Here is a 45,151-nt window from a genome sequence, read left to right on the forward strand (position 1 = left end):
GAGCAGGGGGAAACGGTGGCGGCGCAGTGACGGCAGCGACATGAAAGCGTATGGGAGGGTCGAAGTCCGATCAAGCGTTTCGCAATCGTGCCTCGCACGCACCATCCGGCGGACACCACCCGCCTGCTGGCAACGCTCCCCGGAACCGATCCCCCAATCTTTGCTACATTCCTGCACAAGCACCGAATACGCGGCACCATGAAGATGCGTCCGCCAGCGACGCGCACGATCGGCAAATCGAAATCTTTCAAGAGGCTCAAGATGCGAATTCTGGTAGTAGGAGCGGGCGCGGTAGGCGGTTATTTCGGCGGACGTCTGGCCGCGGCCGGGCAGGACGTGACCTTCCTCGTACGCGCCGGTCGCGCGGAAAAGCTACGGAGCGACGGCCTCGTCATCAACAGCCCGCGCGGCAATCTCCAGTTGCCCGACGTGAAGACGATACTGGCCGGTGTCGCCGCCGAGCCGTTCGACCTCGTGCTACTGAGCTGCAAGGCCTACAGTCTCGACGACGCGATCGATTCGTTCACGCCGTTCGTCGGCGAAGACACGCTGATCCTACCGATGCTCAACGGCATGCGCCATATCGACGTGCTGACCGCGTTCTTCGGCAAGGAGCGCGTGCTCGGCGGTCAGTGCGTGATCGCCGCGACGCTCGATGCCGAGCAGCACATCGTGCATTTGAACGACATGCACGCGATCACGTTCGGCGAACTCGTGGGCGGCACCTCGGAGCGCACCGAGGCGATTGCCGATGCAATGTCCGGCGCGAACTTCGACGTCGCAATCAGCGACAACATCCTGCTGCGCATGTGGGAAAAATGGGTGTTCCTCGCCACCTTGGCCGCGAGTACGTGCTTGATGCGCGGTTCGGTCGGCGATATCCTGGCTGCGCCGGACGGCAAGCGCGTGATTGAGAATCTGCTCGGCGAATGCCGCGCGGCGGCCGAGCACAACGGCTTCACGATGGCCGCGGACTTCGACGTGCGCGCCACCCAGGTGCTGCTGACGCCGTCGCCGCTGACCGCGTCGATGCTGCGCGACGTCGAAAACCGCTCGCACACCGAGGCGGATCATATCCTCGGCGACCTGATCTCGCGCGGCGGCGACGCGCAAAAGGGCGAACACGGCGTGTCGCTGCTGCGCATCGCCTATAGTCATCTGAAGACGTACGAAGCTCGCCAGACCCGCACTTCCTGACGGCTCGCCGCGGCCGACGCGAACGCGGATCGGGCGGATGGCGCGACGCACGCGAGCGCCGCCGCAACCTGACGATCGGAGGTCAAGCATGCCGGCTCCAACTGGATCGGTGCCCGCGCTCAGCGCCGCTTCCGCGACCGTGTTCTCGATCGGCATCGTGTTTCTCGGCTACTGGGGTATGTATGAGCCGACTGCCTGGCACAAGGCCGACGTCGTGGTCTTTGTGCTCGCGCTGGCCGGCTTCGCGTGCCTGGGCCTCGTGCCATGGATGGCGACGAGTCCCGTCGAGCCGGAGAACAGCGACTCACGCGTGCGTATCGCGCGGCATCTGTTTCTCGCGGGCGTGACCGCGATCTGGCTCGCGGTGGCGGTCTCCGTGATCTTCTGAAGCTCCGCGAAGACGCGCCGCCGCTTACCCCGGCATCTTCCTGAACGAGACCGCAATGCGGTTCCAGCCGTTGATCGCAACGATCAGCGGCGTCAGGTCGCTGATTTCCTGCTCGCTGAAATGCGGCTTCACCGCGTCCCATACCGTATCCGGATCTTCCCCGAGCTGCGGATCGGCTACCTGGTGCCGCCCGCGTCGTTGCACGGCCCGCTGCTGAAGGCGCGGCAGATCGCCGATTGGCACGGCTGCACGCTGACGCAAATGACGCTCGCGTCGTTCATGCTCAATGGCGACTTCGCGCGCCATCTGCGGCGCATGCACAAGGCTTACGCGGCCCGCCGCGCGATGCTGCTCGAGCATCTGCAAGGCGGTCTCGCGCGCTGGATCGAGCCGATCGTGCCGACCGCCGGCATCCATCTGGCGGCGCGGCTCAAGGGGCCGTTGGCGTCGCTCGGCGAAGAGGTGCTCGTTGCCGCCGCGCGTGAAGCGTCGATCGGCCTCTATGGACTCGCGCCATTTCACCATCGCGTGACACCGCAGCCTGGCTTGATCTTCGGCTATGGCAGCATCGCGGCCGAACATATCGACACGGCGCTGACGACGCTCGCCGACATCCTGCAGCGCATCGCACGCTGAAACGGAGCTCGCCGCAAGCGAGGCGTAGGCATCGTCGAAACGTTGGAGGGTGCGTTGCTTGACCCCTCAAACGAAGAAAATGCCCTGTTTCAAGGGGCGAAAACACCGGCTCGCCCGACGCAACCGCCTCGAAACCACGGCCGAAACGAACTGTAACGAGCGTTACTCCTGCATGTCAAAGAGCTCGCCACGCACGTTTTAGGCGCTAAAACAGGGACTAAAACGTGTTGCACCGTCGGCGCCGCGCAAAAAACTTCATCGCAATACATAAAAGAGTCGCGCAAATCGCTTTAGCGCTTGTAGAATCCGGCGTTGAAGCGTGCACATACGGTGTGCGCTTCGAGCAATTCACTGACCACAACAGGTAGGAGAAACATGCCGACTTCCGCAAAAAAGGTGGCCAAGAAGGCTGCTGCCCCGGTACCGACCAAGAAGGTTGCTGCAAAGAAAGTTCCTGCGAAGAAAGCCGTCGCAGCCAAGAAGGTCGCCGTGAAGGCGTCTGGCGCAGCGTCGCCGATCAAGGACACCTTCACGAAGGCCTCGTTGGCAGCTCACATCGCTGAACGCGCTGCAGTGGAACCGAAGACCGCCAAGGCCGTGCTGGCCGCGCTCGAAGACACGATCCTCGGCACGGTGCACAAGAAGGGCGCTGGCGAATTCACGCTGTCGGGTCTGCTGAAGATCGTCGTGCAGGCTGTGCCGGCGAAGAAGAAGCGCTTCGGCAAGGACCCGTTCACGGGTGAAGAGCGCTGGTTCCCGGCCAAGCCGGCCAGCGTGCGCATCAAGACACGCGCGCTGAAGAAGTTGAAGGACGCAGCGGCAGCCTGAACGCGTTGCTCGCACGACTCAGGCGTCGGCATGGCGCTGTTGTGTTTAACCATGCCTGACGTTTGAGTGCGTTAAAAAGCGCCTGCATGCAGGTGATCGAAGTCCCCGTGGATAAAGATTCACGGGGACTTTTTTTATGCGCTCGCTTCGTAGTGCGCGTCGAGTCCATTGGCGAAACGGCAAGCGCGCCTCTCATAGTGTGCTCCCTGATGGCGCACACGCACCTGACTGGCGCATCATGATCCACGACAGTACGATCAAGGCAATCCGACGCCCTGCGGATGCGCCGTTAGGGGGCACGTCAACGCGCTCTATCCCGACACATTCAATGGCATAACGCTTGCTTGATCGAAGGTCGAATACCGAATGCGCAGCGCATTCGCCTTCTATTTGACAACAAGACTGGGGCTGACATGCGATGCTATGACGAGATGCGCCATCACGCCGATGGCGTACGGCCGCATTACGCGCGCTTTGAGCGATGGTTGGACAGTCAGGGCGATGAAGCGATCGCACGCAAGCGCGCGGAAGCGGACCTGCTGTTCCGGCGCGTCGGCATCACGTTCGCAGTGAACGGCGACCTGTCAGGCACCGAACGGCTGATTCCCTTCGATCTGATTCCGCGCATCATCCCGCGCGGCGAATGGCAGACCCTCGAAGCGGGTTTGCGACAGCGCGTGCAGGCTCTCAATCTGTTTATCCATGACGTCTATCACGATCGCAACATCGTGCGCGCGGGCATCGTGCCGGCCGACCAGGTCTATACCAACGCGCAGTATCGTCCCGAGATGCAGGGCGTCGACGTGCCGCTCGGTGTTTACGCGCATATCGCGGGCGTCGACGTGGTGCGCGCCGGCGATGAAGGCGAATTCTACGTACTCGAAGACAATCTGCGTGTGCCGTCGGGCGTGTCGTACATGCTCGAAAACCGCAAGATGATGATGCGGCTCTTTCCCGAGCTGTTCGTGCAGAACCGCATCGCGCCGGTCGCGCATTATCCCGACCTGCTGCTCGATACGCTGCGCTCGGTCGCGCCCGCGGGCGTCGACGATCCGGTCGTCGTCGTGCTGACGCCGGGCATGTACAACTCCGCGTATTTCGAGCATACGTTCCTCGCGCAGCAGATGGGCGTCGAGCTCGTCGAAGGCAAGGATCTGTTCGTCGACGACAACTACGTGTTCATGCGCACCACGCAAGGACCGAAGCGCGTCGACGTGATCTACCGGCGCGTCGACGACGATTTTCTCGATCCGCTTGCGTTTCGCCCCGACTCCGCGCTCGGCGTACCGGGACTGCTCACCGCCTATCGCGCCGGCCGCGTCGCGCTCGCGAACGCGATGGGCACCGGCATCGCCGACGACAAATCGATCTACCCGTACGTGCCCGACATGATCGCGTTTTATCTCGGCGAAAAGCCGATTCTGAACAACGTACCGACCTATCAGTGCCGTAAGCCCGAGGATCTCGCCTATACGCTCGCGCATCTGCCGGAGCTGGTGGTCAAGGAAGTGCACGGCGCGGGCGGCTACGGGATGCTGGTCGGCCCCGCCTCGACGAAGGCCGAAGTCGAGGCCTTCCGCGAGCGGCTGAGCGCGCGTCCGGCCGGTTATATCGCACAGCCCACGCTGGCGCTGTCCGCGTGTCCGACTTTCGTCGAATCGGGCATCGCGCCGCGCCATATCGACCTGCGGCCGTTCGTGCTGTCGGGCAAGACCACCACGATGGTGGCGGGCGGCCTCACGCGGGTCGCGTTGCAGGAGGGCTCGCTCGTCGTCAATTCATCGCAGGGAGGCGGGACCAAGGACACCTGGATGGTCGACTGACGCGGTTGCCGCCGCGCTGTTCACCTCGCTTTTCGCCTCGCTCGCAACAGAGCAGAGCAGGGCGCGACACTCGCAACCTGATGCGCGCTGGCGCTCAACGGATAACCAGCGCGGACCTTCGTCGCTGACGAAGGCCTCGCGCGTTCAGATCACAGACATGGAATGTCGTCATGCTTAGCCGAACCGCCGATCACCTCTTCTGGATGGCCCGCTATATGGAGCGTGCGGAGAACACCGCCCGCATGCTCGACATCAACCTGAAGGCGCAACTGCTGCCGCAGACGGCCGAACAGGAGGCTCGCGCGCAGCGCTCGGTGCTGCGCATCTCCGAGCTCGAAAGCGCCTTCGCGCAGCGCTACGACGAACCGACGCGCGAGCACATGCTCGACTTCATGATCGCCGACGCAAGTAATCCGTCGAGCATTCATTCGTGCCTGCAGGCCGCGCGTGAAAACGCTCGCGCCGTGCGCGGCACGCTGACGACCGAGTGGTGGGAAACCATCAACGACACGTGGCTCGAATTCAACGAGCGGCTCGCGAGCGGGCAGGCCGCGAGCAATCCGGGCTCGTTGTTCGAGTGGGTCAAGTTCCGCTCGCATCTGTCGCGCGGCGTGACGATCGGCACCGCGCTGCAGGACGACGCGTTCTTCTTCACGCAGCTAGGCACGTATCTGGAGCGCGCCGACAACACCGCGCGGATTCTCGATGTGCGTTTCGCGAACGTCGAGCCGAATTCACGCGACGCGGCGCGTCAGCTCGAGGACTTCTATTACTGGACCTCGATCCTGAGTTCGGTGTCGGCGCTCGAGATCTACCGCAGGGTATATCGCGACGTCGTGACGCCCGCGCGCGTCGTCGAGCTGATGATCCTCAATCAGCAGATGCCGCGCTCGCTGCTCGCCTCGCTCGACGGCGTGTGCAGCAATCTCGCGATGCTGCGCACATCGGGCTCGAACCAGTGCGAGCGCTTCGCCGGCAAGCTGCGCGCCGAGCTGTTGTATGCCGACATCCGGCAGATTTTCGAAAGCGGTCTGCACGCCTATCTGACGCAGTTCCTCGCTCGCGTGTTCGATCTGGGCAATCTGGTGGCGCGTACTTATCTGATGCTGCCAGTGGCCTGACGGAGTTTTCTCATGTACCTGACGATCCGCCACGACACCTCTTACCGCTACGAAGCGACGGTTCACTATTCGATCCAGCAGTTGCGCCTGACGCCCGCGAGCGGTGCCGGACAGACCGTGCGGCGCTGGAACATCGACGCGCCGGGCAAGCTCGACGCGACGCTCGACGCCTACGGCAACGTGCTGCACACGCTCGTCATGAACAAGCCGCACGACGAGATTCATCTGCGCGTGTCGGGCGAGGTGGACACGATGCCGCTCGTCGACGGCGTGCTGGGTGATCCGCCCGGCCCGATTCCGCTCGAGCATTTCACCTGCGCGACGCGTCTGACCGAAGCCGACGGCGCGATCCGCGAACTGGCGGAGTCGGTGGCGAATCTGGCGAGCCCGGCAAGCCTGCTCACGCTGTCCGAGCAGATCGTGCAGCGCGTGCAGTACCGGCCCGGCGTGACCGAGGTTACGAGCACGGCCGCCGAGGCGCTCGCGCTCGGCAACGGCGTGTGCCAGGACCATGCGCATCTGATGCTCGCGTGCTGCCGCGCGCGCGGCGTGCCGGCGCGCTACGTGAGCGGATATATCGAACCCGGCGACGTGCCGCATGGCGCGAGTCACGCGTGGGTCGACGTTTGGCTCGAAGGCAAAGGGTGGATTTCGATCGACGTCACGCATGCCGGGTTTGCCAGCGAGATCTACTGCCGGCTCGCGGTCGCCCGTGACTATGAGGCCGCGGCACCGGTGCGCGGCCGACGCATAGGCGGACTCGAAGAGGAGCTTCACGTGGCGGTGGCGGTCAGCGCGCAGATGTCGCAGTAGCCGCGTTGCAACGCCAACGCGCGCGACCGCATTTAACATTCCTGCCACGTGTTCGGAATCAGCTGCCAAAAGGCTGCGAAAAAGGCTGCAAAAAAGGCCGTAAACACGGATAAAAGGCGCCTGTGCGCCGCATTACAATAGCCCCGTTCCTTTGCCTTCCGCGGATTCCTTATGACTTACTGCGTAGCGATGGCCGTCAACGACGGCCTCGTATTTTTGTCCGACACGCGTACCAATGCGGGCGTCGATCACATCAGTACCGCGCGCAAGATGTCGGTGTTCGAGCAACCCGGCGAACGCATGCTGGTGCTGCTCGGCGCCGGCAATCTGTCGATCACGCAAGCGGTGCTGCACGAGCTGTCCGAGCCCGCCGATGCCAGCGAGCCCACGCTGTGGAGCGTGCCGACCATGGCGGACGCCGCGCGCGTGGTCGGCAGCGCGGTGCGTCGCGTGCATGAGCGCGAGGCCGAGGCGATGCAGAAGTTCGGTGTCGACTTCAATTGCAGCTTCATTCTAGGCGGCCAGATCGCGGGCAACCGGATGCGCCTTTTCATGATCTACGCGGCGGGCAATTTCATCGAGGCGTCGGCCGTGAATCCGTATTTCCAGATCGGCGAGGCGAAGTATGGCAAGCCGATCATCGATCGGGTGCTGACGCCGTCCACACCGCTCGACGAGGCCGCGAAGTCCGCGCTGATCTCGATGGACTCGACGCTGCGCTCGAACCTGTCAGTGGGCTTGCCGCTCGATCTGCTCGTGTACGAGAAGGATGCGCTGCGGGTCACGCGGTTCGTGTCGATCGATCGCGACAACGCGTACTTCGACATGCTTCACCGCACGTGGGGCGAGCGTCTGCGCCAGGTGTTCGCCGAGATTCCCGATCCGGACTGGCAGCAGTCGCTGGATGCGCCGTCGCCGCAGTCGGAGCGGGCGCTGGTGCTATATCGCGCGCCGGTCGGCGCCGATGGCGTCGAGCATGAGCAGGATGTGTCGCCCGCGCAGATTCTCGCGCAGGCCGACAAGGGCAAGGCGCAGCGGCGCTAGCTGCGTTGGGTTCGGAGCGCGTCAGGCTCGCTCGGGCTCGCACCCAAACCTCAGGACGAAAAAAAACCAGCCATCGGCATCGCCTCTGGCTGGTTTCTGATCTCTGGCGACGCAGCCCGTCGGCTGCGTCGCAGGTCCGATTCGAAGTCCGATTAGAACTTGTGACGGATACCGAGGCTGACCATGACCTGGTTGTTGGTGCTCGACTGGTTGCCATACGAACCGATCGAAGCCGTGGACGAAACGAGTGCGCCCGTAGCCGGATCACGCTGTTGGCCGCTTGCATGCTGCCATGCGGCGACCGTGTACACGTCGGTGCGCTTCGACAGCGAGTAGTCGCCGCCCAGCGAAACCTGGTTGTACGTTGCCTTCGCGTCGCCCGTACCGCGGGTGTACGCGTAGCCGATACCCAGCAGGGCTGCCGGCGTGATCTGGTAGCCGACGTACACGCGGCCGACGTTGAAGATCTGCGTCGACGTGAACGCCGATTGTGCGTCCGGCTTGTAGCGCGCGTTGCTGTACGACAGGTTAGCCGTCCACGGGCCCGTCACGTACTGAGCAGCCGCCGAACCGATACTGATCGACTTCGCCGTGGTGTAAGCCTGGTTGATGCCTGCGTTGTTCGGGAAGTTCGTGTCGAACGTAGCGCCGGGGACCGTCGTGCTGTTCCAGCCCGTGCGGACAGGAAGGTTGGTGCTTGCGTTGTCAGTCCTCAGGTAGCCACCCGCGACGCTGAACGGACCCGTTGCGTACGTTGCTGCGCCGCCCCACGTTTGACCCGAACCCGTCGCGCCTGCGACGCCGCCCAGAGCGTACATGCCTTCGACCTGGAAGCCCGACCACACCGGCGACACATACTTCAGCGAATTGTTCACGCGGAAGCTGTTGTCGTTGTTGTCGACGTCACCCGGCGTAGCGAACGTGCTGCCGAAGTAGTTGTCGCCCGTCAGCGGCTGGATCATGTCGACCAGCGGGTCGTATTGACGACCAGCTGTGAAGGTGCCCCAAGAGTCGCCCGTCAAACCGACGTAAGCCTGACGACCGAACATCAGGCCGCCTTGACCGAGCTTGCCGTTGTTGATGTCAAAGCCGTTTTCCAACTGGAAAATTGCCTTCAGGCCGCCGCCGAGGTCTTCCGTGCCCTTCAGGCCGAAACGGTTACCTTGCAGGTTGCCGCCAAACATTTGTACGAGGCTACCGCCGTTGGGCGTAGCGTTGTTCACGTACTGGACCGATTCATCCAGCACGCCATACAGGGTCACGCTGCTTTGCGCGTGAGCGATACCGGCGACGCCGAGGAGCGCCAGCGAAAGGGTAGACAGTGCGATTCGTTTCATCCATTTCTCCACGCAGATGATTGTTCGTTGTTGCGGAAAGCAGAATAGCTCAGCGGCTCGGCGGGGTAGAAACGGAAAAAAAAGAGTGTCGCCAAAAACTGACAATCGATGCAAACCCTTGTATTTAAAGCTCTCAACGATTGTTTCCATTTGCGCAACATTTATTGGTCTGATGTGCATTATTGTTGATTTGTTGATAGTGACTGGGTGAACGAACGCACTATGAGCATCGATTTGCATGCTAAATGTAATCCAGTCGTCTACTCGTCCACTCGTCTTTGTAGTGAAACGGCTGACGAAAGGACTAGACAGGCTGGACAGAAGGGGCGCGTTGTGTGTCCAGGCGCAATCGACTGGATTGACGGCGCAACACGTGCATCTATAAGGGTATGGACGGTAGCGTGGTGTGAAGGTGGTGTGACGCGCCCGCTTCAGCGCCGCTCGGCGCCACGGCGCGCCATGGCCGCGGCGGTGAGCCCCGCGGCGGCCGCGAGCAGCACCGAGGTCCACGGGTTGCGTCGCACGTAGCGGTCGGCGGCCGTCGCCTGGCGGCGCGCTTCGACGAGGGCGGACGCCGCGAAACGGGTGGCTTGCGCTTCGGCGTCGAGCACCTTGCGCGTAACGTCCACCGCGGTCTCATGCGCGGAGCGCCTTTGCGCCGCCGCGTTGATTCCCGCGGGCAGCGGCGTAGCCGTTTGGCTGGCAACACCCACAGCAGCGGGAGCAGACGGCGCGGCATTTGCCGCGACGGTCGATGCCGCCAGTACCGACGCGAGCTTCGCGCGGCTGCCCGGCGGCGACTCGCCCTGCATGCCCCAGCCGCCACGCGGATCGTGCAGCCGGCCGCGCGCCGCCGAGAACTCCGCGCCGAGCAGCAGCACCAGCGCCGAGAAGTACAGCCACATCAGCAGCACCGCGAGCGAGCCGGCCGCGCCGAACGCGCTGGCCATTCCCGCATGCGCGAGATACAGCGCGAACAGCTTCTTGCCAGCCGTAAACAACACGGCCGCGACGATGCCGCCCACCACCGCATCGCGCCACAGCACCCGAGCGTCGGGCAGAAACTTGAGCAGTCCGGCGAACGCGAAGATCAGCACGAACAGCCCGACGCCGAGCTGCAGCAGATTGCCGATTACGACATACGGCGAGTCGCCCCACAGCCAGTTGCCGATAAAGACGATCACCGTATCGAGCACCAGCGACACGATCAGCAGGAACGCGACGCCGAGCACGAGCCCGAACGAAATCAGTCGCACCCGCACCAGCGCGAGCCAGCTGGAAGTGCGCGGCCCGCTGTACGGCCACACTATATTGAGCGCGCTGTTCAGCGACGAGAACGTCGCCGATGCGCCGATCGCCAGCAGCGAGAACGAGATGATCGTCGCGATGCCGCCTTTGGCGCCCGCGTGATGCGCGTTCTCGACGATCGTCTGCACGCCGGCTGCGGCCTGGTCGCCGATCAGGCCGTTGATGTGGCCGAACAGCTCGCCGCGCGCGGCCGCCGGGCCGAAGAACCAGCCGGCTACCGCGATCACCATCACGAGCGTCGGCGCGAGCGAAAACGCCGCATAGAACGCGATGCTCGCCGCCAACGCAGGACAGCGGTTCTCCGCGAACTGCCGCAGTGCGCCCATCGCCCAATTGGCCTGATGACGCGCGGCCTGCTGGAGGTTCTCGCGAGAGAGCGTGTCGATGTCCATGATCGTGTCTGAATCGTGAGGGCGCCTTCAGGGTGTTTGCTTCATTGCCTTTCGCAAACCTCGTGCCCGTCACTATACAAGTTAAGCGGCGCGCTGCATGGCCTGCGTTCATGGCCGGTTTTGCGGCCCGTTTCGCGGCCGCCCGCGCGTACCGCTAGAATGCAGCGGGTTAATGTCACCTTTCCGCTCATCATGCATTCGCACGAACTCGTACAGCAACTGGACGTCATCGAGCGCGACCAGTGGAGCGCGCATCTGCCCGCGCACGTCATCGAACAATTGCCGGCGCGCGGGATCACGGTGTTCGCCGTCACCGACGACGCCTCCGACACCGCCGCATTCAGCGCTCGCTACGGCTTCGGTCTCGAAGACTGCGCGAACACGATCGTGATCCGCTACAGGAAAGAGGGTGGCGAGCACTTTGCGGCGCTCGTGTCGCTCGGCTCGCGGCGGCTCGACATCAACGGCGCGGTGAAGGCCGCGCTCGGCGCACAGCGGCTGTCATTCGCGAAGCGCGAGGCGGCGGTCGAGCATAGCCAGATGGAGTTCGGCGGAATTACCGCGTTCGGTCTGCCGGCCGACTGGCGCATCCTCGTCGACGCCGCCGTGATGGAGCGTGCGCAGATCGTGATGGGCGCCGGCGTGCGCGCGGCCAAGCTGCTGATGTCGCCCGACGTGCTGCGGCAATGGCCGCGCTGCGAGGTGGCGGCGCTGACGCTGCCTGCGGACGGAAACCCGCAACCTTGAAGCCGCACTGAAGTTTTCTTCCGTCGCGCCGTTAATCCCGACAACGACATGAAACGTTTGCGGCGTCCGCTCGCGCGGACAGCCGCCGACCACGACAAGGGATACGGAAGATGGAACGGTTTCGCCTGAAAGTGCGGCTGTGGCTCGCGCTCGCGGTGATGTGCATGGGCATTCTGGCGATCGGCCTGTGGGGGGCGTTCAAGACACGAGACACGATGATCGCCGATCGCGAGGGCGAGCTGAAAAACGTGGTCAGCATCGCGTACAGCGTGCTCGATCGCTACAACGCGCTCGTCGCGGCCGGCACGATGCCGCTCGCCGATGCGCAGCGCGCCGCGATGGACGACCTGCGCGCAATGCGCTACGACGGTGCCGGCGGCTATCTCGTGCTCGAAGATAGCCAGGCGCACGTGCTGATGCATGCCACGCGCGCCGACCTCGTCGGCAAGGACATGACCAACGTCACCGATCCGGACGGCCGCCACGTGTTCAAGGAAGGTTCCGAGCAAACGCAGCGCGAAGGCGAGGCCTTCGTTCATCTGCAGTTCCCGAAGCCCGGCACCGACAAGCTTGCGCCGAAGATCAACTACATGCGGCTTTACAAGCCGTGGGACTGGACCATCGTCACCGGCGTCTTCACGGACGACATCGACGGCGTGTTCTACCGCACCCTCGTGCAATACGTGATCGCGGCGCTGGTGCTTTGCGCGCTCGTGTCACTGGTGATCGGCGTGATTCTGCGCAGCATTCTGCGTCAGCTTGGCGGCGAACCGGCGTACGCGCTGCAGATCGCGTCGCGTATCGCGGACGGCGACCTCAACGTGGTCGTCGACGCGAAGGCCGGCGACAGCACGAGCCTGCTCGCCGCGATGAAACGGATGCAGCAGCGTCTCGCGCAGGCGATCGAGCAGATTCGCGGCGGCGCGACGCTGATTTCGTCGGTATCGAACGAGATCGCCGCGGGCAATTCGGACCTGTCGCGCCGCACCGAGCAGCAGGCGGCCGCGCTCGGCGAGACCGCGTCGAGCATGGAGCAGATCACCGCGACCGTGCGTCAGAACGCCGACAACGCGAAGCAGGCGAGCCAGCTCTCGCACAACGCGTCGGAGACCGCGGCGCGCGGCGGCGCGGTGGTCGGTCAGGTGATCGACACGATGCGCGGGATTTCACAGTCGTCGCACCGGATCGGCGACATCATCGGCGTGATCGAAGGGATTGCGTTCCAAACCAATATTCTCGCGTTGAACGCGGCCGTCGAGGCGGCGCGCGCGGGCGAGGAGGGCCGCGGTTTCGCGGTGGTCGCGGGCGAAGTGCGCACGCTCGCGCAACGCAGCGCGGCGGCCGCGAAGGAGATCAAGGCGCTGATCGAGGAATCGGCCGCGCAGATCGCGGGCGGTTCGGAGCACGTCGCACGCGCGGGTGACACGATGCAGGAAGTCGTGCAGGCGGTACGTCGTGTCAACGACATCATGGGCGAGATCAGCGCGGCGTCGGCCGAGCAGACCTCGGGCATCGAGCAGGTCAACATTGCGGTCGCGAGCATGGATCAGACGACGCAGCAGAATGCGGCGCTCGTCGAGGAGGCGAGCGCGGCGGCCGATGTGCTGAAGACGCAGACCGGGCAGTTGTCGGCGGCGATCGCGGTGTTCCGGTTGCCCGAGCAGCGCTAAAGCACCAGGCCGCGTTGTCGACGCGCGCGAGAATTCACCGCGCGCGGGCTCGCAACGCGGTGCGTGTCTCACGCCAGGCCGATCCCCGCGCGGCTCAACAATTGGCGGTTGCGCTCCGACAGATTCTTCATGCGCAATTGCTTGCCCGCCTTGCGATAGCGCTCGGCCAGACCCTGCAACGCGGCGAGCGCCGAATGATCGGCGAGCAGCAGGTGACTGCAATCGACGGTCACGCTCGCCGGGTCGCGCGCCGGATCGAACAGCTCGTGAAAGCGCGTCGTCGACGCGAAAAACAGCGTGCCGCGCGGCACATAGGTCTTATGGCCCGCTCGATCCTCGGCATGCATGTGAATTTCGCGCGCGTGCTGCCACGCGAAGTTGAGCGCGGCGATCACGATGCCGCACATCACCGCGATCGCGAGATCGGCAAACACGGTGATGACCGTGACCGCGACGATCACGAGCGCGTCGTTGCGCGGCACCTTGCCGAGCACGCGCAGCGATCCCCACGCGAAGGTTTGCTGCGCGACCACGAACATCACGCCCACCAGCGCCGCGAGCGGAATTCGCTCGATCAGCGGCGACAGGAACAGGATGTACAGCAGGATCATCACGCCGCTGACGATTCCCGACAGCCGCGAGCGTCCCCCCGAATTCAGGTTGATCATGGTCTGGCCGATCATCGCGCAACCGCCCATGCCGCCGAACAGTCCCGATGCGATGTTCGCCGCGCCGAGCGCGACGCATTCGCGATTCGGCTGACCGCGCGTTTCGGTGATTTCGTCGGTCAGGTTGAACGTCAGCAGCGTTTCGAGCAGACCGACGATCGCGATCAGCACGGCGTACGGCAGGATGATGCGAAGCGTCTCGAGATCGAGCGGCACGTCGGGCAGATGCAGCGTCGGCAGATTGCCGGCGACATGCGCCATGTCGCCGAGCGTGCGCGTCGGCAGATGCAGCAGCTGCGTGAAAAGGCCGATGCCGAGAATGGCCACGAGCGCCGGTGGCGCGGCTCGCGTAAGTCGCGGGAGCAGATAGACGATCGCCATCGTCAGCGCGACGAGCGCGCACATCGTCGCGAGCGCGCTGCCGTGCAGCCAGACTTCGCCGTGTGGTGTGACCGTTTTGAAGTGAGCGAGCTGCGCGGTCGCGATGACGATCGCGAGTCCGTTGACGAAGCCGAGCATGACCGGATGCGGGACCATGCGGATCAGTTTGCCGAGCCGCAATATGCCGAACAGCATCATCAGGAGGCCGCTCAGGATCACGGTCGCAAGCAGATACTGCGCGCCGTGCTCGACGACGAGCGCGACGATCACGACGGCCATCGAGCCCGCCGCGCCCGAAATCATGCCGGGACGTCCGCCAAATAGCGCGGTGACGGTGCAGATAACGAATGCGCCGTACAGACCCATCAACGGATTCAGATGGGCGACGAGCGCAAAGGCGATGCATTCGGGCACCAGCGCGAACGACGAGGTCAAGCCTGCGAGCACGTTGCTGCGAATGCCGGACAGCCAGGCGGGCCGACCGGAAGCGGGACTAGCGGTGTTCATGTTCTACGAGGTGGCGCGCGAGCGCAATGCTGAGGCTTGTATGGGCTGCGCTGGACTGGCGTGGCAACGCGCGGCTGCGCGAAGGATTACGTCCGCTGGGCGCGGACGGTCTACGAAAGGCGTGAATTCTACCGTAGCGCGATGAACGGCGCTGGCGAAGCGGGCGGGAACGCTATGGCCCGAACGCGCGGCGCGGATCTGTCGTGCAATCGCGCGGTGCGCTCGCGCCACAAATCCGCAAGACGGAAAGCTCCGCTCAGATACTCAGATAATCAGCCGCGACACCTTCGTGCCCTCGAGCGACACGCCGGCCATCAAGCCGCCGTTGGTCAGCACGAAAGCCTGCACCGGGCTCGTCGCGGTCGACGAATCGACCGCGCCGTTCGCGCCGACTTTCAGCACGGCGACGGTCGCGTTCGCGCCGACTGCCCAGCCCTGGCTGTGCATGAATTCGTCGAGCGCTTCCTGCGTCATGAACAGAAACACGAGCGCCTTCGACTGTGCGCCGATCTGCAACCCGAACGAGCCCGCGACCGTGCTGTAGTAGCCGACCGTGCGGCCGCCGATGCGCATCGCCCCTTCACCATACTGTCCGCCGACCCAGAAGCCGGCCGAGATCACCGATGGAAACACCAGCACGCCGCGCGCTTTCGCGACGAGCTCACGCGCACCGTCGACGTTTTCGTAGAGTCGCGCGAGCGTCGAGTCGACGCCGGCGTTGATCGTGTCGCGCTTGCCGGCGTTGGCGGACGGCGATGCGTTCGAGGACGGCGAAGTCGTCGTGCAACCGGTGAGGCTCAGGCCTGCGACGGCCAATGCAGCGCTGCCGGTCATGATGAATTGTCGTCTGCGCATGACGGTTTTCCTTTGCGTTTCTCACGCGTGTTGTACGTTTTGGAAGAGTGCGGCGAGTCGCCTGCTTTGCTTTGTTCTCATATGCACGCTGGAGGTTCCGTGCGCGCGGTCATCGCAGCCAGGCGGCGGCGTGCCGCGACGTTCGCATCGCGGAGGTCCACCGCTCCAACAGCAGATAGCGTGCCCAAGGGCCGCGCCGCCTTGCGCGAGAGCGGCGCGGCCATTGCAGTTCGGGTTTTTACGCCGCTTTCCGTCACGCGTCGTCGCTACGCCGTTGGGCGAATGTTCTGGTTATGGCGGAACAGGTTGCGCGGATCGTAGCGGTTCTTCACGGCGACGAGCCGCTCATAGTTGGGCCCATAGGCATCCGCGATACGGCCGCCTTCCTCCTGCGTCATGAAGTTGACGTACACGCTGCCTAGCGCAAAGGGGCGCGACGCGTCGAAAAAGTCGCGCGCCCATTTGACACAGCGCTCGTCGTCGCGCGCATCGTCCCAGCGGCCGTGCACGTTCATCGCGTATTGCGTCTCGCGACTTGGGTAAGCGGTCGCGTCGACCGCCACGCGCTGCGTTTGCGCGCCGATCAATCCGAAGAAAATTTCGCATTGCGCGGACGGCAGTGTGCCGATCGCGCGGATCAGCGCGTCGATCAGTCCATCGTCGATGGTGGCGAGGTTGTGCGACTTCCAGTAGTTGCGCGCGCCCGGCGTGAGCAGCGGATCGAAGGCCTGTTGCCACACTTCATAAGGCATCGGACCGAGATGTTCGCCGAGCGGCTTGCCGAAGCCGCGCACGGCTTCCACCGCGGCTGGGCCTTTTTCGACCGGCCCGTTGTAGCACATCGGGAACACGAGCACGGGTTGGCCGTGCACGTCGGGCGGCAGGAACGGCAGCGGTGGCGCGAGCCGCGCGACGGCCCAGACGGCCAGCTCGTCGGGCATCGCGGGCGCGGCATCGCGGTATTTGATCAGCGCTTCCTTCGCGTCGGCGAGCGGCAACACGACGAGGCCGCCATACACGAGCGGGCCGACCTCATGCAGCGCGAACTCGAATAGCGTAACGACGCCGAAATTGCCGCCGCCGCCGCGAATCGCCCAGAACAGATCGTCGTGCGAAGTGGCGCTCAGGCGGCGCAATTCACCGTCCGCGGTGACGATGTCGGCCGCGACGAGGTTGTCGACCGTCATGCCGTAGCGGCGGCTCAACCAGCCGAAGCCGCCGCCGAGCGTCAGACCCGCGACGCCGGTCGTCGAGTTGATACCGAGCGGCGTCGCGAGTCCGAATGCCTGCGCTTCGTGATCGAGATCGTGCAGCGTCGCGCCCGGTTCGACATAGGCGCGCCGCGCTTGCGGGTCGATGCGCACCGATTTCATCGTGGACAGATCGAGCACGAGGCCGTCGTCGCACACAGCGCTACCGCCGATGTTGTGGCCGCCGCCGCGAATTGCGAGCGGCAGGCCGTTGTCACGCGCGAAGGCGACGCCGCGGCGCACGTCGGCAACACCCGCGCAGCGCAGGATCATCGCGGGAGAACGGTCGATCATTGCGTTCCAGATGCTGCGCGCCGTGTCGAAGCCCGGCGTGTCGGGCAGCAGAAGCTGACCGCGAAGTCCGGATTTGAATTCGTCGACCGCACTGCTGGAGATAGTAACCATGTTGTACCTCGTCGAAGAGGGGAAGGCGCTCGCACAACACTGCTCCGCAGACCAAACGAAAATGCGGGCGGTGAATGAAAGCGGATTGAGAGGTTCGGCTGCGTGCAGTAAACGGGGCGACGCGTCGAAGTCAAACAAAGGTTTACCCGCGTTCGTGGGCGATCCCGCGCGGTGGCTCGCGGGGACAGGCTTTTGCGGGCAGGGCCACGACGATACGCGGCGGTACCGCCGAAGATGGTGGAAATGCTCCGGGAAAAGCATGCGCGCTGATGTGTTGGTTATCCGACGCGCTGGTGGTTGTGCCACGACACTTTGCATATGGGCGTGGTTCGTGATCGCGTGCGACCGAGGCACACGTTCGACGACTGTGCGAGGTAGCGCACATCGCGACAGCGATTTTCGCGACGCACGCGCATTGCCCGACGACGCGTAATGTTTCGCACGCGCGTTTCGGTGATTTTCATTGCGTTGTCTATTGGGTTGCTCTCATTGGGTTTTTCATATTTCTATTTTTATGTGCGAATGGCCACATGAATAAAACCAATGATGTGTAAATCGTCCGTATTTGTCCGATAAAACCAGAGGCCAATTTTCTTTTTTCTGATCAGATTGCATTGAGCGCGATATTTTTAACTTCCTGTCTGAAGAATGTGGAGTAGCGGATTTGGCGGGCGGATCGTCGTTTAACGCCGCCAGACGGACCGTATCGGCAATATCGCATTGCGTGGTCTAGCGCACGGTCGAGCGATTGCGCTGCGAATAACTTCAACGTCCATCAAGCCTCGCTGTGCGGCTCTCACGATCACGTGCGCGCACGGCCAGCCGATTCTCTCGAAGCACGCCAAATCGGACCGGGGATTTTCCGTGAGAGAAGTGTTTAGTGCGAACGCATTTTTAATTCGCATAAAGCGAAGCTGCGAAAAGGCTTTGACTTTTCGTTTTGTTGACGAGAGGAGATTCACTCGTTAATTGGACCGGTCTTTTTGGTGAAATAATTCGGAGAGTGAAATGAAGAAGCAAAACGGGGACGCGTGGATATTGGGAGCGCGACGGGCGGCTTTGGCGGTCGCGGTCAGTCTTTATGCGGCGATGGCGGGTGCGCAGGCGAATTCGGGGAGCACCGCCGCGCCGGCAACGAATCCCGCAGTGATGGTGCTCGCCGAGGCTAGCGTGCACGGCGGATGTCCGTCGGGCGGCGGGCCGGGCTGCACGTCGCAGGGATTCGGGCAGCTCGGGGCGGGCGCCTTCGGCGTCGCGGCGGCGGGGCTCGGCCCGACATCGCCCACCGGCTCGCCGGCGGGCAACGGGACGTCCTCGACGGGCACGGGCGCGGGAAGCGGTGGCGGGAATAGCTCGGCTAATTCCGGCCCGGGCGGGGTGGGCCCGGGAAATACCGGCGGCAACAACGGCAATGGCTCGGGGAATGGCGGCACGGGCGGCGATGGCGGCGGTAACGGAGGCGGTGATAACGGCGGGGACGGTGGTGGGGATGGTGGTCATGGTCATGGTCATGGTCACGGCGGCGATGGTGACGGCGATGGCGGCCATGGTCATGGCCACGGCGGTGATGGTGACGGCGATGGCGGCCATGGACATGGCCACGGTGGTGATGGTGACGGCGATGGCGGTCATGGACATGGCCACGGCGGTGATGGTGACGGCGATGGCGGCCATGGACATGGCCACGGTGGTGATGGTGACGGCGATGGCGGTCACGGCCATGGCCACGGCGGTGATGGTGACGGCGATGGCGGCCATGGCCATGGCCACGGTGGTGATGGTGACGGCGATGGTGGTCATGGACATGGCCACGGCGGTGATGGTGACGGCGATGGCGGTCACGGCCATGGCCACGGCGGTGATGGTGACGGCGATGGTGGTCATGGACATGGCCACGGCGGTGATGGTGACGGCGATGGCGGTCACGGCCATGGCCACGGCGGTGATGGTGACGGCGATGGCGGTCACGGTCATGGTCACGGTGGCGATGGTGACGGCGACGGCGGCCATGGACATGGCCACGGTGGTGACGGCGATGGCGGTCACGGTCATGGTCACGCTGGCGATGGTGACGGCGACGGCGGCCATGGACACGGTGGTGATGGTGACGGCGATGGCGGTCACGGTCATGGGCACGGTGGTGATGGTGACGGCGATGGCGGTCATGGCCATGGGCACGGCGGTGATGGTGCCGGCGATGGCGGTCATGGCGCCAGCGGTCACGGCGATGGCGGTCATGGCGACGGCGGCCACGGTGACGGCGGCCACGGCAGCAGCGGTGGCGAAGGCAAAGGCGGTTCCGGAAACGGCGGCCGTGGCGGTGAAGGCGATGGCGGCCGGGGCAACGGCGGCTCCGGCCACGGCGGCCATGGTGGTGAAGGCGGCGGCCAGGGTAACGGCGGTTCCGGAAACGGCGGCCATGGCGGTGAAGGCGGTGGCGGCCAGGGCAACGGCGGCTACGGCCACGGCGGCCATGGTGGTGAAGGCGGCGGCCAGGGTAACGGTGGTTCCGGCAACGGCGGCCATGGCGGTGAAGGCGGTGGCGGCCAGGGCAACGGCGGCTCCGGCCACGGCGGCCATGGTGGTGAAGGCGGCGGCCAGGGTAACGGTGGTTCCGGAAACGGCGGCCATGGCGGTGAAGGCGGCGGCGGCCAGGGCAACGGCGGCTCCGGACACGGCGGCCATGGCGGTGAAGGCGGCGGTGGCCAAGGCAACGGCGGCTCCGGCAACGGAGGCCACGGAGGCCGTGGCGGCAACGGCAGCAACGGCGGCGGTCAAGGCAGCGGCGGCCACGGTGGCGGCTACGGCGGCGGTGGCTCCGGCAATGGTGGCCACGGCGGCGGCAACCACTAACCAGTGGCAGGAGTCCCGTGAACCTTGCGGGGCTCCCGAGGGTGGAGGCCGGCGCCGCCCGGCCTCCACACCGACCGCGCTCGCGCGCCCCAGGGAGTTTGCAGCGAAAAAGCCAGCAAAAAACCCCGCCAGCGAACCGGCAAACCAACCCGCAAACAAAAAACCAACCAGGCAACAAAGTGGACGGCCCCCGCCGTCCACTCAACTCCTCAACTCGATCACTCTCTGCTGTACCACCAGAAAAACCCTCTCCCCCAGAACGCGCCCCGTCTCACGCGCCCTCCGGTAAAACTACCGAACGCCGGCAGCACCCCCCGATCGATCCCAAAGCGAAAGCACGGCACACGCACTGAATCGGTCCGCGTCGCGATCCGATAGACCGGATGCACATGCCCCGCGAGCACATCCGCGTGATCGACCGCATGCGGGTGATGGCACAGCGCCCACGCCCCGATATGCCACGGCTCGCGCACGGACTCGACATCCAACGTAAGCGGCAACGCACCGGCATGCCGATCGTGATTGCCCTCGACGAGCACCACGCGCCTCGACGCATGTCGCGCGCGCCACGCATGCAACGCATCGAGCGTGAGCGTCGACAGCGACTCGCGCGCATGCAGCAGATCGCCGAGAAACACCAGCGTCGCCGGCTCGAACTCGGTGATCAGACGATCGATGCGCAGCAGATTCTCCGCGGTCGAACCAGTCGGCACTGGAATGCCGCGCGCGCGAAACACCGCATCCTTGCCGAAATGCGCATCGGCGATAAAAAGCGCGCGCAGCGCCGGATCGAAACACGCGCGCAAGCTTGACAGCACGAGAGGTCGTCCGCCGACGTCGATCGCGAGCGAGGTCGGCTTCATCGTTGCGCCGCCCGTTCGAGCTCGGCCAGCATTCGCTCGACGCGATCGGCGAGCTTCTCGGTGCTGACCTTTTCGCGCAGGCGTCCGACGATCAACGGAAACGCGAACGGGGTCGGCTTCTTGGGCCGCGTGAGCACGACGCGGTTCGCGTTCATTCGTTCGAGCGCAAAACGAATGCGCCGCACGTCGAGTTCCTGCAGCAGTACTTCGGTATCGGCCTGGCCCAGCAGCAGATTGCCGCGATCGTGCTGACGAAAGATCTCGTAGAAAAGCCCGCTCGATGCCTGCAATTGCCGCGCGCTCTTCTGCTGTCCCGGATGCGCCTGAAACACGAGTCCCGACACTCGCGCAATCTCGCGAAAACGTCGCAAGGAGAGTTCGGATGAATTGAGGCTCGCAAGAATGTCGTGATCGAGTTCGTCAGGTGAAAGCAGGCTATTCTCTAATTGCGCGGCCCAATCGAAAGTCTGCGCGCACAGCAATTCGAAACCGTAGTCGTTGATCGAAATCGAAAACGTGCCGGGCTTGTCGCGCGCGACTCGCCACGCGAGCAGAGCGCCAAGTCCGATATGCGCGGTGCGCCCCGCGAACGGATAGCAGAAGAAGTGGTGACCCTCGCGCGATTTGAGCAGCTCGACGACGAGTACGCCCGGCTCGGGCAACGCCGACTACTTCCGCTGCAATTCGAGCAGCGGCCGCACCGCGCGCAATTCCGGTTCGTCGTAGATGCCGTCGGCGGCGCGCGCGAGCATCGTCAATGTGGCGTCGGCGAGCTCGGACGATAGCGGCATGCGGCTGCCGGCCCATTGCGGCATTGCGCCACGCGATGAGCTCGCGCGCCGCACCCACGCCGTCATGTCCTGAACGCGGATCAGTTCGAGAGCGCGGCCGTCGAACGTGAACACATCGCCGGGCTTGAGCCGCGAAATGAACGATTCCTCGATTGCACCAATGCGCCCGCCCGATAGATACGCAACGTTCAACGTGCCATTCGCGGCGATCGTGCCGATGTTGTTGCGATGCCGGCGCGTGAGATCGTTGCGCGGGACGCGGTACAGACCGTCGCTATCGCGCGCGACGCGATGGTAGTCGGGATATGCGCGCAGCGTCGCGCCGCCGCCTTCGACGAAACCCAGCGTCCAGTCGAACTCCTGCTGCGTCAGATCACGATATGCATAGGTCTGCAGAAGTTCATCGTACAGCTCGAGTGCGTCGAAGCCACCGCCGAGCGCAACGGTGACGAGGTGCTGCACCAGCACGTCGAACGGCTTTCGCGGCGTATCGCGGCTTTCGATCTGCTGCTTGTCGACGGCTTCACGCGCGGCCGCCGCTTCGATCAATTCGAGCGCATGCGTCGGCACGATCGTCACGCGAGACGGCAAACCGGGCGCATGTCCCGAGCGGCCCGCACGCTGCATCAAGCGCGCGACGCCTTTTGGCGAGCCGATCTGGAACACGCGTTCCACCGGCAGAAAATCGACGCCGAGGTCGAGACTAGACGTACACACAACAACCTTTAGCAAGCCGTTCTTCAACCCACGTTCGACCCACTCGCGTACCTGCTGATCGAGCGAGCCGTGATGCAGCGCGATCACTCCGGCCCACTCGGGGCGCGCCTCGAGCAGCGCCTGGTACACACCTCGCGTTGCGAGCGCGTGTTCGTGAAGACGAGCGACGTGTGTGCTTCGTCGATCGCGCGCGCGACTGCATCGATCTGCCGCATGCCCATATGACCGCCCCACGGAAAGCGCTCGATCGTGTCGGGAATGATCGTGTCGACGATCAGTGCTTTCGGCAGCGCGCCGTGCACGCTGACGCGCGGCGTCGCGACCGGCGCGAGCAGTACCTCGGTCGCGAACGACAGATTGCCGAGCGTCGCCGACAGCCCCACACCTGCAAGCCGGGCCGCCAAAGGGTGAGACGCGCGAGCGCGAGTTGGGTCTGCGTGCCGCGGTTGTTGCCGAGCAATTCATGCCATTCGTCGACGATCACGAGCCGAACCTGAACCAGTACTTCGCGCGCATCGGCGCGCGTCAGGATCAACGTCAGACTCTCGGGCGTCGTGACGAGCGCGGACGGCATGCGCCGGTTCTGCCGCTCGCGTTCGGCGGCCGACGTATCGCCAGTGCGCCAACGACGCGCGGCGAACCATGCGTCGAGTTTGTCGGCGAACGGGCGGCGCGCGTCGTCAGGTGAATACGAGGGGAACGGTAGCGGTTCGAACGCGGGTTCGCGCGCATCGAGCCGCGCCTGTTGCGCGCGGCTGCGCGAGGTTCCTGATGGGCGCGCAACGACCCGCGGCATCGGGCAATATGTGGGAGCCTCGGCCGACACCCGATCCGTTACAATCAAACGGACTACCCCACTGGAGATTCGCTTTGAAATCACTCGTTGCTTTGCTGGCCGCAGCCGTTCTGTCCTCGACCGCGATGGCTGCCGCGCCGACCACGGAGAAGTTGCCGTCCGGCGTCATCGTCGAACATCTGACGCAAGGCACGGGCCCGCAACCGTCCGCGACCGACGTGGTAAAGGTCAACTATCGCGGCACGCTGCCCAACGGCACCGAATTCGATAGCTCGGCCAAGCATGGCGGGCCGGCCACGTTCCCGCTCAATCGCGTGATTCCGTGCTGGACGCAAGGCGTGCAGAAGATGAAAGTCGGCGGTAAGGCGCGACTCACGTGCCCGGCGGCGACCGCATACGGCGATCGCGGCGTCGGCCCGATTCCGCCGAATACCGATCTGACCTTCGAAGTCGAACTGGTCGACATCGTCAAATAAAGCACGCGAGCGGCGCTAAAGATGCACTGACACCCGAGCCTCGCTGCGCCAATCGCAGCGAGGCTTTTTTATGGGCGCCGAATGGCCCGCCAGGGGATTCACCATGAAACGTGACAAAAGTAGCGTGCAGGTGGCCAGCATTGGTTTTACCGGCAAGAGCGCCCAGAAATTCTTCAGTTTGCTGAAGGACGCCCATGTGCGCACGGTGCTCGACGTTCGCCTCAACAACACGTCGCAACTCGCGGGCTTTGCGAAAAAACAAGATCTGCCTTACTTTCTCGACCAGTTGTGCAATGCGGCGTACGTGGAAATACCGGAGCTGGCTCCCGAGCCGGACCTGCTCAAACGCTACCAGGGCAAGCAATTGAGCTGGGAGAACTTTCGGGAGGAATATTTCGACCTCATCGCGCGCCGCCGCGTGGAAAGTAATCTGGATATCGCGCTATTCGAATCGGGTTGCCTGCTTTGCAGTGAACATTTACCACATCATTGCCACCGGATGTTTGCGCTCGAATATCTGAACCAGCACTGGAATAGTCGACTTTCCGTTACACATTTGACCTGACCGGCGCCGATCGGGCCAGGTTACGTTTTTCCGCCTCATTGGCCGGCGGCTTTCCGTGCCGGCACGGTTACATCTCGCCGGCCGCGCCCGCGTTTCCTTCAGTAGCCCGAATGGTTGCATGGCGCGAAACGTGGAAAAGCGCGTCCAGTATGCATGTTTTTTCAATGTGTGTGCCGCTCGCTCGTCTACTATCTACTCACGCGCAGTTCCCTCTATTCGTCTCGCCCTATCGCCGGCCACGAACCGGCCGTGATTATGCGCGCCAGGAGCGCTTGCCATGAACATCGACTTTCATTACGGCGTGGTCTACATTGCCGCTCGCGTCGGCGGCATGACGGCCGGCGATGCGCAAACCGTCGCGCATGCCTGCCAATATGTCGACGACGCAACGACGAGCGGAATACTGCGGTTCAAAGGCGGCGAGACATTCGAGCGATTCGCGACCGCGCACAAGTTATTCGATTACGCCAATACCGAGGACGACCAGAACCGGCTCGTGTGGACGCCGTTCCATTTTCTGCCGGCTGGCGAGGGTGAAAGTCTCGAGGAAAAGGCGGTTTGCCGGCCCGACAGTGACGTTGCGCGCGAAGTCGTGCGGCGCGCGATCCGGCAGCGCGATTCGGAGACCGCGTTGCACCGGCTCGGCGTGACGCTTCATACCTATGTCGATACGTGGGCGCACCAGGGATTCGCGGGCATCGAAAGCCCGTGGAATCGCGTGCATCTTCTCGAGGCACAGGATTGCACGCGCAAAGGCTGGCTCGCGAGCCTCGAACTAGCGGTCGCGCATCTGATCGAGCATGTCGAGGAGGACGTTCTGACGATCGCGTTGCCGGTCGGCCACGGCGCCGCGTTGCATTATCCCGACCAGCCATGGGCGCGCTGGCATTATATCGACGGCCGCAATCACTTCATCTCACGACATAATTTGCCGGATTTCGTGCAGGCGGCCGACATGAGTTGTCGTGTCGTGCGAGCTTATCTGGCCGGACGCGAAGATTTCGAAAACCAGCCAGGCATGCCGGACGACGTTAAAGACGCACTGACCCGGCTGCTCGATACGAACCGCGAACCCGACGACAACCTGCGTCTGAGAACCGTTTGCGAATGGGTGAATGCAGGCCGTATTCCAGGTTTGAAAGAACCCGTTCCCGGCTATATCGCCAAAGGACAAGGTTCGTGGAAGTACCAGGCCACCGGTTTGTTGTGCGATGACGACACCGGGGACAGACCGGAGTGGACGACCGCCTTCGAGAAGAGCGACTACCGGCTCTTTCACGACGCGGTCAAACAGCACCGTTTCGTGACCACTCAGGAGATCTTGCCCGCGCGCGGATTACGCATTGCCTAAGTGATCGGAGCAGGGCGCGTGCGAACGTTTGCGGTGGCGCCCGTATTCTCCAGTCACTGCATTCGGGCTTGCTGATGCGGCGCAGCCTGAGTCGCCGCCTGCTGTTCTTCGGCGTGCTTTTTGGCCATATGCCGTCCGACGATACAGCCGCCGACCGCGCCGACCACCGCATGATGTCCCGCGTAGTGCCCGGCGACGCCGCCCACTACCGCTCCTTTCAGGCAACCGGCCGCGTTCGCGGTGCCGGCCATTGCCAACGAGACTGCCATTGCCCCGAGGGCGGTCCGAATAAAACCAGCTTTCATTGCAAGTACCATCGTGTTTGAGTGGATCGGAATTAGGTTGGCCCGGCCTCCATTTCAATAGCCGCCGCGAGCATGGCGGCTGACAAAGGACTCTCTATTGGCCATACGTCCGCCGCTGGGCCCGGATACGAAGTGTAATGGACTTGGCCGGTACAGGAGCAACAGGTGCTGCAAGATCGGTAACGGCACGTTACCGGAGCCGGGGCGGTGTCTTTGCACGCGTCGTCAGTGGCGTTTCGCGCATGCTTGAATCCGTTCGCTATAGCGGGCCACGAAAAAAGACCGTTTTCAAATAAAAAGTGGACTACTCTCCTTTGAATATCCAAAGGCCCGGCTATAGTAGAAGCGACTAATGCCAGAAAGCACGGCGGCGCCCTTTCTGTCGCCGATGCGGATGACGGGGAAACACAAATGACGCCATCGAATGCAGCGATCTATCAGACCAGGACTTGCACGCCGGAGTCGTTGCGCACGCTCGCGAGCTTTCTCGAATTGGCGCTCGACGAGGGAAAAAGCGTGGTCGTGATGCGGATCGGCAAGCAGGCGCGCAGCGTTTATGTCGGAAATCCATCCGGGGCATTGGAGGATTTAACGGATTCCGGCGTCGTCGACGCTTTCCAGGCAGATGAAATGCTGGTACTGACCCGCCTGGGCCTGAACCGGATAACGGCGGACGGTCAACACTACCGCTTCATACGGAGTGTGAGGTACATTGCCGATCGCCAGGTCGTCGTTTTTACACCTATCTGAGTGGTGGTGGAACCGAAATGAAAAAGAAGAATCAGGAGGGAAGGAAAAGGAAGAAAGCTTCGATGACCCGGTAGAAAACCTGAAAGCTTTGTTATTTGAACGCCGCATCGGTGCTCGTATCGGTGTATTGAAGCTCGGGATAGGTCAATACACTGCCTTTCTTCCGTCATTCATGGCATAGTTCGACGATTACCACATAAGGAGCAATCAAATGCCTTCGTTAGAGCAAATCCAAGCCAAGCTTAAGAAGCTCCAGGAGCAAGCTGACGTTCTCATTGCCAGAAAAGCACAAGCCGCGGTCGACCAGATTCGCGAATTGATGCTCAAGCACGGTCTCACGACTGCCGATATCGAAGAACAGGCGAAGGCACGACGTGCCGCGCGAGGTCTGAATGGCAATCCGGCGGGTCGCGGAAGACCTGCGGGCGCGAGCAAAGCCGCCAGGTCGGCAACCCCGGCGAAGTATCGCGACCACAAAACCGGCGCGACCTGGACGGGGCACGGCCGCGCGCCCGGCTGGATCGCCGGCGTGAAGGACCGCACGGTGTTCCTGATCGACGCTGCGAGCGCAAGCAAGCCCGCGGCTGCTCCCGCCGCGAAGCGCGTTAAAGGGCAGCCGAAAGGCGCCCAGCCGCCGAAGTACCTGAATCCGAAAACCGGCGCGACCTGGAGCGGCCGCGGTCCGGCGCCGGCATGGCTCGCGGCCGTCAAGGACCGCAGCAAATTCCTGATCGATGGCGCGAGCATGGCTGCCGCTCCGAAAGCGGCGAAAACGGCGGCAAAGAGCAGCCAGGCGAAAGCGACCGCGAGTGCGGTAGGCAAGAAGACCGCGGCGAAAAAAGCAACGCGCAAGACGGCCGTGAAAAAGACCGCAGCCAGAAAGGCCACTCCGGCAAGCCGGAAAGCCGCGGTGAAGAAGTCCGCCGGCCGCAAAAGCGTTGTGAAGGCGGCAAGAAAAGCACCGGCGCGCAAGGCTGCTGCAAAGAGTACGGCCGCACCCGTCACGGCGGCTCCCCAAACGCCAGAGACGCAAGCAAGCGCGTAATAGCCGTGGAGTCGTGAAGTAGATGGTTAGCACGTTCGATGCACCCCGGCAGGAAGATCAGGTCTTCCTGCTGGACTCCGCTCCTCATCCGGCAGCCGATGCCGCCGAACCATTCATCGTCGCCAGCGATCGCCGCGTGATCCTCACTTATCCGATCGCGGAGTCGGACTTTGAACGGTTCGGGCCATTCGATCCCGACGACGATCCTTTTTGCGCGGTGCTGTTCACCGACGCCATCTTTCACCGTCTCGGGCCGCCGGGCGATGACGATCTCGCCATTCATCCGCTCGCGGCGCAAGGCCTCGTCGGCTGCGCGGTGCATGAAGTCGTCAATTCGTCGTTGTGCGCCGAGATTGCCGCCGTGGCGACAGACTCCGTCGCCATTGCTCCCGAGGCACCGGCGCGGCGGCATTTCGTCATTACGTTTCAGGCATCGACGTTCGAATGCGTGGCGTCGGACTATACGGTCATCGGCGTATTCGGCGCGGGCGAAATCGCAAGCCGCGAGGCGTTTGCATTGGTCAGATAAAGCGTTGGAACCAGAAAGCAAGGCGCGGTCCTGATCCGGGCACGCGCCGTGCATGACGTGCTGATAGTGAAAGCCAGGCACGAGTGCGGCATTCTTCCGTCGGATGCGGGACTCGTATGCCGTGACCCGCCGCCTGCCATCGAGGCCACGCATGCTGACCATTTCTATTACCGCGTTCGTCACGCTCGTGATCGTTCTGCTGATCGCCAATCTGTCGAGCGGCGAGAAGAAAATAGAACACAGAATCGAGCGGCTTTATAAGAGCGAAGATCCGCAATTCCTTCGTTCGATGGGTTTATTGCTCGGTCCACCCGTGGTGCCGGGTAATCGCTTCGAGATGCTGCTCAACGGCGACCAGATCTTTCCGTCGATGCTCGAGGGCATTCGGTCGGCGCGCGAAACCATCACATTTGAAACGTTCATTTACTGGTCTGGCGAGATCGGCGGACAGATTGCGCGTGCGCTTGCCGATAAGGCGCGCGAAGGTGTCGCCGTGCATGTACTGCTCGACTGGGTCGGTTCGTCGAAAATGGATCGGCACTATCTGCAACTGCTGCGGGAGGCCGGCGCCGAAGTGGTCAAGTATCACAAGCCGCATTGGACCGGACTCGGTCGAATGAACGACCGAACGCACCGCAAACTATTGGTGATCGACGGCCGGATCGGTTTTACCGGCGGTGTCGGGATAGCGCCGGAGTGGACTGGCAATGCGCAGGACGAAAAGCATTGGCGCGATACGCATTTTCGCGTGACGGGTCCAGTGGTCGGCCATATGCAGGCCGTGTTCATGGACAACTGGATCAAGGCGACCAGCAGCGTATTGCACGGTCCCGAGTATTTTCCGCACATCGATGCCGAGCCGAAAGGAGCGGGCCAGGGTCTCGCGCATATGTTCAGCAGTTCGCCGTCGGGCGGCAGTGACGACATGCAGTTGATGTATCTGATGGCCATCACCGCCGCCACGCGCAGTTTGCAGCTTGCGAGCGCGTACTTCGTGCCCGACAAGCTCACCATCAACGCGATCGTCGAAGCCGCGAAACGCGGCGTGAAAGTACAGATCGTCACGCCGGGCAAACGCATCGACACGCACACGGTGCGCGAAGCGTCGCGTGCGTGTTGGGGCGATCTACTGAAAGCGGGCGTCGAGATCTACGAGTACCAACCGACTATGTTCCATTGCAAGTTGCTGGTAGTCGACGAGTATATGGTGTCGGTCGGCTCGACGAACTTCGATAGCCGCTCGTTCAAGCTGAACGACGAAGCGAACCTGAACATCTACGACCGCGATTTCGCCACGCAGCAGACCGCCGCGTTCGATGACGACATCGCGAAGTCGAAGCGCGTCACGCTCGAAGCATGGACACGGCGTTCGTTCGCCGAGAAGGTCGTCGAAAAATTCGTGCGGCTACTGGACACGCAGCTTTGAATGCCGGTGCGAACGAGACGAAGCGCCGACGGATCAGTGAACGGCGCTGCTCAGATACGCCAGATGTTGCAGACTGTCCGGCACGAGCGGGTCGAGCGGTACCACTTCGCACGTCAGCGGCTTGCCTTGCAGATGAATCGCGCAGCGCCCGTCGTCCGCCAGCGCAGGGCAGCGCGCGAGCGACGGAGCAGGAAAACGAAAACGTGTTCACCACGGCCGACGCACCGAGTCCTGTTAACGCGTGAGGATGAAATGCGCGACGTCGTTCGAATGATAGGCGGCGACCAGTTGCGCGACCCATGCGTCGTGGCGATCGCTGTCACGCACGGTCAGCACGTTCGCATACGGCGAGCGCGCGTCTTCGAGACTGAGACCATCGCGAGCGGGACGAAGACCTGAGCGCGCCGCTGTGTCGCTGTCGATCACCGCGAACGCGACGCTGTTCAACGTGTCGTACAGACGCGCGCGCGGTACCCGGCGAATCTTCAGATGGAGGCGGTTGCTCGTGATGTCGGCGAGCGTCGCGTGCAGGCCCGCGCTATCGCAGAACGTCAGCAGCGTTTCGTGTTGCAGAAGGATCAGCGCGCGTGCCGTGCCGGCGGGGTCGTCGGGAATCGCGATCGTCGCGCCGCGCTGCAATTGCACGAGGTTCGTCAGCTTGCGCGAGTACAGCGCGACCGGAAACGTGACGGTCGTGGCCACACTCGTCAGTGCATAGCCATGCAGTTTGCGCTGTGCGTCGAGTGTGGGTTCGTCTTCGAAGCTCGCGACGTCGATCTGTTTCGCGACGAGCGCTGCGTCGATCCGCGACGGCCGATCGCAGGCTCGATACATGGAAATCTACGCGGGCATGGTCGAGAACCTCGATCACAACATTGGCCTGCTGCGCCATCTACCGCGCTAATTGCCCGGATCGAGCACGGGCTTGTCCGGGTCCGCTTGCGTGCGGTACGGCAACTGCGCGGCGTGAGGATCGGTGATCGTGTTGTCGATCACGCGCTCGACGTCCGCCGTTTTGGCGAGTTCGGTGAGGAAAGTCTTCTTGTCGAAGCCCAGCGCGACGCAGCCTTCGACGTAGATAAAGCGGCGTTGCAGCGTGAGCCATAGCGTCGATTGCTCGCGCCAGTGCGTCGCGACGTTCAGATTCGCGAGACGCCGTTGCACGCTCTCGGCGATTTCCGCGTCGTATAGATACGCGTTCGGCAAACGGCAACGGCCTTCGATCCAGCAGCTATTGCCGCGTTCGATTCTGTAATGGCTATCGTCGAGCCATTCCTTTTCGGTTTCGAATGGGCCAAGCGGTATCGGGCAATCGGCGATCGCTTTGGAGATCTGCAGGAATGGATCGTGGCCGCGATTGACGCGCGCCGGTTCGCCATAAACGCGAGCCGTGGCCACGCAAATCATCAGACCGGCAAGACTCAGTTCGAACACGCGCTTCATGCCGTGGTCGCTCCAGGTGTGGACCGCTCATTATCGCGCGCCCGCGAACCTCAACGCTTGTTGCGCCGGTTCTCGACCGCGAACTTGATCAACTCGGCCTGCCCTTCGATATCGAGCTTGCGCTTCAGATTCAGCCGATGCGTCTCCACGGTTCGCACCGACAGATCGTTGCGCTGCGCGATCTGCTTGCTCGACAGTCCCTCGGCAAGCGCATCGAGAATGTCGCGCTCGCGCGGCGTCAAGCGTTCGACCGGCGATTGCGTCGCCGACGCCTGGATCAGTCGAGCACCGATCTCCGCGCTAAAGAACGTCTTGCCGTCGAGTACCGCGCCGATCGCCTGAATGATTTCGAGCGCCGGCGAATCCTTCAGAACGTAGCCGCTCGCGCCCGCGCGCACCGCCTGCGTCACGTATTCGAGGTTGTCGTGCATTGACAGCATCAGCACACGAATCGCCGGAAAGTGCTCGTGAAAGAGGCCCGCCAACGCGATGCCGTTCATGCCGCTTTTCATGCCGACATCCATCAGCGCCAGATGCGGCGCCTGTCGTTCGGCCAGCGCGAGCGCTTGCTGCGCGTCGCCCGCTTCGCCGACCACTTCGAAGTGGCGCACTGCTTCGAGCCGTGCGCGCAGACCGTCGCGCACGAGCGGATGATCGTCGACGAGCAGCAGACGCGCGATGGAAGGAGAGGTCGTGTCGTTCATGATGAGAGTTCCTGCAGGGACGGCACCGTTGCATGCGTCGTGGGCAGCGGCACGCGCGCGGCGACGACGGTGTGCCCCGGCTGCGAGTTCAGCGACAGCGTGCCGCCGAGCGCTTCGAGCCGTTCGCGCATGTTGCGTAGGCCGACACCTTCACGTCCGCCGACGAATGCTTCGGTCACGTCGAAGCCGCGGCCGTTGTCGGAGATCGTCAGCGTGACCGCGTCGCGCGAAACCTCGAGCGCAAGCGCCGCGCTCGACGCCTGCGCATGTCGCACGATGTTCGTCAGCGCTTCTTGGGCGATGCGAAACAGCACGGTGTTGACCGTATCGGGCAACGTGGCGGCATGCGTGTGCGCGATCTGCGTGAAGCCAATCGCGATGCCGGACTCATCGCCGAGTTCGCGCGTCAGTTGTTCGAGGGCGGCCGCGACGCCGAGATCGTCGAGCATCGACGGACGCAGCGCATGAGAAATGCGCCGGACTTCGCGCAGCGTATCGCCGAGCCGCGTGAGTCCGGTGGACAGGGCGGCCTCGGCGGCGGGCACGCGTGCGTCGCCGCGTTCGAGCCGCGCGAGCGCCGATTCGAGCAGCAGCTTCACGGACACCATCATCTGGCTGATGCCGTCGTGCAATTCGCGCGACAGGCGCGCTCGCTCGTTTTCCTGCGACTCGACGACCTGCTGCGCGAGCCGCTTCAGCTTCGCGTCGGCACTGCGATATTCGGTCACGTTCAGCACGAGTGCGCACAGCGCAATGACCGCGAGGCCGGCCACCGCGATCGCGTCGATCCACTTCATCGTGCGATCGATATTGGCCGCGGCCTCCCCGTCGATGTGCGCGAGCGTCGTGTCGACGTCGTCGAGATAGATGCCGGTGCCGAGCATCCAGCCCCAGCGTTCGAGCGGCACCACGTAGCCGAGTTTCGACTCCTCCTTGCCGGTCGACGGCCGATGCCACAGATAGCGCACATAGCCGCCGCCGCGCGCGGCTGCGGCGAGTAGCTGCTGGATCGTCGGCGTGCCATGGCTATCGCGCAACGACCACAGATCCCGACCCACCAGATCCGGCTCGCGCGGATGCATCAGCGTACGGCCGTGCAGGTCGTACACGAAGAAGTAGCCGTCTTCGCCGAAATTCATCTTTTCGAGCACCGCGAGCGCACGCGTGCGCAGCAGCGCGTCGTCGCGTGCGTTGTCGCTGCCGGCTTCGTAGAGCGGCGCAATCGCGGTGGTCGCGAGCTCGACGTAGTGCTTTAGCTCGATCTCCTTACTCGCCATGTACGCGGCCTGGGTGGTCGCGTGCTGCCGCTCGGCGAGTGCGGTCGCTTCGCGGCGCACGCCCGTCTCGATGCTGGCGATCGCCACCAGAAAGGGCACGATCGCGAGCAGCACTATCTTTGCTTTGAGTTTCATCGTTGAAAAAAGCCAGTCAACGGGCTACGTAATATTACGTAGACGGCTTACGTAGTTGCGCGCTTGAAAGCAAGCGCGCGAAGGCGAATACTACATGCCCGTCGCATACGGCGTCGCGCGAGGCTTGGCGCTCGAGTGTGCGACGTTCCCCGATTTTCCGCCTGACCTCAGGCAACCGGGCATTTGCGCGTCGGGCCACGAGCCATCGCGCGCGCTGTCGATAATACTCAGGAGACGTTCGTGGAGACCTCCCCCTCGGCCGGCCGTTCATGGCTCTGGCTCATTTTGCTGATCCCTTATATCGCGCTGCTGTGGCTGCCGTTCTATAACGATATGCATCCGCCGCTCGCGGGCTTTCCGTTCTTCTACTGGTATCAGTTTCTGTGGGTGCCGTTGACCTCGCTGCTGATTTACATCGTGTATCGAGGTCTCAAATGAGCGATCTGAATCCTGTGAACCCGGTTGCGATGACGGTCTTCATCGCGTTCTTCGTGCTCGTCACGGTGATCGGCTTTTTCGCGGCGCGCTGGAAACGCGGCGATCTGACGCAACTGCACGAGTGGGGTCTCGGCGGACGGCAGTTCGGCACGGTCATTTCGTGGTTCCTCGTCGGCGGCGATTTCTATACCGCCTATACCGTGATCGCGGTGCCCGCGCTCGTTTATTCGGTGGGCGCGTATGGCTTCTTTGCGCTGCCGTACACGATCATCGTTTATCCGTTCGTGTTCGCAGTGATGCCGAAGCTGTGGAAGGTTGCGCACGCGAAGAACCACATCACCGCGGCCGACTACGTGCACGGCGAGTACGGCGGCAAGTGGTTCCCGGCGGCCATCGCGCTGACCGGCATCGTCGCGACGATGCCGTATATCGCGCTGCAGCTGGTGGGCATGCAGGTCGTGATCAAGGGGCTCGGCGTCAGCGGCGAATTGCCGTTGATCGTCGCGTTCGTGATCCTCGCGCTCTATACGTATGCAAGCGGCCTGCGCGCGCCGGCGATGATCGCGTTCGTCAAGGACATCATGATCTATATCGTCGTGATCGCGGCGGTATGGCTGATTCCGGCGAAGCTCGGCGGCTATGGGCACGTGTTCGCACTGGCCGATGCGCACTTCCAGGCGAAGGGCGGCGCGACCGGTATCCTGCTGAAGCCGAATCAGTACACGGCGTTCGCATCGCTCGCGCTCGGCTCGGCGCTCGCCGCGTTCATGTATCCGCATACGATGACGGCGGTGCTGTCGTCGGCGTCGGCAAAGACGGTGCGCAAGAACGCGATCTTCCTGCCGGCCTACACGGTGCTGCTCGGCCTGATCGCGCTGCTCGGCTATATGGCGATCGCCGCTGGCGTGAACGTGAAGTCGGCAAGCGACGTGGTGCCGACCCTGTTCCGCACGCTGTTCCCGTCGTGGTTCGTCGGTTTCGCGGCCGCCGCGATTGCGATCAGCGCGCTGGTGCCGGCCGCGATCATGTCGATCGGCGCGGCGAATCTGTTCACGCGTAATCTGTGGCGTCCGCTGGTGTCGCCGAACATCTCGCCCGAGGCGGAGGCAGCCAATGCGAAGATCGTTTCGCTGGTCGTCAAGTTCGGGGCGCTGCTGTTCATCGTGTTCCTGCCGACGCAGTATGCGATCGATCTGCAACTGCTCGGCGGCGTGTGGATTCTGCAAATTTTCCCGGCCATCGTGTTCACGCTGTACACGCGCCGTCTGAACACGCCGGGTCTGTTCGTCGGCTGGCTCGTCGGTATCGTGCTCGGCACGGGCCTCGCGATTTCGCAAGGGCTCAAGCCGGTGTATGGCCTGCATTTCGGCCACGAGAACTATCCGCTTTATATCGGCCTGATCGCGCTCGTCGCGAATATCGTCGTGAGCTTCGCGGTGTCGGCAGTGTCGCCGCGACGGGCTGCCGTGACGGCCTGATCGACGGTTGTCCGGCTCGATGAAGAACGCCGCGGGGCTGTTGGCCCGCGGCGTTTTTTATTGCTTCGACGGCTGGTGGCTTGGTCGGAGGCGTGCCGTGAGGGTGGCTTTAGCGTGAGATGGCGATAATTGCGCGATGAAGGCGGAGATTTCGAGCAGGCCTCAGACCATCCGGCTAAAACCGCTCGACTCGAAACGGCCGCGGATCGACCAGCGTCTGCTCGCCGGTCATCATCTCGGCGATCAGCCGCCCCGTCACCGGTCCGAGCGTCAGACCATGGTGCGCATGGCCGAACGCGAACCACAGTCCCTGATGTTTCGTCGCGGGCCCGATGATCGGCATCATGTCCGGCGTGCACGGGCGGCGTCCCATCCACGGTTCGGCATCCAGACGTTCGCCGAGCGGAAACAGCGTGCGCGCGATCGGCTCGACCGCGTCGAGTTGCACCGGCGTCCTGGCCGCCTCGGGGCGCGCGATTTCGGCGCCCGTGGTCAAACGGATGCCGCGCGCCATCGGCGCGAGCACATAGCCGTGTTCGACGTCGAGAATCGGATGGTTGAGCCGCGCGCTCCGACGCGGCGCGTAGTGCATGTGATAGCCGCGCTTGACCGCGAGCGGCAGCCGATACCCGAGCCGCGTGCTCGCGCGATCCGACCACGGTCCGAGCGCGATCACCGCCGACTCGGCCGTGATCGCCCCGTCCCGCGTCTCGACCTGCCAGCCTTCACGCAGCGTATCGGCATCGCCGATGAAGAACCGTCCGCCGAGCGCTTCGAAGTACCGCGCGTATGCGGTGACGAGCGCGTTCGGATCGCTGACCGAATCGGATTGCGGATAGCGCAGCCCGCCTTGCAGACGCTTGTCGAGATCGGGTTCGAGCTGTTGCAGGCGCGGCGCGTCGAGCGTTTCGAACTCGACGCCGTACTCGCGATGCCACTGTTCGGCGAGGGTGGTTTCGGCGTCGCGCGCGGCGGCATGGCGAAACACCTTGATCCAGCCGATCGGCCGCAGCAGCGCGCTGGCACCGGCGTCCGCGGCAAGCGCGCGATGTTCGCTGACACAATGCTCGATCAGCGTCGCGTACGATTTCGCGATTTCCGCGTGCTTCGCCGGATGCGAGTTGCGCCAGTAGCGCCACAGGAACGGCGCAACCTGCAGCATCGCGTCGGCGTGATAGCGCACGTCGGGCGACTGGTTGCGCGCGTAGCGCAGCAGGGTGCCGAGCCCGCGCGGAAACGCGTACGGATAGACGCCTTCGCGCTGGATCAGCCCGGCGTTGCCGAACGAGGTCTCGTTGCCCGGCTGCTTACGGTCGATCAGCGCAACCGCGCGGCCGCGTTTCTGCAGATGCACGGCGACGCACACCCCGACAATGCCGGCGCCGAGCACCACGGTATCGAATTTCATGCTCCCTGTCCGCCTTGCGTGTGTTCTGTGTGTTGTCGACGCTTCGCCGTGTTCCAGTGCGCAGCGAGGCGCCAGCTTTCATCTTATACAGGGATAGGTCCGCTTCGCTATTGGCAAAAAAGCCGCGCTCGGGAAAACGCCCGAATGCCAGGTTCGATCGGGCAAAACCGTGTCTTTCGACGCACGATCGAGCGGGCGACTTCGGACTCGCTGGCGTCAGCGTGTAAACTGCTGACTTTTTTGCGTCCGGTGGTATGTTGCAAGCCCCTCAGCGCAGCGCCCTCACTGGGCCTGCGCTCGTTCGCTTACTGGCCCGTCTCGCCGAGGCCGACGTCGCCGAATCGCGACAATCGCTGGCGGATCGGCTGAGCCAGTGGCTCGGCTGGACCGACGCGATCGCGTTGTCGTCGGCGCTGGATGGCAAGCCGCCGTCCGTCGCTGGTGGCGCGCGCGCGTTCGGCCGTGCGGAAGAGGAAGAGTGCACGCGCGTGCGCCGCTCGCTGGTGAGCGCAATCGCCAGCGATAGCGTGCTCGCCGGCTCACGGCGGCGTGGCCCCTCGCCGTCGTCCGCCCGGATGTCGGCGCCGCGCGTGGCGGTCGACACGCAGGCCGACTACGCGGTGTTCCGACAGCGCTATCTCGCGCTTCAGCAGTCGATGGAAACGGCGATCGGCACGTTGCGCGGCCGGCTGCGCGCGCTGCTGGCGACGCAGGCGCCGTCGCTCGCGCGGCTCGCGGTCGTCGATGCGGTGATGGAGCGTGCGCTCGGCGAGCGCGAGCGGAGTTTGCTCGGCGCGGTGCCTGGGTTGCTCGGCGGGCACTTCGAGCGCTTGCGCGAGGGTGAGAAGCGGAGGTTGGCGGAGGCGCAAGCAGCGGCCGAAGTTGCCGCCGATGCCGATCCCACGCGGCAGCAGTCGGCCGAAGTCGAAGCCGGCGCTGCAGCCATGCAGCTGGAAGCAGCCTTGGCTCACGTCAAAGCAAGCACCGCAGCCACGCGGCTCGCCAGGTCGACCGATGGCGGCAACGCTGCCGTGCCGCTCGCGTCCGAGGCGTGGCTCGACGTCTTCCGCAAGGACATGCAGAGCGTTTTGCTGGCCGAGCTGGAGGTTCGTTTTCAACCGGTCGAAGGGCTGCTCGCGGCTCTTCGCGCCTGCTAACTGGGACCCCATGTCCAGATATCGTATCGATCTCGTTGTATTTCTCGCGGGGCTCTCCGCGGCGTGCTGGATCGCCGTCGGTTATGCCGTTTCCAATCCGCTCGCGTTCGTCGTCACGCTGCTGATCGGCGTCTTCTACGTGCTAGGCGCGCTCGAATTGCGCCGCTATGGTCAGGCGACCGCCACGCTGACAGGCGCGCTCGCCGCGTTGTCCGGACCACCGCCGAGCCTCGCCGCGTTTCTCGAAGCTGTCCATCCGAGTCTGCGCAATAGCGTGCGGCTGCGCGTCGAAGGCGAGCGCGTCGCGTTACCGGGACCCGCGCTGACGCCGTATCTGGTCGGTCTGCTGGTGCTGCTCGGCATGCTCGGCACGCTGCTCGGCATGGTGATGACGCTGCGCGGCACCGGCCTTGCGCTGGAGAGCGCGAGCGACCTGCAGGCGATCCGCGCATCGCTGGCCGCGCCGGTCAAGGGGCTGGGCTTCGCGTTCGGCACGTCGATCGCGGGTGTCGCGACGTCCGCGATGCTCGGGCTGCTGTCCGCGCTGTCCCGCCGCGAGCGGCTCGAAGCGGCGCAACAGCTCGACGCGAAGATCGCGACGACTTTGCGCGTCTACTCGCAGAGCCATCAGCGCGAAGAAAGCTTCCGGCTGCTGCAACGCCAGGCCGAAGCGACGCCGCTGCTGGTCGAACGTCTGCAGACGATGATGAGCGCTCTCGAACAGCAGAGCGCCGCGTCGAACGAGCGGCAGATAGCGAGCCTCGACGCGTTTTACGGCCGCACCGAAGCCGCCTATCTGCGGCTCGCCGGTGTGATCGAGCAGTCGCTGAAGGACAGCGTGGCCGGCAGCGCGCAGGCCGCCGGCAAGGCCCTGCAGCCGGTCGTCGAAGCGACGATGGCCGGCCTCTCGCGCGACACCGCCGCGTTGCACGACGCGGTGACCCAGGCCGTGCAGCGCCAGCTCGACGGCATGTCGAGCGGCTTCGCGGCGACCAGCGCGAACGTCGCCGAGATTTGCCACAGCGCGCTCGCCGGACATCGGCAGGCGAGCGACGAGTTGGCCGCGCAACAGCGCGCTTCGGTCGAACGCGTTGCCGAAGCGTTCGAACAGCGCTCGCTCGCGCTGCTCGACGGCGTGTCCGCGCGGCTCGAAGCGACGGCGAGCGGCATGTCGCAGGCCTGGGGCGACGCGTTGGCTCAGCAGCAAAGCGCGGGCGACAAACTCGCCGCCAACAACGAACAGGCGTTGGCGCGCGCCGCCGCGACGTTCGAGCAGCATGTCGCGGCGTTGCTGAGCGCGGTCGGTAGCTCGCATGCGAACTTGCAGACCGAACTGAGCGCGCGCGACGAGCAGCGTTTGGGCGCGTGGGCCGAGGCGCTCGACGCGATGGGTGCGAAGCTCAGCGAACAATGGCAGCAGAGGGGTGCGCAAGCCGCCAGCCATCAGCAGCAGATCTGCGACGCGCTTGCGCAAACGGCACGCGATATCTCCACGCAGACGCAAACGCATGCCAGCGCGACGATCGCGGAAATCGATCGACTGGTTCAAGCCGCGGCTGAAGCACCGAAGGCGGCGACAAACCTGCAAGCCGAACTCGCCGCGCGCGACGAACAGCGCTTCGCTGCATGGACCGAAGCACTCGCCGCGATGACCGCAAAGCTCGACGAACAATGGCAGCAAACGGGTTCGCAAACCGCGACCCGTCAGCAGCAAATCTGCGACGCACTCGCGCAAACCGCACGCGATATCTCCGCGCAGACGCAAACGCATGCCAGCGCGACGATCGCCGAAATCGAGCGCCTCGTGCAAGCGGCGTCGGAAGCGCCGAAGGCCGCTGCCGAAGTCGTCGCCGAGCTGCGCCAAAAGCTCTCCGACAGCATGGTCCGCGACACCGCGATGCTCGAAGAGCGCAGTCGTCTGCTCGCCACGCTGGAGACGCTGCTCGACGCAGTCACCCACGCGTCGACCGAGCAACGCACGGCCGTCGATGCCTTGGTCTCGACGTCGGCGGGTCTGCTCGAACGCGTCGGCAATCGCTTCACCGAACACCTCGAGCACGAGACCGGCAAGCTCGGCACGGTCGCCGCGCAGGTCACCGGCAGCGCGGTCGAAGTCGCGAGCCTCGGCGAAGCATTCGGCGCGGCAGTGCACACGTTCGGCGAAGCGAACGACAAGCTCGTCGCACATCTCGAACGCATCGAAGCAGCGCTCGACAAATCGCTCGCGCGCAGCGACGAACAGCTCGCCTACTACGTCGCGCAGGCGCGTGACGTGGTCGACCTCAGCGTGATGTCGCAGAAGCAGATCGTCGAAGACCTGCAGTTGCTGGCCGCGCAGCGCGCGACCGCCGGAGCCGACGCGGTATGAGCGAGGACATCGACGGCGGTGTGGAAACCTCCGCGCCGATCTGGGCCTCGTTCGGCGATCTGATGTCGGTGCTGGTCGGCGCGTTCGTGCTGATTCTGGTCAGCGTGATCGGCGTGCAGCTCGAACTGTCGAGCAAGCTCGAGCAGGAGGTCAAGCAGCGCCAGGCTGAAACGCAGCGCCGCAAGACGCTCGAACAGGCGCTCGCGGGACCGCTCGCGGCGGGGCGCGTGACGCTCGTCAATGGGCGCATCGGCATTAGCGGCAACGTGCTGTTCGCGCTGAACTCCGCCCAGCTGCAGCCTGAGGGTCGCGCGCTGCTGAAGAGTCTCGCCGGGCCGCTGTCCGCGTATCTGCGCGCGAGCGATCAGATTCTGATGGTCAGCGGCTTCACCGACGATCAACGCCTGCGCGAAGGCAATCGACGCTTCGCCGATAACTGGGAGCTGTCGGCGCAGCGCGCGTTGACGGTTACGCGCACGCTGATCGACGAGGGCGTGTCGGCGTCGTCGGTGTTTGCGGCGGCGTTCGGCTCGGAGCAGCCGGTCAGTTCGAATGCCGACGAACCCGGCCGCGCGAAAAACCGCCGCGTCGAAATCGCGCCGGTGCCGCGGCCGTCGAGTGCGGCGGCAGCGGAGAAGTCCGGTGCTTGACGACGCGATCCACGCGGCTCGCGCGAGGCTCGATGCATGGCGCGCGAGCGGCGCGGCTCGGCTCGATCCGGTGCGCTTTCATCTGCTCGACGCGCTTACGCGGCGCGCGGCACAGCACAGCGGCGAGCCGCGACGAGTGCTCGAGCAACGATTGGCAGGACTGCTGGCCGAATATACGGCCGAGGTCGAGCGTGCCGCTGCGGACGAGAGCGCGTCGCAAGCCACGTCCGGTGAAGCCAACGCGGCCAACGACGCCACGCTCGCGGCGCTGATCGAACGCCTCGCCCGCCACCACGCGCGCGCCGATGCTCCGCACGCTGCCGCCTATCCCGATCTGCCCGCGGTCGACTACTTCCGCGAAGTCTGGTCCAAAGTCCGCACCGAAAAGCAGTTGCGCCAGTCGCTCGCGCAGGTGCCAGGCAATGCGGGACCGCTCAATTCGAGCAGCCTCGTACATCGCGCGCTGTCGTTGATGCGCGAGCTGTCGCCGGAATATCTGAAGCAATTTCTGTCGTATGTCGATACGCTGTCGTGGTTCGAGCAGATGAACGGCGGCGCACCGCTCGAGAAGGAAGCGCCGCGCGCCGCGACGACCGGCAAGGGCGCTCGCAAGAAGGCGCGCTGATGCGCTAACGGCGGCTGGAATTTGCGTGCGCCAAGCCGCCGAAGCGTTCAGTCGAAGTCGAACACATCGAAAATCGAGCGCTTCTTTTGATAGCCGCGATGTTCGTCGCGACGCTCCTCGTAACGCTGCCGCTCGCTTTCCAGGGCACGCTCGCCGCGCCGCGAGCCGTCGCCGTCATCCTGCGCAATCAACTTGTCCAGTTCGCCGCGATCGAGCCATACGCCTCGGCAGTCCGGACAGTAATCGATTTCGATCGAGCGGCGCTCGGTCATCAGCAGATCGGTCGTTTTGCTGATTGGGCATTTCATCACGGCATCACTCCTCGCTGCTTGCCAGACGTTTCGTTTTCGCGCGCCGCGCGAGCATGTTCATCGCCTCGACGAACGCGGAAAACGCCATCGCCGCATAGATATACGCCTTCGGAACGTGCGAGCCGAAACCATCGGCGATCAGTGTCATGCCGATCACGAGCAGGAAGCTCAGCGCCAGCATCACGATGGTCGGATTGCGATCGATGAAGCGCGCGAGTGGCTGCGCCGCGAACAGCATCACCATGATCGACACGATCACCGCGATGAACATGATCGGCAGGTGCTCGGTCATGCCGACCGCGGTGATGATGCTGTCGACGGAAAACACGAGGTCGAGCAGGATGATCTGGCCGATCGCGGCCGCCACGGTCAACTGCACGGTCGAGCTGGTTTTCGCGGCGAGTTCGTCATCGGGGATCATGTGCTGACGGATTTCGGTGGTCGCCTTCCACACGAGGAACAGGCCGCCGCCGACGAGGATCAGATCGCGCCACGAAAAGCCATGATCGAACAGCGTGAACGCGACCGCGGTCAGCTTCGTGATCCACGCGATGGTGCCGAGCAGAAGCAGCCGCATCACCAGCGCGAGCAGCAGCCCGATGCGCTGCGTGCGTGCGCGTTGCGCTTCCGGCAAGCGGTTGCTGAGGATCGAAATGAAGATCAGGTTATCGATGCCGAGCACGATCTCCATCACGATCAGCGTGACGAGCGCGGCCCACGCGGCGGGATCGGCAGCGAGTGCGAACAGGGAGTCCATGAGGTGGCGGAATCGAGTGCGCCGCGAGCGGCGGAACAGCCATCATGGGCCTATTCGCGGATCGAATGAACCGGTGATAACCTCAACAACGTTTCGGATTTTTCGAAGTATCGGATTAGCATGCTCAACTATCGTCACCTGTACTACTTCTGGCTCGTCGTGAAGGAGGGCGGCTTTGCGCGCGCGGCCGGGCGGCTCGACATGGCCGTGCAGACGATCAGCGCGCAGGTGCGCGAGCTCGAGAAAGCGCTTGGGCGCCAGCTGTTGAAGCCGGCCGGGCGCGGCGTCGCGATGACCGAGGCCGGCGAGCAGGCGTTCGATCGCGCGGAGCAAATCTTCCAGCTGGGCGAGGCGTTGCTCGACGAGATGCGCGAAGCGAGCGGCGCGGACTCGGTGCGGCTCGCGGTTGGGCTGTCGGATGGGATTTCGAAGCTCGCCGCGCATGCGTTGCTCGCGCCGGTGCTGGCCACGCCGTCGCTCAGGCTGCTGTGTCACGAGGGGGAGCCCGCGCAGCTGTTGTCGGAGCTTGCGCTGCATCGGCTCGATCTGGTGCTCGCCTGTCAGCCGGCGCCGCACGGCGCGGATCTGCGCGTGCTGAGCCAGCGCGTCGCGGGCTCGCCGGTCGACTGGTACGGGCCCGCGCAGGTCGCACGCAAGTCGGCGCGCGACGGCTTTCCGCTCTGTCTCGCTGACCTGCCCGTGCTGCTGCCGACCCGTCACGGCGCGCTGCGCGCGCGGCTCGACCAGTGGTTCGAGTCTCAGGGAATCAGGCCGCGCGTCGTCGGCGAATTCGAGGACAGCGCGTTGATGGCGGTGTTCGCGGCGCGCGGGCTCGGCGTGTTTCCGCTCGCCGAGCTCGGCGCCGAAGATCTCACGTTATTGAGGGGCTTGCGCTGGCTCGGCCGCGCGGACGGCGTGATCGAGGAGATTCACGCAATCCGCTCGCGACGCGGCCAGCATCATGCGCTCGCGTCGCAGGTGATCGCGGCGGCGCAGTCGTGAGGGCATCGCACTGTCGCGGCGCGCCACGCCTGCGCCGCGCGAGATCAGAACGCGTGACGTATGCCCACCGTCACCGCGACTCGCGTATTCGTCGACGTCGGCGGCAGCGTGTTGAGAGTCGCGTGCGACAGCACCGAATCGGCCGGCGGGCCCTGCGCGTACGAAAGGCCGAAGCCGTACGAGCGGTTGTTCGCGAAGTTGCCGGCCTTGTTGCCGAACGAGTTCATCGTCTCGAACGTGAGACCGTGGTAAAGCGAAATCGGGGCAAATACGCGCCCATCTGTGGGAATTTGCGCACATCGTGTAGAGACCGTGAGCGTCGTCAAGGGCGACGAGCCGCCCTGGCCGTTTCATCGACACATGGCATAGTGATTGAACCCATCATCACCGGAGGCCGGCATGCGCATCCAGACATCCTTTCTTTTCGACCTCGACGGCACGCTCGTCGACAGCGTCTATCAGCACGTGCTGGCGTGGAAAGAGGCGCTCGACAGCGAAGGTATCCCGCTGTCCGTCTGGCGTATCCATCGCAAGATCGGCATGAGCGGTGGGCTGTTCACGGACCAGTTGCTGCGTGAGACACACGGCGAGATCAGCGTCGAACGCGCCGAACGGCTGCGGCACGCGCATGCGGCCGCCTATCAGCGGATGCGCGCCCAGGTCTGTCCGCTGCCGGGCGCGCGCGAACTGCTCGACGCGCTGACCCAGGCCGGCACGCCGTGGGCCGTCGCGACGAGCGGGCGGATGGAAACCGCCGCGCTGAATCTGGCGGCGCTCGGCGTCGATCCGGCAAAGGCGGTCGTCGTCACGCGCGACGACGTCAAATACGCGAAGCCCGATCCCGACCTGTTCCTCGCCGCGGCCGAGCGACTCGGCGTGTCGATCGAGCACACGGTCGTGGTCGGCGACAGCATCTGGGACATGCTTGCGGCCCGCCGCTGCCGCTCGCTCGGTGTCGGCCTGCTGTCGGGCGGCTATGGCACCGAGGAACTGGAGCGCGCGGGGGCGTTGCGCGTCTACGACGATCCGGCCGATCTGCTCGCGCACCTCGACGAGGTGGCGTCGCGGCCGTGAGCCCCGCGTCGCTCAGGGTTTGATGATGGGCGGCTCCGCGGCGGGCTGCGTCGGTCCCACCTTCGACGATTCGCGGACGAGCCGATCGGTCATCGCCGACGCGACCGGATTCGTGCCGCGGCCGCTACCCGCGCCAGCCCCCGGGGGATTGGCAGACTGCAACGGCACGGTGACGCCGGACGGCATCGGCAGCGACGGGTCGGGTTTCGCCGATTCCTTGACCAGTTGGTCCGTCAGCATCGCGGCGACCGGGTTGGCGCCATTCGGGTGCGTGTCGTCGCGCCGGCGGGCATGGGTCTGGTCGATGCGCGGCCCGTACTGCGGCCTCGGTTGAGCTTTTTGCTGTGCGTACGACTGCGACTTCGAGGGGGCGTGCGCGCCTGCGGCCGGATTGGCCGCGGGCGGCGCCGCGTTATCGATGCGGCCGCTCTCGGTCTGACTCGACTGGGGCGTGACGCTCGGCACGGGCGTGGCCGCTGTGGCGGGC

37 protein-coding genes and 7 pseudogenes are annotated in these 45,151 nt (G+C 64.2%); 25 read left to right on the forward strand and 19 right to left on the reverse strand.

Annotated features, from left to right (window positions below):
- Positions 1 to 261 precede the first annotated feature (261 nt).
- On the forward strand, positions 262 to 1,197 hold the full coding sequence (gene panE / locus F6X39_RS31850) for a 2-dehydropantoate 2-reductase (protein ID WP_187619539.1): 936 nt from the start codon (positions 262 to 264) through the stop codon (positions 1,195 to 1,197).
- Positions 1,198 to 1,285: 88 nt separating this feature from the next.
- Positions 1,286 to 1,585, forward strand: a complete 300-nt coding sequence (locus F6X39_RS31855) for a hypothetical protein (RefSeq protein WP_184063128.1) — start codon at positions 1,286 to 1,288, stop codon at positions 1,583 to 1,585.
- Between the two features lie 24 nt (positions 1,586 to 1,609).
- On the opposite strand, the pseudogene F6X39_RS31860 reads toward F6X39_RS31855, so the two are convergent.
- Positions 1,610 to 1,738, reverse strand: a pseudogene (locus tag F6X39_RS31860) (carboxymuconolactone decarboxylase family protein); the annotation flags it as partial.
- Between F6X39_RS31860 and F6X39_RS31865 the strand changes: the two are divergent.
- The 6 genes and pseudogenes from F6X39_RS31865 to F6X39_RS31890 all read left to right on the forward strand — a co-directional run.
- Positions 1,739 to 2,221 (forward strand): annotated as a pseudogene (locus tag F6X39_RS31865) (PLP-dependent aminotransferase family protein); the annotation flags it as partial. It lies immediately after the preceding pseudogene.
- A 375-nt stretch (positions 2,222 to 2,596) separates the two neighbouring features.
- On the forward strand, positions 2,597 to 3,049 hold the full coding sequence (locus F6X39_RS31870) for an HU family DNA-binding protein (RefSeq protein ID WP_187619541.1): 453 nt from the start codon (positions 2,597 to 2,599) through the stop codon (positions 3,047 to 3,049).
- Positions 3,050 to 3,462: 413 nt separating this feature from the next.
- Complete coding sequence (locus tag F6X39_RS31875) at positions 3,463 to 4,872, forward strand: circularly permuted type 2 ATP-grasp protein (RefSeq protein ID WP_187619542.1); 1,410 nt, start codon at positions 3,463 to 3,465, stop codon at positions 4,870 to 4,872.
- A gap of 170 nt (positions 4,873 to 5,042) precedes the next feature.
- A complete protein-coding gene (locus F6X39_RS31880) occupies positions 5,043 to 5,993 on the forward strand; it encodes an alpha-E domain-containing protein (RefSeq protein ID WP_187619543.1) in 951 nt (316 codons plus the stop codon).
- 12 nt (positions 5,994 to 6,005) lie between these two features.
- Positions 6,006 to 6,806, forward strand: a complete 801-nt coding sequence (locus F6X39_RS31885; protein ID WP_090807138.1) for a transglutaminase domain-containing protein — start codon at positions 6,006 to 6,008, stop codon at positions 6,804 to 6,806.
- A gap of 171 nt (positions 6,807 to 6,977) precedes the next feature.
- Positions 6,978 to 7,850 carry a proteasome-type protease gene (locus tag F6X39_RS31890; RefSeq protein WP_184025193.1) on the forward strand — a complete coding sequence of 291 codons (873 nt, stop codon included), beginning with the start codon at positions 6,978 to 6,980 and terminating at the stop codon, positions 7,848 to 7,850.
- A gap of 152 nt (positions 7,851 to 8,002) precedes the next feature.
- Here F6X39_RS31890 and F6X39_RS31895 read toward each other — a convergent pair whose 3' ends face one another.
- Positions 8,003 to 9,187 (reverse strand): porin, encoded by a 1,185-nt coding sequence (locus tag F6X39_RS31895; RefSeq protein ID WP_187619544.1) that lies wholly within the window; start codon positions 9,185 to 9,187, stop codon positions 8,003 to 8,005.
- A gap of 431 nt (positions 9,188 to 9,618) precedes the next feature.
- Entirely contained in the window at positions 9,619 to 10,887 is a 1,269-nt protein-coding gene (locus F6X39_RS31900) for a YihY/virulence factor BrkB family protein (RefSeq protein ID WP_187619545.1), read from the reverse strand.
- 192 nt (positions 10,888 to 11,079) lie between these two features.
- Here F6X39_RS31900 and F6X39_RS31905 point away from each other — a divergent pair, with 192 nt between their 5' ends.
- Together F6X39_RS31905 and F6X39_RS31910 are read left to right on the forward strand one after the other, a co-directional pair.
- On the forward strand, positions 11,080 to 11,634 hold the full coding sequence (locus F6X39_RS31905; RefSeq protein WP_187619546.1) for a YbaK/EbsC family protein: 555 nt from the start codon (positions 11,080 to 11,082) through the stop codon (positions 11,632 to 11,634).
- Between the two features lie 110 nt (positions 11,635 to 11,744).
- Positions 11,745 to 13,304 carry a methyl-accepting chemotaxis protein gene (locus F6X39_RS31910; RefSeq protein ID WP_187619547.1) on the forward strand — a complete coding sequence of 520 codons (1,560 nt, stop codon included), beginning with the start codon at positions 11,745 to 11,747 and terminating at the stop codon, positions 13,302 to 13,304.
- Between the two features lie 68 nt (positions 13,305 to 13,372).
- Here the strand turns inward: F6X39_RS31910 and F6X39_RS31915 are convergent, their stop codons facing one another.
- From F6X39_RS31915 to F6X39_RS31940, 6 genes and pseudogenes are all read right to left on the reverse strand, one after another.
- Entirely contained in the window at positions 13,373 to 14,860 is a 1,488-nt protein-coding gene (locus F6X39_RS31915) for a SulP family inorganic anion transporter (RefSeq protein WP_187619548.1), read from the reverse strand.
- Between the two features lie 264 nt (positions 14,861 to 15,124).
- On the reverse strand, positions 15,125 to 15,715 hold the full coding sequence (locus F6X39_RS31920; protein WP_184007138.1) for a YSC84-related protein: 591 nt from the start codon (positions 15,713 to 15,715) through the stop codon (positions 15,125 to 15,127).
- A gap of 266 nt (positions 15,716 to 15,981) precedes the next feature.
- Positions 15,982 to 17,370 carry an FAD-binding oxidoreductase gene (locus F6X39_RS31925; RefSeq protein WP_187619549.1) on the reverse strand — a complete coding sequence of 463 codons (1,389 nt, stop codon included), beginning with the start codon at positions 17,368 to 17,370 and terminating at the stop codon, positions 15,982 to 15,984.
- Positions 17,371 to 18,264: 894 nt separating this feature from the next.
- Entirely contained in the window at positions 18,265 to 20,205 is a 1,941-nt protein-coding gene (locus F6X39_RS31930) for a hypothetical protein (RefSeq protein ID WP_187619550.1), read from the reverse strand.
- Positions 20,206 to 20,424: 219 nt separating this feature from the next.
- Positions 20,425 to 21,086 (reverse strand): annotated as a pseudogene (gene pdeM, locus F6X39_RS31935) (ligase-associated DNA damage response endonuclease PdeM).
- Positions 21,083 to 23,390, reverse strand: a pseudogene (locus F6X39_RS31940) (ligase-associated DNA damage response DEXH box helicase). Before F6X39_RS31940 ends, pdeM begins: the two co-directional pseudogenes overlap by 4 nt.
- 125 nt (positions 23,391 to 23,515) lie before the next feature.
- Here F6X39_RS31940 and F6X39_RS31945 point away from each other — a divergent pair.
- The 3 genes from F6X39_RS31945 (at position 23,516) to F6X39_RS31955 (ending at position 25,782) form a co-directional block, all read left to right on the forward strand.
- Positions 23,516 to 23,866: an FKBP-type peptidyl-prolyl cis-trans isomerase gene (locus tag F6X39_RS31945; protein ID WP_373685682.1), complete on the forward strand. Its 351-nt coding sequence runs from the start codon at positions 23,516 to 23,518 to the stop codon at positions 23,864 to 23,866.
- A 103-nt stretch (positions 23,867 to 23,969) separates the two neighbouring features.
- The gene (locus F6X39_RS31950; protein WP_184025218.1) at positions 23,970 to 24,431 is read left to right on the forward strand and encodes a DUF488 family protein; all 462 of its coding nucleotides are present in this window, start codon (positions 23,970 to 23,972) and stop codon (positions 24,429 to 24,431) included.
- Between the two features lie 277 nt (positions 24,432 to 24,708).
- On the forward strand, positions 24,709 to 25,782 hold the full coding sequence (locus F6X39_RS31955) for a DUF6765 family protein (protein ID WP_187619551.1): 1,074 nt from the start codon (positions 24,709 to 24,711) through the stop codon (positions 25,780 to 25,782).
- 53 nt (positions 25,783 to 25,835) lie between these two features.
- Here the strand turns inward: F6X39_RS31955 and F6X39_RS31960 are convergent, their stop codons facing one another.
- Positions 25,836 to 26,087: a hypothetical protein gene (locus F6X39_RS31960; protein ID WP_184063095.1), complete on the reverse strand. Its 252-nt coding sequence runs from the start codon at positions 26,085 to 26,087 to the stop codon at positions 25,836 to 25,838.
- A gap of 411 nt (positions 26,088 to 26,498) precedes the next feature.
- Here F6X39_RS31960 and F6X39_RS31965 point away from each other — a divergent pair, with 411 nt between their 5' ends.
- The 4 genes from F6X39_RS31965 to cls all read left to right on the forward strand — a co-directional run bounded on the left by F6X39_RS31965 (position 26,499) and on the right by cls (position 29,837).
- Complete coding sequence (locus F6X39_RS31965; protein WP_090807114.1) at positions 26,499 to 26,837, forward strand: hypothetical protein; 339 nt, start codon at positions 26,499 to 26,501, stop codon at positions 26,835 to 26,837.
- Positions 26,838 to 27,048: 211 nt separating this feature from the next.
- Entirely contained in the window at positions 27,049 to 27,882 is an 834-nt protein-coding gene (locus F6X39_RS31970) for an H-NS family nucleoid-associated regulatory protein (protein WP_187619552.1), read from the forward strand.
- A 22-nt stretch (positions 27,883 to 27,904) separates the two neighbouring features.
- Complete coding sequence (locus F6X39_RS31975; RefSeq protein ID WP_184025227.1) at positions 27,905 to 28,411, forward strand: hypothetical protein; 507 nt, start codon at positions 27,905 to 27,907, stop codon at positions 28,409 to 28,411.
- A gap of 151 nt (positions 28,412 to 28,562) precedes the next feature.
- The gene (gene cls, locus F6X39_RS31980; protein WP_187619553.1) at positions 28,563 to 29,837 is read left to right on the forward strand and encodes a cardiolipin synthase; all 1,275 of its coding nucleotides are present in this window, start codon (positions 28,563 to 28,565) and stop codon (positions 29,835 to 29,837) included.
- A gap of 234 nt (positions 29,838 to 30,071) precedes the next feature.
- On the opposite strand, the pseudogene F6X39_RS31985 reads toward cls, so the two are convergent.
- The 4 genes and pseudogenes from F6X39_RS31985 to F6X39_RS32000 all read right to left on the reverse strand — a co-directional run.
- A pseudogene (locus tag F6X39_RS31985) lies at positions 30,072 to 30,656 on the reverse strand (MetQ/NlpA family ABC transporter substrate-binding protein); the annotation flags it as partial.
- An 81-nt stretch (positions 30,657 to 30,737) separates the two neighbouring features.
- Complete coding sequence (locus F6X39_RS31990; RefSeq protein ID WP_187619554.1) at positions 30,738 to 31,280, reverse strand: hypothetical protein; 543 nt, start codon at positions 31,278 to 31,280, stop codon at positions 30,738 to 30,740.
- Between the two features lie 50 nt (positions 31,281 to 31,330).
- Positions 31,331 to 31,984 (reverse strand): response regulator, encoded by a 654-nt coding sequence (locus F6X39_RS31995; RefSeq protein WP_187619555.1) that lies wholly within the window; start codon positions 31,982 to 31,984, stop codon positions 31,331 to 31,333.
- Positions 31,981 to 33,396 carry a cache domain-containing protein gene (locus tag F6X39_RS32000; RefSeq protein WP_187619556.1) on the reverse strand — a complete coding sequence of 472 codons (1,416 nt, stop codon included), beginning with the start codon at positions 33,394 to 33,396 and terminating at the stop codon, positions 31,981 to 31,983. The genes F6X39_RS31995 and F6X39_RS32000 overlap by 4 nt, the downstream gene beginning before the upstream one ends.
- 240 nt (positions 33,397 to 33,636) lie before the next feature.
- Here F6X39_RS32000 and F6X39_RS32005 point away from each other — a divergent pair, with 240 nt between their 5' ends.
- Both F6X39_RS32005 and mctP read left to right on the forward strand, forming a co-directional pair.
- The gene (locus F6X39_RS32005; protein ID WP_187619557.1) at positions 33,637 to 33,834 is read left to right on the forward strand and encodes a DUF3311 domain-containing protein; all 198 of its coding nucleotides are present in this window, start codon (positions 33,637 to 33,639) and stop codon (positions 33,832 to 33,834) included.
- Positions 33,831 to 35,312, forward strand: coding sequence for a monocarboxylate uptake permease MctP (gene mctP, locus F6X39_RS32010; protein WP_187619558.1), 1,482 nt, complete (start codon positions 33,831 to 33,833; stop codon positions 35,310 to 35,312). Before F6X39_RS32005 ends, mctP begins: the two co-directional genes overlap by 4 nt.
- Before the next feature lie 175 nt (positions 35,313 to 35,487).
- Here mctP and F6X39_RS32015 read toward each other — a convergent pair whose 3' ends face one another.
- On the reverse strand, positions 35,488 to 36,720 hold the full coding sequence (locus F6X39_RS32015) for an NAD(P)/FAD-dependent oxidoreductase (RefSeq protein WP_187619559.1): 1,233 nt from the start codon (positions 36,718 to 36,720) through the stop codon (positions 35,488 to 35,490).
- Positions 36,721 to 36,974: 254 nt separating this feature from the next.
- Here F6X39_RS32015 and F6X39_RS32020 point away from each other — a divergent pair, with 254 nt between their 5' ends.
- Genes F6X39_RS32020 through F6X39_RS32035 form a run of 4 tightly spaced genes read left to right on the forward strand, consistent with a single transcriptional unit; the run spans position 36,975 to position 41,520 of the window.
- Positions 36,975 to 37,877 (forward strand): DUF3348 domain-containing protein, encoded by a 903-nt coding sequence (locus F6X39_RS32020; RefSeq protein WP_187619560.1) that lies wholly within the window; start codon positions 36,975 to 36,977, stop codon positions 37,875 to 37,877.
- Positions 37,878 to 37,887: 10 nt separating this feature from the next.
- Positions 37,888 to 40,245 carry a DUF802 domain-containing protein gene (locus F6X39_RS32025; protein WP_187619561.1) on the forward strand — a complete coding sequence of 786 codons (2,358 nt, stop codon included), beginning with the start codon at positions 37,888 to 37,890 and terminating at the stop codon, positions 40,243 to 40,245.
- A complete protein-coding gene (locus tag F6X39_RS32030; protein WP_184025255.1) occupies positions 40,242 to 40,895 on the forward strand; it encodes an OmpA family protein in 654 nt (217 codons plus the stop codon). Before F6X39_RS32025 ends, F6X39_RS32030 begins: the two co-directional genes overlap by 4 nt.
- Positions 40,888 to 41,520, forward strand: coding sequence for a DUF2894 domain-containing protein (locus F6X39_RS32035; protein WP_187619562.1), 633 nt, complete (start codon positions 40,888 to 40,890; stop codon positions 41,518 to 41,520). Before F6X39_RS32030 ends, F6X39_RS32035 begins: the two co-directional genes overlap by 8 nt.
- A 47-nt stretch (positions 41,521 to 41,567) precedes the next feature.
- On the opposite strand, the gene F6X39_RS32040 is transcribed toward F6X39_RS32035, so the two are convergent.
- The gene (locus F6X39_RS32040) at positions 41,568 to 41,828 is read right to left on the reverse strand and encodes a zf-TFIIB domain-containing protein (protein WP_187619565.1); all 261 of its coding nucleotides are present in this window, start codon (positions 41,826 to 41,828) and stop codon (positions 41,568 to 41,570) included.
- Between the two features lie 7 nt (positions 41,829 to 41,835).
- Positions 41,836 to 42,588, reverse strand: coding sequence for a TerC family protein (locus F6X39_RS32045; protein ID WP_187619563.1), 753 nt, complete (start codon positions 42,586 to 42,588; stop codon positions 41,836 to 41,838).
- A gap of 120 nt (positions 42,589 to 42,708) precedes the next feature.
- Here F6X39_RS32045 and F6X39_RS32050 point away from each other — a divergent pair, with 120 nt between their 5' ends.
- Positions 42,709 to 43,590 carry a LysR family transcriptional regulator gene (locus F6X39_RS32050; RefSeq protein WP_187619564.1) on the forward strand — a complete coding sequence of 294 codons (882 nt, stop codon included), beginning with the start codon at positions 42,709 to 42,711 and terminating at the stop codon, positions 43,588 to 43,590.
- Positions 43,591 to 43,634: 44 nt separating this feature from the next.
- Here the strand turns inward: F6X39_RS32050 and F6X39_RS32055 are convergent.
- Positions 43,635 to 43,841, reverse strand: a pseudogene (locus tag F6X39_RS32055) (hypothetical protein); the annotation flags it as partial.
- A 148-nt stretch (positions 43,842 to 43,989) separates the two neighbouring features.
- Between F6X39_RS32055 and F6X39_RS32060 the strand changes: the two are divergent.
- Entirely contained in the window at positions 43,990 to 44,664 is a 675-nt protein-coding gene (locus F6X39_RS32060; RefSeq protein ID WP_018423463.1) for an HAD family hydrolase, read from the forward strand.
- A gap of 12 nt (positions 44,665 to 44,676) precedes the next feature.
- Here F6X39_RS32060 and F6X39_RS32065 read toward each other — a convergent pair.
- Positions 44,677 to 45,151, reverse strand: a pseudogene (locus F6X39_RS32065) (hypothetical protein); the annotation flags it as partial.

Source organism: Paraburkholderia sp. UCT2, assembly GCF_014397665.1.
GTDB lineage: Bacteria > Pseudomonadota > Gammaproteobacteria > Burkholderiales > Burkholderiaceae > Paraburkholderia > Paraburkholderia tuberum.

Excerpts from the sequence above, each read along its gene's own strand:
- F6X39_RS31890 (WP_184025193.1), top strand. The coding sequence starts at position 6,978 with ATGACTTACTGCGTAGCGATGGCCGTCAACGACGGCCTCGTATTTTTG.
- F6X39_RS32040 (WP_187619565.1), bottom strand. The coding sequence starts at position 41,828 with ATGAAATGCCCAATCAGCAAAACGACCGATCTGCTGATGACCGAGCGC.
- F6X39_RS31895 (WP_187619544.1), bottom strand. The coding sequence starts at position 9,187 with ATGAAACGAATCGCACTGTCTACCCTTTCGCTGGCGCTCCTCGGCGTC.
- F6X39_RS32000 (WP_187619556.1), bottom strand. The coding sequence starts at position 33,396 with ATGAAACTCAAAGCAAAGATAGTGCTGCTCGCGATCGTGCCCTTTCTG.
- F6X39_RS31920 (WP_184007138.1), bottom strand. The coding sequence starts at position 15,715 with ATGCGCAGACGACAATTCATCATGACCGGCAGCGCTGCATTGGCCGTC.
- F6X39_RS31995 (WP_187619555.1), bottom strand. The coding sequence starts at position 31,984 with ATGAACGACACGACCTCTCCTTCCATCGCGCGTCTGCTGCTCGTCGAC.
- panE (WP_187619539.1), top strand. The coding sequence starts at position 262 with ATGCGAATTCTGGTAGTAGGAGCGGGCGCGGTAGGCGGTTATTTCGGC.
- F6X39_RS31900 (WP_187619545.1), bottom strand. The coding sequence starts at position 10,887 with ATGGACATCGACACGCTCTCTCGCGAGAACCTCCAGCAGGCCGCGCGT.
- F6X39_RS31975 (WP_184025227.1), top strand. The coding sequence starts at position 27,905 with ATGGTTAGCACGTTCGATGCACCCCGGCAGGAAGATCAGGTCTTCCTG.
- F6X39_RS31970 (WP_187619552.1), top strand. The coding sequence starts at position 27,049 with ATGCCTTCGTTAGAGCAAATCCAAGCCAAGCTTAAGAAGCTCCAGGAG.
- F6X39_RS31955 (WP_187619551.1), top strand. The coding sequence starts at position 24,709 with ATGAACATCGACTTTCATTACGGCGTGGTCTACATTGCCGCTCGCGTC.
- F6X39_RS31925 (WP_187619549.1), bottom strand. The coding sequence starts at position 17,370 with ATGGTTACTATCTCCAGCAGTGCGGTCGACGAATTCAAATCCGGACTT.
- F6X39_RS31945 (WP_373685682.1), top strand. The coding sequence starts at position 23,516 with ATGGCTGCCGCGCCGACCACGGAGAAGTTGCCGTCCGGCGTCATCGTC.
- F6X39_RS31950 (WP_184025218.1), top strand. The coding sequence starts at position 23,970 with ATGAAACGTGACAAAAGTAGCGTGCAGGTGGCCAGCATTGGTTTTACC.
- F6X39_RS31965 (WP_090807114.1), top strand. The coding sequence starts at position 26,499 with ATGACGCCATCGAATGCAGCGATCTATCAGACCAGGACTTGCACGCCG.
- F6X39_RS32045 (WP_187619563.1), bottom strand. The coding sequence starts at position 42,588 with ATGGACTCCCTGTTCGCACTCGCTGCCGATCCCGCCGCGTGGGCCGCG.
- F6X39_RS31870 (WP_187619541.1), top strand. The coding sequence starts at position 2,597 with ATGCCGACTTCCGCAAAAAAGGTGGCCAAGAAGGCTGCTGCCCCGGTA.
- F6X39_RS31960 (WP_184063095.1), bottom strand. The coding sequence starts at position 26,087 with ATGAAAGCTGGTTTTATTCGGACCGCCCTCGGGGCAATGGCAGTCTCG.
- F6X39_RS32025 (WP_187619561.1), top strand. The coding sequence starts at position 37,888 with ATGTCCAGATATCGTATCGATCTCGTTGTATTTCTCGCGGGGCTCTCC.
- F6X39_RS31880 (WP_187619543.1), top strand. The coding sequence starts at position 5,043 with ATGCTTAGCCGAACCGCCGATCACCTCTTCTGGATGGCCCGCTATATG.
- F6X39_RS31990 (WP_187619554.1), bottom strand. The coding sequence starts at position 31,280 with ATGAAGCGCGTGTTCGAACTGAGTCTTGCCGGTCTGATGATTTGCGTG.
- F6X39_RS31905 (WP_187619546.1), top strand. The coding sequence starts at position 11,080 with ATGCATTCGCACGAACTCGTACAGCAACTGGACGTCATCGAGCGCGAC.
- F6X39_RS31875 (WP_187619542.1), top strand. The coding sequence starts at position 3,463 with ATGCGATGCTATGACGAGATGCGCCATCACGCCGATGGCGTACGGCCG.
- F6X39_RS32050 (WP_187619564.1), top strand. The coding sequence starts at position 42,709 with ATGCTCAACTATCGTCACCTGTACTACTTCTGGCTCGTCGTGAAGGAG.
- F6X39_RS32020 (WP_187619560.1), top strand. The coding sequence starts at position 36,975 with ATGTTGCAAGCCCCTCAGCGCAGCGCCCTCACTGGGCCTGCGCTCGTT.
- F6X39_RS32015 (WP_187619559.1), bottom strand. The coding sequence starts at position 36,720 with ATGAAATTCGATACCGTGGTGCTCGGCGCCGGCATTGTCGGGGTGTGC.
- F6X39_RS31885 (WP_090807138.1), top strand. The coding sequence starts at position 6,006 with ATGTACCTGACGATCCGCCACGACACCTCTTACCGCTACGAAGCGACG.
- cls (WP_187619553.1), top strand. The coding sequence starts at position 28,563 with ATGCTGACCATTTCTATTACCGCGTTCGTCACGCTCGTGATCGTTCTG.
- F6X39_RS32060 (WP_018423463.1), top strand. The coding sequence starts at position 43,990 with ATGCGCATCCAGACATCCTTTCTTTTCGACCTCGACGGCACGCTCGTC.
- F6X39_RS32030 (WP_184025255.1), top strand. The coding sequence starts at position 40,242 with ATGAGCGAGGACATCGACGGCGGTGTGGAAACCTCCGCGCCGATCTGG.
- F6X39_RS31915 (WP_187619548.1), bottom strand. The coding sequence starts at position 14,860 with ATGAACACCGCTAGTCCCGCTTCCGGTCGGCCCGCCTGGCTGTCCGGC.
- F6X39_RS31910 (WP_187619547.1), top strand. The coding sequence starts at position 11,745 with ATGGAACGGTTTCGCCTGAAAGTGCGGCTGTGGCTCGCGCTCGCGGTG.
- mctP (WP_187619558.1), top strand. The coding sequence starts at position 33,831 with ATGAGCGATCTGAATCCTGTGAACCCGGTTGCGATGACGGTCTTCATC.
- F6X39_RS31855 (WP_184063128.1), top strand. The coding sequence starts at position 1,286 with ATGCCGGCTCCAACTGGATCGGTGCCCGCGCTCAGCGCCGCTTCCGCG.